Annotated in this window: 49 protein-coding genes, 2 tRNA genes and 3 pseudogenes (2 of these 54 running past the window's edge); 33 read left to right on the top strand and 21 right to left on the bottom strand. The window is 59.7% G+C overall.

Features of this window, described 5'->3' with window-relative positions:
- The 11 genes from FHX09_RS16790 to FHX09_RS16740 all read left to right on the top strand — a co-directional run.
- Window positions 1–2,694: the 3' portion of an SPOR domain-containing protein gene (locus FHX09_RS16790; RefSeq protein WP_132590839.1), read on the top strand. It extends 276 nt beyond the left edge of the window; the window shows 2,694 of its 2,970 coding nt (coding positions 277–2,970); its start codon lies beyond the left edge, outside the window; its stop codon occupies window positions 2,692–2,694.
- Between the two features lie 109 nt (window positions 2,695–2,803).
- Window positions 2,804–3,817: a beta-N-acetylhexosaminidase gene (gene nagZ, locus FHX09_RS16785; protein ID WP_165933116.1), complete on the top strand. Its 1,014-nt coding sequence runs from the start codon at window positions 2,804–2,806 to the stop codon at window positions 3,815–3,817.
- A gap of 21 nt (window positions 3,818–3,838) precedes the next feature.
- Complete coding sequence (locus FHX09_RS16780) at window positions 3,839–4,699, top strand: ScpA family protein (RefSeq protein WP_132590843.1); 861 nt, start codon at window positions 3,839–3,841, stop codon at window positions 4,697–4,699.
- Between the two features lie 32 nt (window positions 4,700–4,731).
- Entirely contained in the window at window positions 4,732–5,412 is a 681-nt protein-coding gene (scpB, locus tag FHX09_RS16775; protein ID WP_132591002.1) for an SMC-Scp complex subunit ScpB, read from the top strand.
- 185 nt (window positions 5,413–5,597) lie between these two features.
- A complete protein-coding gene (locus FHX09_RS16770; RefSeq protein ID WP_007788905.1) occupies window positions 5,598–5,798 on the top strand; it encodes a twin-arginine translocase TatA/TatE family subunit in 201 nt (66 codons plus the stop codon).
- Between the two features lie 49 nt (window positions 5,799–5,847).
- Window positions 5,848–6,471 (top strand): Sec-independent protein translocase protein TatB, encoded by a 624-nt coding sequence (tatB, locus tag FHX09_RS16765; protein ID WP_132590845.1) that lies wholly within the window; start codon window positions 5,848–5,850, stop codon window positions 6,469–6,471.
- Window positions 6,468–7,295, top strand: coding sequence for a twin-arginine translocase subunit TatC (tatC, locus tag FHX09_RS16760; protein WP_132590847.1), 828 nt, complete (start codon window positions 6,468–6,470; stop codon window positions 7,293–7,295). The genes tatB and tatC overlap by 4 nt, the downstream gene beginning before the upstream one ends.
- A gap of 92 nt (window positions 7,296–7,387) precedes the next feature.
- Entirely contained in the window at window positions 7,388–8,671 is a 1,284-nt protein-coding gene (gene serS / locus FHX09_RS16755) for a serine--tRNA ligase (protein WP_184450408.1), read from the top strand.
- Between the two features lie 4 nt (window positions 8,672–8,675).
- The gene (gene surE / locus FHX09_RS16750; protein WP_184450406.1) at window positions 8,676–9,443 is read left to right on the top strand and encodes a 5'/3'-nucleotidase SurE; all 768 of its coding nucleotides are present in this window, start codon (window positions 8,676–8,678) and stop codon (window positions 9,441–9,443) included.
- 6 nt (window positions 9,444–9,449) lie between these two features.
- Entirely contained in the window at window positions 9,450–10,103 is a 654-nt protein-coding gene (locus FHX09_RS16745) for a protein-L-isoaspartate(D-aspartate) O-methyltransferase (protein WP_007788910.1), read from the top strand.
- A gap of 136 nt (window positions 10,104–10,239) precedes the next feature.
- A complete protein-coding gene (locus FHX09_RS16740) occupies window positions 10,240–11,799 on the top strand; it encodes a peptidoglycan DD-metalloendopeptidase family protein (protein WP_132590853.1) in 1,560 nt (519 codons plus the stop codon).
- A 53-nt stretch (window positions 11,800–11,852) separates the two neighbouring features.
- Here the strand turns inward: FHX09_RS16740 and FHX09_RS16735 are convergent, their stop codons facing one another.
- Window positions 11,853–12,725, bottom strand: a complete 873-nt coding sequence (locus FHX09_RS16735; RefSeq protein ID WP_007788913.1) for an ATP-binding protein — start codon at window positions 12,723–12,725, stop codon at window positions 11,853–11,855.
- Window positions 12,726–12,934: 209 nt separating this feature from the next.
- On the opposite strand from FHX09_RS16735, the gene yajC reads away from it, so the two are divergent.
- The 8 genes from yajC to FHX09_RS29945 all read left to right on the top strand — a co-directional run bounded on the left by yajC (window position 12,935) and on the right by FHX09_RS29945 (window position 19,854).
- The gene (gene yajC / locus FHX09_RS16730; protein WP_007788914.1) at window positions 12,935–13,282 is read left to right on the top strand and encodes a preprotein translocase subunit YajC; all 348 of its coding nucleotides are present in this window, start codon (window positions 12,935–12,937) and stop codon (window positions 13,280–13,282) included.
- Window positions 13,283–13,338: 56 nt separating this feature from the next.
- Window positions 13,339–15,900, top strand: a complete 2,562-nt coding sequence (gene secDF, locus FHX09_RS16725; RefSeq protein ID WP_184450404.1) for a protein translocase subunit SecDF — start codon at window positions 13,339–13,341, stop codon at window positions 15,898–15,900.
- A 4-nt stretch (window positions 15,901–15,904) separates the two neighbouring features.
- Complete coding sequence (locus FHX09_RS16720) at window positions 15,905–16,291, top strand: Mth938-like domain-containing protein (protein ID WP_007788916.1); 387 nt, start codon at window positions 15,905–15,907, stop codon at window positions 16,289–16,291.
- Window positions 16,292–16,293: 2 nt separating this feature from the next.
- Window positions 16,294–17,145, top strand: a complete 852-nt coding sequence (locus FHX09_RS16715; RefSeq protein WP_184450402.1) for a phytoene/squalene synthase family protein — start codon at window positions 16,294–16,296, stop codon at window positions 17,143–17,145.
- 69 nt (window positions 17,146–17,214) lie between these two features.
- Window positions 17,215–17,682 (top strand): hypothetical protein, encoded by a 468-nt coding sequence (locus tag FHX09_RS16710; RefSeq protein WP_132590859.1) that lies wholly within the window; start codon window positions 17,215–17,217, stop codon window positions 17,680–17,682.
- 194 nt (window positions 17,683–17,876) lie between these two features.
- Window positions 17,877–18,536 carry a peroxiredoxin gene (locus FHX09_RS16705; RefSeq protein ID WP_007788924.1) on the top strand — a complete coding sequence of 220 codons (660 nt, stop codon included), beginning with the start codon at window positions 17,877–17,879 and terminating at the stop codon, window positions 18,534–18,536.
- 36 nt (window positions 18,537–18,572) lie between these two features.
- Window positions 18,573–19,610 (top strand): MBL fold metallo-hydrolase, encoded by a 1,038-nt coding sequence (locus FHX09_RS16700; RefSeq protein ID WP_007788925.1) that lies wholly within the window; start codon window positions 18,573–18,575, stop codon window positions 19,608–19,610.
- Window positions 19,611–19,635: 25 nt separating this feature from the next.
- Window positions 19,636–19,854 carry a GDCCVxC domain-containing (seleno)protein gene (locus tag FHX09_RS29945; RefSeq protein ID WP_132590861.1) on the top strand — a complete coding sequence of 73 codons (219 nt, stop codon included), beginning with the start codon at window positions 19,636–19,638 and terminating at the stop codon, window positions 19,852–19,854.
- Here the strand turns inward: FHX09_RS29945 and FHX09_RS16695 are convergent.
- The 4 genes from FHX09_RS16695 to FHX09_RS16680 all read right to left on the bottom strand — a co-directional run bounded on the left by FHX09_RS16695 (window position 19,842) and on the right by FHX09_RS16680 (window position 24,782).
- Entirely contained in the window at window positions 19,842–20,435 is a 594-nt protein-coding gene (locus tag FHX09_RS16695; RefSeq protein ID WP_165933117.1) for a class I SAM-dependent methyltransferase, read from the bottom strand. The two genes, FHX09_RS29945 and FHX09_RS16695, sit on opposite strands and share 13 nt — an antisense overlap.
- A 104-nt stretch (window positions 20,436–20,539) precedes the next feature.
- Complete coding sequence (gene trmFO / locus FHX09_RS16690) at window positions 20,540–21,973, bottom strand: methylenetetrahydrofolate--tRNA-(uracil(54)-C(5))-methyltransferase (FADH(2)-oxidizing) TrmFO (RefSeq protein WP_184450400.1); 1,434 nt, start codon at window positions 21,971–21,973, stop codon at window positions 20,540–20,542.
- Between the two features lie 76 nt (window positions 21,974–22,049).
- Window positions 22,050–24,116 (bottom strand): pyridoxamine 5'-phosphate oxidase family protein, encoded by a 2,067-nt coding sequence (locus FHX09_RS16685; protein WP_184450398.1) that lies wholly within the window; start codon window positions 24,114–24,116, stop codon window positions 22,050–22,052.
- A 48-nt stretch (window positions 24,117–24,164) separates the two neighbouring features.
- A complete protein-coding gene (locus tag FHX09_RS16680) occupies window positions 24,165–24,782 on the bottom strand; it encodes a glutathione S-transferase (RefSeq protein WP_184450397.1) in 618 nt (205 codons plus the stop codon).
- A 112-nt stretch (window positions 24,783–24,894) separates the two neighbouring features.
- Here FHX09_RS16680 and FHX09_RS16675 point away from each other — a divergent pair, with 112 nt between their 5' ends.
- Entirely contained in the window at window positions 24,895–25,782 is an 888-nt protein-coding gene (locus tag FHX09_RS16675) for a LysR family transcriptional regulator (protein WP_037081776.1), read from the top strand.
- 513 nt (window positions 25,783–26,295) lie between these two features.
- On the opposite strand, the gene FHX09_RS16670 is transcribed toward FHX09_RS16675, so the two are convergent.
- Entirely contained in the window at window positions 26,296–26,439 is a 144-nt protein-coding gene (locus FHX09_RS16670; RefSeq protein WP_016553778.1) for a DUF1127 domain-containing protein, read from the bottom strand.
- Between the two features lie 298 nt (window positions 26,440–26,737).
- A complete protein-coding gene (locus tag FHX09_RS16665; RefSeq protein WP_007788937.1) occupies window positions 26,738–26,884 on the bottom strand; it encodes a DUF1127 domain-containing protein in 147 nt (48 codons plus the stop codon).
- 881 nt (window positions 26,885–27,765) lie between these two features.
- Here FHX09_RS16665 and FHX09_RS16660 point away from each other — a divergent pair.
- The 5 genes from FHX09_RS16660 (at window position 27,766) to FHX09_RS16640 (ending at window position 31,956) form a co-directional block, all read left to right on the top strand.
- Window positions 27,766–28,869, top strand: a complete 1,104-nt coding sequence (locus FHX09_RS16660) for a DUF2157 domain-containing protein (protein ID WP_184450395.1) — start codon at window positions 27,766–27,768, stop codon at window positions 28,867–28,869.
- A complete protein-coding gene (locus FHX09_RS16655) occupies window positions 28,866–29,453 on the top strand; it encodes a GDYXXLXY domain-containing protein (RefSeq protein ID WP_132590871.1) in 588 nt (195 codons plus the stop codon). Before FHX09_RS16660 ends, FHX09_RS16655 begins: the two co-directional genes overlap by 4 nt.
- A gap of 155 nt (window positions 29,454–29,608) precedes the next feature.
- Window positions 29,609–29,693: transfer RNA gene (locus FHX09_RS16650), tRNA-Leu, on the top strand.
- A gap of 186 nt (window positions 29,694–29,879) precedes the next feature.
- Complete coding sequence (gene tig / locus FHX09_RS16645; protein WP_007788944.1) at window positions 29,880–31,361, top strand: trigger factor; 1,482 nt, start codon at window positions 29,880–29,882, stop codon at window positions 31,359–31,361.
- 169 nt (window positions 31,362–31,530) lie between these two features.
- Window positions 31,531–31,956 (top strand): nuclear transport factor 2 family protein, encoded by a 426-nt coding sequence (locus FHX09_RS16640; RefSeq protein WP_132590873.1) that lies wholly within the window; start codon window positions 31,531–31,533, stop codon window positions 31,954–31,956.
- A gap of 34 nt (window positions 31,957–31,990) precedes the next feature.
- Here FHX09_RS16640 and FHX09_RS16635 read toward each other — a convergent pair whose 3' ends face one another.
- From FHX09_RS16635 to FHX09_RS16620, 4 genes and pseudogenes are all read right to left on the bottom strand, one after another.
- Window positions 31,991–33,781, bottom strand: coding sequence for a radical SAM protein (locus FHX09_RS16635; protein WP_183719116.1), 1,791 nt, complete (start codon window positions 33,779–33,781; stop codon window positions 31,991–31,993).
- A 181-nt stretch (window positions 33,782–33,962) separates the two neighbouring features.
- Window positions 33,963–35,369 (bottom strand): Si-specific NAD(P)(+) transhydrogenase, encoded by a 1,407-nt coding sequence (sthA, locus tag FHX09_RS16630; protein ID WP_007788947.1) that lies wholly within the window; start codon window positions 35,367–35,369, stop codon window positions 33,963–33,965.
- A 102-nt stretch (window positions 35,370–35,471) separates the two neighbouring features.
- Entirely contained in the window at window positions 35,472–36,059 is a 588-nt protein-coding gene (locus FHX09_RS16625) for a dual specificity protein phosphatase family protein (protein WP_132590877.1), read from the bottom strand.
- 79 nt (window positions 36,060–36,138) lie between these two features.
- Window positions 36,139–36,313, bottom strand: a pseudogene (locus FHX09_RS16620) (JAB domain-containing protein); the annotation flags it as partial.
- 397 nt (window positions 36,314–36,710) lie between these two features.
- Here FHX09_RS16620 and FHX09_RS16615 point away from each other — a divergent pair.
- Window positions 36,711–37,329: pseudogene (locus FHX09_RS16615) on the top strand (LysR family substrate-binding domain-containing protein); the annotation flags it as partial.
- 447 nt (window positions 37,330–37,776) lie between these two features.
- Here the strand turns inward: FHX09_RS16615 and map are convergent.
- Together map and FHX09_RS16605 are read right to left on the bottom strand one after the other, a co-directional pair.
- The gene (gene map, locus FHX09_RS16610; RefSeq protein WP_007797565.1) at window positions 37,777–38,613 is read right to left on the bottom strand and encodes a type I methionyl aminopeptidase; all 837 of its coding nucleotides are present in this window, start codon (window positions 38,611–38,613) and stop codon (window positions 37,777–37,779) included.
- Between the two features lie 566 nt (window positions 38,614–39,179).
- A complete protein-coding gene (locus FHX09_RS16605) occupies window positions 39,180–40,511 on the bottom strand; it encodes a DUF2778 domain-containing protein (protein ID WP_184450393.1) in 1,332 nt (443 codons plus the stop codon).
- Window positions 40,512–40,823: 312 nt separating this feature from the next.
- Here FHX09_RS16605 and FHX09_RS16600 point away from each other — a divergent pair, with 312 nt between their 5' ends.
- Window positions 40,824–41,846, top strand: a complete 1,023-nt coding sequence (locus tag FHX09_RS16600) for a methyltransferase (protein ID WP_132590881.1) — start codon at window positions 40,824–40,826, stop codon at window positions 41,844–41,846.
- A 25-nt stretch (window positions 41,847–41,871) separates the two neighbouring features.
- Here the strand turns inward: FHX09_RS16600 and phaC are convergent, their stop codons facing one another.
- Window positions 41,872–43,710: a class I poly(R)-hydroxyalkanoic acid synthase gene (gene phaC, locus FHX09_RS16595; protein WP_132590883.1), complete on the bottom strand. Its 1,839-nt coding sequence runs from the start codon at window positions 43,708–43,710 to the stop codon at window positions 41,872–41,874.
- Between the two features lie 154 nt (window positions 43,711–43,864).
- On the opposite strand from phaC, the gene FHX09_RS16590 reads away from it, so the two are divergent.
- The 4 genes from FHX09_RS16590 (at window position 43,865) to recJ (ending at window position 49,094) form a co-directional block, all read left to right on the top strand.
- Window positions 43,865–44,281 (top strand): hypothetical protein, encoded by a 417-nt coding sequence (locus FHX09_RS16590; protein ID WP_132590885.1) that lies wholly within the window; start codon window positions 43,865–43,867, stop codon window positions 44,279–44,281.
- Window positions 44,282–44,505: 224 nt separating this feature from the next.
- Window positions 44,506–45,723 carry an LL-diaminopimelate aminotransferase gene (locus tag FHX09_RS16585; RefSeq protein ID WP_184450391.1) on the top strand — a complete coding sequence of 406 codons (1,218 nt, stop codon included), beginning with the start codon at window positions 44,506–44,508 and terminating at the stop codon, window positions 45,721–45,723.
- A 64-nt stretch (window positions 45,724–45,787) separates the two neighbouring features.
- Window positions 45,788–47,110, top strand: a complete 1,323-nt coding sequence (locus tag FHX09_RS16580) for a homoserine dehydrogenase (RefSeq protein WP_132590888.1) — start codon at window positions 45,788–45,790, stop codon at window positions 47,108–47,110.
- 181 nt (window positions 47,111–47,291) lie between these two features.
- Complete coding sequence (gene recJ, locus FHX09_RS16575) at window positions 47,292–49,094, top strand: single-stranded-DNA-specific exonuclease RecJ (protein ID WP_132591006.1); 1,803 nt, start codon at window positions 47,292–47,294, stop codon at window positions 49,092–49,094.
- A gap of 94 nt (window positions 49,095–49,188) precedes the next feature.
- Here recJ and FHX09_RS16570 read toward each other — a convergent pair whose 3' ends face one another.
- The 3 genes and pseudogenes from FHX09_RS16570 to FHX09_RS16560 all read right to left on the bottom strand — a co-directional run.
- Complete coding sequence (locus FHX09_RS16570; RefSeq protein WP_132590890.1) at window positions 49,189–50,433, bottom strand: glycosyltransferase family A protein; 1,245 nt, start codon at window positions 50,431–50,433, stop codon at window positions 49,189–49,191.
- Between the two features lie 433 nt (window positions 50,434–50,866).
- Window positions 50,867–50,941 (bottom strand) — tRNA-Glu (locus tag FHX09_RS16565).
- A gap of 239 nt (window positions 50,942–51,180) precedes the next feature.
- Window positions 51,181–51,473, bottom strand: a pseudogene (locus FHX09_RS16560) (SAM-dependent methyltransferase); the annotation flags it as partial.
- A gap of 204 nt (window positions 51,474–51,677) precedes the next feature.
- Between FHX09_RS16560 and FHX09_RS16555 the strand changes: the two are divergent.
- Complete coding sequence (locus FHX09_RS16555) at window positions 51,678–52,112, top strand: hypothetical protein (protein ID WP_007790324.1); 435 nt, start codon at window positions 51,678–51,680, stop codon at window positions 52,110–52,112.
- A gap of 157 nt (window positions 52,113–52,269) precedes the next feature.
- Here FHX09_RS16555 and FHX09_RS16550 read toward each other — a convergent pair whose 3' ends face one another.
- From FHX09_RS16550 to FHX09_RS16535, 4 genes are all read right to left on the bottom strand, one after another.
- The gene (locus FHX09_RS16550) at window positions 52,270–53,043 is read right to left on the bottom strand and encodes an amino acid ABC transporter ATP-binding protein (RefSeq protein WP_007790325.1); all 774 of its coding nucleotides are present in this window, start codon (window positions 53,041–53,043) and stop codon (window positions 52,270–52,272) included.
- Window positions 53,044–53,063: 20 nt separating this feature from the next.
- A complete protein-coding gene (locus FHX09_RS16545) occupies window positions 53,064–54,218 on the bottom strand; it encodes an amino acid ABC transporter permease (protein ID WP_132590892.1) in 1,155 nt (384 codons plus the stop codon).
- Window position 54,219: 1 nt separating this feature from the next.
- Window positions 54,220–55,422 (bottom strand): amino acid ABC transporter permease, encoded by a 1,203-nt coding sequence (locus FHX09_RS16540; protein ID WP_132590894.1) that lies wholly within the window; start codon window positions 55,420–55,422, stop codon window positions 54,220–54,222.
- A 91-nt stretch (window positions 55,423–55,513) separates the two neighbouring features.
- Entirely contained in the window at window positions 55,514–56,539 is a 1,026-nt protein-coding gene (locus FHX09_RS16535; protein WP_007790328.1) for an amino acid ABC transporter substrate-binding protein, read from the bottom strand.
- A 368-nt stretch (window positions 56,540–56,907) separates the two neighbouring features.
- Here FHX09_RS16535 and FHX09_RS16530 point away from each other — a divergent pair, with 368 nt between their 5' ends.
- A protein-coding gene (locus tag FHX09_RS16530; protein WP_132590896.1) for a cystathionine beta-lyase crosses the window boundary here: on the top strand, window positions 56,908–57,377 show its 5' end (the start). The gene runs 721 nt beyond the window's last position; the window shows 470 of its 1,191 coding nt (coding positions 1–470); it begins with the start codon at window positions 56,908–56,910; the stop codon falls past the right edge of the window.

Here is a 57,377-nt window from a genome sequence, read left to right as displayed (position 1 = left end):
GCCGATACTTTGCCGGCTGCCGAGGTCGAGCCCGAATTTGTCCCCGAATTTGTCGTTGAGCCTGAGGTTGCCAGCGAAACGGTGGCTCGTCAGCCACTGGAAGTGGCTTCCAACCTGACCCCTGTCGCTTGGGCGTCGAATGCCGTTCGAGCGGGCGAACCAGTCGCCGGTGGTGCACGGGATCTGATCGAAGAACTCGAAATGTCGATCGGCGCGACGCCTGCTCCGGTTGCGCCTGCCAAGGCGCCACAGTGGTCTGCGGCCAGTATCCGGCTGCCAATCGCCAACTTCCATCCGGCGCGCCGCGATGAGGCCTCATCTGCGCCGATCGTCCCCATCGCTGCTCCCGCACCTGAGCCGGCCGTTGTTGCGTCGGAGAGTGTTGCTGCTTTCGACGTGCCTGTTGCCGCGGGTTTCCCTGCTGAAATCGATCGCCATGAAGAACCCGAGACGGTTCCCGACGCGTCTGAGATGCGCCAAGAAGCGCCGGTCGTTGAAGCTCTCATCGATCACAGCGCCTTCGACCTGGCTGCTGCCGCGAAGGATGATGGCGCTGTTCAGGCGGATGCCGCCCTGACAGAGGCCGCGCCGACGGAGGTCGACGATATTGCCTTCGATATCGATGAACTCCTCGCCGACGTGTCGCATTACCCCGTTCCCGAGCGCCAGATCATGGCCGCGGCTGATGTCGCACAGATGCCGCGCTCGCCGGAGCCGGTCCGCGTTGCCGCGCCTGTTGTGGCTCCGTTGCCGAAGCCGGTCGAGCCGCCTGTGTCCGCTCGCACGGCCAAAGCCGAACCGGAAGGTGACGATCCTTTCGCCGGTCATGACTTTGAGCTTGATCTTGAAGGTATCGAGCTGGAACTCGCCGATTTTGACTTTGCTGAGCCGGTAAAGGCGGAGCCGCAGGCTGTCGAGTCGCAGCGAGTTCAGGCGCAGCATGTCGAGGCAGTTAGACCGCAGCCAGTCGCCCCAGTGCCCGCTTTCCAGCCCCCGCCGGCCCCAGCTCCGGTCGTTGTGGCGGCCCCGATCAGTCGGATTCCGGAAGAGGTACCGCCCGTCGCCAAGGCGCCTGCTACGCCTGCATTCTCGGCTGATGCCGGAGACGAGCTTCCGTTCGATCCGTCGATGATCTCGGATGCGGAATATCATCCGGAAGCTGTTGAAGAAATGCACGTGCCGGTGCTGCCGCCCGTCGAGCAGCCGGGACCGGTCGTAGCGACCTCCGACTTCGATTTCGATGTCGACGCTGAAATCGCCAACCTTCTCGCACCCGCCAAGCCAGCAGAAACGCCTGCTAAGCCGGCCGTCGAGGAATGGCGGACCCGTGCGCCAATCTCTATCGCGCCGACCGCTGCGCCAGTTGCCAAGCAAGTTCCGTTGCAAAGCCTGGACGAATTCGAGCGCGCCTTGGAAGAGGATTTCCGCCGGAGCGTCAACGAGCCGGTCCAGCGCCGCGAGAACGTTTCCCAGGTGCAGATCCAGTCCGCAAGTGAAGCCGAGGATATGAGCCGCGCTCGCTCGATGAAGCGTATGCTGGCTGCGGCTGCCGCGATCGTCGTGTTTGGCGGCGTCGCCTATGCAGGCTATACGTTCCTGGCCCGTGATGGAGGCCTCGGTATCGCTTCCGGCGAGCCGCGCGTGATCACAGCGGACAAGGACCCGGTTAAGGTCGTGCCCGAAAATCCGGGCGGCAAGACCGTGCCGAACCAGGACAAGGCTGTCTACGACAGCGTCGGCGGTGCTGCCGCCGAAGCGCCGAAGCAGAAGGCGCTGGTATCCAGCGACGAGCAGCCGGTGGACGTCGTACAGCGCACGTTGACACCAGAAACGCTGCCTGAGGACAATGACAGCGATATCGCGCCACCAATGGCGACACCGGTCGGCGACACCCAGGATCCGCGTCTGCTACCCAGCCAGGATACGGCCGCTGCCGACGAAGGCGACAATGCCAACCAGGCTCCGTCAGTTTCGGCCCGCAAGGTCCGCACCATGATTGTCCGACCGGACGGCACTCTGGTTGCCCGTGACGAACCAGCCCCTGAAGCAGCTTCGACGCTGCCAAAGGCAACGACCGTTCAGACGCAGAAGATCACCGCTGGCTCGAAGCCGGCTGGCGGCACGGCTGCGAATTTCCCGGCATCGAGGCAGGTCGCCACCGCCGACATCCGTTCGACGCCGGTTGAAGAGACCAAGCCGACTGCAGCGCAGGCTCCTTCGGAAAATGCGTTGGCCAAGGCGGCTGCCGCCACTTCGGCCAACGTCGATCCGCCAGTTCGCGCTGTGAAGAGCTCGACGGTGAGCGACACCGCGCCGGCTCCGGCAACACGCCCGGCAGCTACCGATGCGGCGAAGGCACCTGAGGCGCCAACTGCACCGGCAGCACAAAAGCCGAAGGACGTTGCCGCTGTTTCGCCGGCCGCGACGCAGACCCAGCCGACTGCGGCGGCCGGCGGCTACGGCGTCCAGATCGCATCGCTTCCTTCCGAGGAAGAGGCGAAGAAGTCCTACGCGAGCCTTTCGAAGAAGTTTGCAAGCGTGCTTGGCGGCCGCAGCTACGAGATCCGCAAGGCCGAGATTGCAGGCAAGGGCACGTTCTACCGCGTTCGCATCCCTGCGGGCTCCAAGGACGAAGCCGCGACCATCTGCGAAAAGTACCGTGCAGCAGGCGGCAGCTGCCTTATCTCGAAGTAGGTTTTCGGCAAGCGTTCAATCAAAGCGGCGGGCCTCTGGTCTGCCGCTTTTTTTGTGAATGCCGGTTGACGCAGCTCGTATTTCCGCAGGGCACCTCTATGATTCGGGTATGACCGAATCAAAAGCAATGATCCTAGGCTGTAGCGGCCTTTCTCTCACTCCTGACGAAAAGGCGTTCTTCAGCGCTGAGCGTCCTTGGGGTTTCATCCTGTTCGGGCGCAATATTTCGGAGCGGCAGCAGATCAGTGATCTCGTCGCGGAAATGCGCGAAGCTGTCGGTTGGCACGCGCCGGTTCTCATCGACCAGGAAGGCGGACGCGTCCAGCGAATCCGACCGCCGATCTTCCAGCACTATCCCTCAGGGCAACAGCTTGGCGACATCTATCGGCAGGACAGAGAAAAAGGCCTCCGCGCCGCGTGGCTTATGTCACGGCTACACGCCTTCGACCTTTCTAGTCTTGGCATCAACGTGGACTGCCTTCCGCTGTTGGACGTTCCCGTGGAGGGCAGCAGCAACGTGATCGGCAACCGCGCCTACGGCGGTGATCCGACGACGGTGGTGGCCATGGGCCGGGCCGCTGCCGAGGGTTTGAAAGCGGGCGGTCTTCTCCCTGTGATGAAGCACATGCCGGGCCACGGTCGCGGCTTTGCCGATTCCCATCACGAACTGCCGGTTGTCACGGTTTCGCGCGCGGAACTCGAGGCGCACGATTTCCCGCCCTTCATTGCCATGAAGGACGAATTGATGGCGATGACGTGCCATGTCGTCTTTGCGGCCATCGACTCCGAGCATCCGGCAACTACTTCACGTAAGGTCATCGACGGCATCATCCGCCAACAGATCGGCTTCAATGGGCTGTTGCTTTCCGATGATACGTCGATGAACGCGCTGGCCGGCACGATCGGTGAGCGCGCGGGCAATATCATCGCCGGCGGATGTGATATCGTGCTGCATTGCAATGGCCACATGGGCGAGATGCTGCAGGTTGTCGAAAACGTACCGGTCTTGCAGGACCAGTCGCTGTCGCGAGCAGAAGCGGTGCTGAAGGGCTTCCCAACGGCAGACGAGGGCGACGAGGTTTCGATCCGCGCCGAATTCGATGAAATGTTTGCAGCCGTCTGATTGCGGAAGGAGCAGGGCAGGGTGACCACGACCAAGGGCACGGACTGGCAACAGGCGGCAACGACGCCGATGGACAAGCTGTGGCAGGAAAGCGGTGCGGAACGCGCGAGCTCAGATCCCGCGCTGCTGATCGACGTTGCCGGCTTCGAAGGCCCGCTCGACCTCTTGCTCTACCTTGCCCGCAATCAGAAGGTCGATCTGTCCCGCATCTCGGTTCTTGCGCTGGCAGAGCAATATCTGCAGTTCATCGAAAGCGCACGGCGGATCCGGATAGAGCTGGCGGCCGACTATCTGGTCATGGCCGCTTGGCTTGCCTATCTGAAATCGCGCCTGCTGATCCCGCAGCAGGCCAAGGACGACGGGCCGTCCGGCGAGGAGATGGCGGCAACGCTCGCCTTCCGCCTGAAGCGCCTGGAGGCGATGCGCGAGGCCGCGAGCGGTCTCGTCAACCGCAATCGTCTGGGGCGGGATATCTTCGCTCGCGGCGCGCCGGAGCATATCCCTGACAGACATCAGTCGGCATATGATGCGAGCCTCTACGATCTGCTGACGGCCTATGCGTCGCTCAGGCAGCGTCAGGCTGTGACGCAGGTGACTATCGCTCGACGTAATGTATGGTCTCTGACGGACGCCCGCGAACTTCTGACCCGCATCATTGGTGAGATCGGCGACTGGACTGCGCTCGAATCCTATCTCTTACCTTACATGGCGTCGCCGCAAGACCGGGTCACGGCGATTGCCAGTGCGTTCGCGGCTTCGCTCGAGCTGGTCCGCGAAGGTAAGCTCGAGATTCGTCAGGATGGTGCCTTCCAGTCCCTCTACATGCGGCGAGGCCCTAAACATGCGACGCTGCAGGTCGTCGAACAGGAGCGACCGGCGTGACCGATCTTGAAGACGAGCAGATCGATAGCGTAATGGTGGAAGAGACGGACGACGACATCCGGGCGGAGGCTGAAGCAGAGCGTATTGCCGAAGCACTGGTCTTCGCGTCCGCACAACCCGTCTCCGAAGGCTTCATTGCCGAGCGCTTGCCTCGCGCGTTCAACGTTCGCGCGATCATGCTGCGCCTGAAGGAGCAATATGCCCATCGCGGTGTTAACCTCGTGCAGGTGGATGACGCGTGGGCGTTCCGCACGGCCGCCGACCTCTCATTCGTCATTCGGCGCGACGAGAACGAAACGAAGAAGCTGTCGCGGGCAGCCTTGGAAGTGTTGGCGATCATTGCCTATCACCAGCCGGTGACGCGGGCCGAAATCGAGGATATCAGAGGCGTCCAGACCTCCCGCGGCACACTCGACGTGCTGATGGAGGCAGGCTGGGTTCGGTTTCGCGGTCGCAGGCGTACGCCTGGTCGGCCCGTCACGCTCGGCACCACCCGCGATTTCCTCGATCATTTCGGCCTGGAAGAACTGCGCGATCTGCCTGGCCTTGAAGAATTGAAAGGCGCAGGGCTACTCTCCGGTCGCATCCCGGCCAATTTCAATATGCCGTCGCCTGTCATGAACGACGAGTTGACCGAGGACGAAGATCCGATCACGCAACTCGATCTTGAGGAACTCGGCCTGCTGGCGCCCGGCGGCGGGTCCGAAGACTAATCGGATTTGTCTTGGTTCCGCCACGCATCGCGAAAACAATGTCGATCACAGTTTTTCGAATGTGTATTCTCTTGTCACAGAGGGCGATCCCGTGACATTAAGCGACAATCCACGGGGAACTTTGATGTTGGAATTGGTGTAGGAAGCTCTTACATCTGGAAACATCGCAACAGGGAGTTAGCGTAATGGGTTCTTTTAGCATGTGGCACTGGCTGATCGTTCTGGTCATCGTGCTGTTGTTGTTCGGTCGCGGCAAGATTCCGGAACTGATGGGCGACGTTGCCAAGGGCATCAAGAGCTTCAAGAAGGGCATGAACGACGAAGACAGCACGCCCGAGTCCACGACTGCCAAGACCGTCGATCACAAGGCCGACGAAACCAAGTAATCACCTCCGGGCAAACGTAGCCCCCACGTTTCCCGCTCAGGAGCCTTGAATGTTCGATATTGGCTGGACCGAGCTGCTTGTCATCGCGGTCGTTTTGATCGTGGTGGTTGGTCCGAAGGACTTGCCGCCGATGTTGCGTGCGTTCGGCAAGATGACTCAGCGTGCCCGCAAGGTTGCAGGCGAGTTTCGTGCCCAGTTCGACGAGGCCCTGCGTGAGGCCGATCTGGACGAAGTACGCCAGACACTGACGGACGCGCAGAAGCTGAACCCCGTCAACAGTTTGCGCGAAGCCATGAACCCGCTTCGGCAGATGGGCAACGAAATCAAGGCCGACCTGCAGAAGGCGACGACGGTCGAGAACAAGACCGAGGTTCCGGCCGCTGTTGTATCGGTGCCTGAGCCATCAATGAGCCTGCCAGAAACGCCGCCGGTCGTAGCGCCGGCGCCTATTGCTGCAGCAGACGTGGAAAATACGGTGGTTCAGGAGAAGCCTAAGGCAGCCCGTAAACCGCGCGCCAAGGCGGAGCCTGCACCTGCCGCAGTTGCCGCTCCCGTCGAGAAGCCCAAGCGGGCTTCGACGAGGACGGCCGCCGCCAAGAAGCCCGCGGCGGTTGCCGCCACAGCCGCTCCGAAGAAGACGGCAGCAAAGAAGAAGAAGAAGGACGATGCATGAGCGGTGAGATCGAAGACAAGCCGCAGCCACTGATCGAGCATCTGATGGAGCTGCGCACGCGACTGATCTGGTCGATCGGTGCGTTTTTCGTTGCGTTCATCTCCTGCTTCATATTCGCCAAACATCTCTTCAACGTGCTGGTCTATCCGTACAAGTGGGCAGTTACCTGGGCGAAGCTCGACGTTTCAAAGGCACAGCTCATCTACACGGCGCCGCAGGAGTTCTTCTTCACGCAGGTGAAAGTCGCCATGTTCGGCGGCCTGGTCATCGCCTTTCCGATCATTGCAGCGCAGATCTACAAGTTTGTCGCGCCTGGCCTCTACAAGAACGAGCGCGCGGCCTTCCTGCCGTTTCTGATCGCGTCGCCGATCCTGTTTCTGATGGGCGCTTCGCTCGTCTATTTCTTCTTTACGCCGATGGTCATGTGGTTCTTCCTGACCATGCAGCAAGCGCCAGGCGAGGGCGACGTCGCAATTTCGCTGCTTCCGAAGGTCTCCGAGTATCTCAGCCTCATCATGACGCTGGTGTTTTCGTTCGGCTTGGTCTTTCAGCTTCCGGTGATAACCACGCTGCTGGCCCGTGTCGGATTGCTGTCGTCGGATTGGCTGGCTGAGAAGCGCAAGTTCGCGATCGTGCTCGCCTTTATCGTCGCAGCGGTGCTGACGCCGCCCGATCCGATGTCCCAGATCGGCCTTGCACTGCCGACCATCCTTCTCTACGAGATTTCCATCTACGCGGCGCGACTCGTGGAGCGCCAGCGTGCCCGCGAGGCGGTCGGAGAGGCTGAAGGAACCACGGATGTTGCCAAGTCGGACAACGTCTGACCGATCTTCCTCAATGAACGCTTCCAAGCATCCGGTCGAGGCCTAGCCGGGCGTTGGCCGGGTTATCTTTTTTACAACGACCTGGAACGACGATGCTCGATATCAAATGGATCCGTGAGAATCCCGAAGCGCTCGATGCGGCACTTGCCAAGCGTGGTGTCGAGCCTTTGTCCGAAAGCTTGATTGCGATCGATGAAAAGCGCCGCTCGGCCATTCAGAAGGTCCAGGACATGTTGTCCCGTCGCAATGCCGCCTCCAAGGAAATCGGCGCGGCGATGGCGCAGAAGAACAGCGAGCTTGCCGACAAGCTGAAGGCCGAGGTGGCTGACCTGAAGGTGCTGCTTCCGGCCGCCGAAGAGGATGAACGTCAGGCGACGGACGAGCTGAACGACGCGCTGTCGCGCATTCCGAACATCCCGCACGACGATGTGCCGGTCGGCAAAGACGAGCACGACAATGTCGTTGCCCGCGTCGTCGGCGAAAAGCCGCGCTGGAATCACACGCCGAAGGAACATTTCGAGATCGGTGAAGCGCTTGGCTACATGGATTTCGAGCGGGCTGCCAAGCTCTCGGGGTCGCGCTTTACGGTGCTGACCGGTCCGCTCGCGCGGCTGGAGCGCGCGCTCGGTCAGTTCATGATCGACCTGCATACGAGCGAGCATGGCTACACCGAAGTCAGCTCGCCGCTGATGGTGCGCGCAGAAGCGCTCTATGGCACCGGCAATCTGCCGAAGTTCGAGGAAGATCTCTTCAAGACGACCGACAGTCGGTATCTCATTCCGACCGCGGAAGTGACGCTGACCAACCTAGTACGCGAAGAAATCCTCGACCAGGAGAAGCTGCCGCTTCGTTTCACCGCGCTGACGCCATCCTTCCGCTCGGAAGCGGGCTCGGCCGGCCGCGACACGCGTGGCATGCTTCGCCAGCATCAGTTCTGGAAGTGCGAACTCGTCTCGATCATCGATGCGGAGAGTTCGCTTGCCGAGCACGAGCGCATGACGGCCTGCGCGGAAGAGGTGTTGAAGCGCCTCGGCCTGCATTTCCGCACGCTGACGCTCTGCACCGGCGATATGGGCTTCGGTTCGCGCAAGACCTACGACCTCGAGGTCTGGTTGCCGGGCCAGAACACCTACCGTGAAATCTCGTCCTGTTCCGTCTGCGGCGATTTCCAGGCGCGGCGCATGAACGCGCGCTATCGCGGCAAGGAGGACAAGGCAACGAAGTTCGTTCACACGTTGAACGGCTCGGGCACCGCCGTCGGTCGCTGCCTGATCGCTGTTCTCGAGAACTACCTGAACGAGGACGGGTCGGTGACTGTTCCCGACGTTCTGCTGCCATATATGGGCGGTTTGAAGAAGATAGAACGGGCGGCCTGAGCCGATGCGCATTCTGCTCACCAACGACGACGGCATTCACGCTGAAGGCCTCGCAGCGCTGGAGCGGATTGCGCGCACGCTGTCCGACGATGTCTGGATTGTCGCGCCGGAGACGGACCAGAGCGGCCTTGCGCATTCGTTGAGCCTTTCTGAGCCGCTGCGACTGCGCAAGATCTCCGACAAGCATTTCGCGCTACGCGGAACCCCGACCGATTGCGTCATCATGGGCATCAAGCAGGTCATGGACATCAAGCCGGACCTCGTGCTCTCGGGCGTCAATTCGGGCTCGAATGTCGCCGACGATGTCACCTATTCAGGCACCATCGCTGGTGCCATCGAAGGCACCATGCAAGGCGTCCGCTCTTTTGCATTGAGCCAGGCCTATCTCCACCAAGATGGGTCAAGGATCGTTCCATGGGAGGTCTGCGAGGCACACGCGCCGGCTCTTCTCGAGAAACTGATGGCGCTCGAATTGCCCGAGGGCACGTTCCTGAACCTCAACTTTCCGAATTGCCGCCCCGAAGAAGTCGAGGGCGTGGAAGTCACGGCGCAAGGCAAGCTTGCCTTCAACCTGCAGGTCGATGCCCGGTCTGACGGACGTGGCTTTCCCTATTATTGGCTGAGGTTCGGAGAGCGTGCCGGCGCCTTCCTCGAGGGCACCGATATCCACGCTCTGAAGCATCGCAAGATTTCGGTAACGCCTTTGAAACTGGATCTGACTGATTATTCCGTACGGGACCGCGTGGCGCGGGCGCTTTCGGGTACGGAGTAGATTGTTTTGACGGCACGGCTGGTCGAGAAGGAAGGGTTTGCGGCGCTCGTTTTGAGGCTGCGGGCCGAAGGCGTTTCCGATCTGGATCTGCTGACTGCGGTCGAGCAGACGCCGCGCTCTTTGTTCGTGCCGCCGCAGTTCGCGGAGCAGGCCTATTCGAGCCGCACGATCCCGATCGAATGCGGCTCATTTCTGGAGGGCGTCGATCTCGCGGTCAGGATCCTTCACCACCTGAAGATCAAGCCGGGGCAACGTGTGCTTGAGGTCGGCACGGGCAGCGGCTTCATGTCTGCCGTCATGGCCCGCATGGCCGAACGCGTGCTGACGATCGACCGCTACAAGACATTGACGACGAATGCGCAGCGTCGCATCGACTCACTCGGACTCAGAAACGTCATCATCCGCCAGGCCGACGGCAGCGCCGGCTTGCAGGGAGAGGGAACTTTCGATCGCATCGTGGTCACCGCGGCGTTCAATTCGATGCCGCGGTTCTACACCGACCAGCTTGTTTCCGGCGGCTCAATGATTGCACCTCTCATGATCTCCGAGAATGAATGTCGCCTTGTGCGGCTCACGAAAACGGGGAGCCGCTTCGAGCGCGAAGAGCTGTTCGATACACCCTATCTTCCGATCGTCCCGCGCCTTGCGTCTCAACTCTGACGCGAGCCTGTCGCGCGAGTGCTATGGTTAGCAATCTCTCAAAAAAATCGCGCGGATTCCTGTGCCTTAACCGCATGGTAATACTAACGCGCTTTAATAAACCCACAAATGGTTGCGTTCATCAGTGGGTCGAGTCATGCGTTTCAGTCTTTCGCCAAGAGTGGGCAAGTCTGCCGGTAATGTCCTGATAGCGGCTTTGCTGGCGAGTGCCGCAACGGGTTGCAGTTCCGATGTAACACGTTTCGGTGGTCTTTTCTCGTCATCGGGTCAGGACCAGATGACGACCAACTCCATCCCACGCAGAAATATGCAGGCCGATCCCGTGCCGCAGGCGGATTTGGCGCAGGGCGGCTATTCGGCAAGCAGCCAGGCGATGAGCCAACCCTATCCGGCGCAGCCCGCTTATGGCGCCTCCAGCGCTCGCATGGCCTCGGCACCGGTCTCCGTTCAGCGCTCCGATCTCGCTGCTCCCTCCGCGGTGGCGCCGGCAGCTCCGTCCCGCGAAAAGCAGGTAGCGCTCGCGCAGCCATTCCCCGCGGCCGCGGCTCCGAAGAAATCGGCCCCGGTTCTCGTTCCGCCAAAGACGGCAACCGACTCGATCGTCACCGGCACAACCCCGAAGGTGTCCGGCTGGTCGGCAACCAATGCGCCTTCCGTTACGCTTCGTCCGGGCGAAACCATCGCGACGCTCGCCAATCGCTACGGTGTCCCGGAGAAGGAAATTCTTCGGGTCAACGGCTTCAAGACTGCCGCTGCCGCGAAGCCTGGTCAGATCATCCTGATCCCGACCTTCAACGGAGGCAATGCCGCCAAGGCATCCGCCCAGACGGCCGACCTCTCCAAGGGCGGGCATCTGCCTCAGCCTGGCAAGCAGCAAGAGCAGAACGTTGCCGTCGTTCCGGGTGCGAATTCCGCCCGCGACAAGTCGGTCGCAAATGCCGATCCGGCGGGCAAGCTTCCGGCTGGCGCGGGTAAGGGACCGAAGGGCGCCGGCGGTACCTATGTCGTCAAGCCGGGTGACTCGCTTGCCAAGATTGCCAAGGCAACGGGCACCAGCATCGACGATCTGAAGGCTGCCAACAACCTGTCGGCTGGTTCGATCCGCATCGGTCAGGAACTCAATCTCCCCGGCGCTTCGCGCGATGGTATGAAAACGGCCTCCATTCCGGCAAAGGCAGAACCGAAGCCGATCGCTGAGCCTGCTGCCGCAGCAACGACCGCCGCCGCGCAACCCGCAACCTATAAGGCACCCGTCGCGACCGAGACGGTGGATGAGGCTGCCAAGAAGGAAGTGGCCTCCGCGGCGCCCGAGGCAACCGGCATCGGCAAGTATCGCTGGCCGGTTCGTGGAGCTGTCATTGCGGCCTACGGCGCCAACGTCAACGGCAGCCGTAACGATGGCATCGACATTTCCGTGCCGCAGGGTACGCCGATCAAGGCGGCCGAAAACGGCGTGGTCATCTATGCCGGCAATGGCCTGAAGGAACTCGGCAATACGGTTCTCGTCCGCCACGACGACGGTACCGTTACCGTGTACGGCAACGCCGACACCCTGAGCGTCACCCGCGGCCAGAAGATCCAGCGCGGACAGACGGTTGCTGTCTCCGGCATGAGCGGCAACGTCAAGCAGCCGCAGGTCCACTTCGAAGTCCGCAAGGATGCGACTCCGGTCAACCCAATTACTTTCCTCGAATAGGTATTGCGTCCGAGGATGCTCAAAAGCCCGGCTTCAAAGCCGGGCTTTTGTCATTATGCGCGGTCAAGTGCGATGCGCATCCGGCCAGCGAGATCCTGAATGTACTGCCAGGCGACGCGGCCGGAACGCGCGCCACGCGTTGTGGCCCATTCCAGTGCCTCCGCATGCATCTTTTCGCGATCGATGGGTAGCTTGAAATGATCTGCATAGCCGTCGATCATCGTCAGATAGTCGTCCTGGCTGCATTTGTGGAATCCGAGCCAAAGGCCAAACCGGTCGGACAGCGAAACCTTTTCCTCGACCGCTTCGGAGGGATTGATCGCCGTCGACTGCTCGTTCTCCATCATGTTGCGCGGAAGCAGGTGGCGCCGGTTCGAGGTTGCATAGAAAAGAACGTTGTCTGGCCTCCCCTCTACGCCGCCATCAAGGGCTGCCTTGAGCGATTTGTATGCCGTGTCATCGTGATCGAACGAGAGGTCGTCGCAGAAAACGATGACGCGGAGGGGCGCATCCTTCAGCAGATCAAGCAGCGTCGGGAGGCTCGCGATATCTTCGCGATGCACTTCGACCAGTTTCAGCGACACGCCGCTCTCACGCCGCACATCTTCATGGACGGCCTTGACCAGCGAGGACTTGCCCATACCGCGCGCGCCCCATAGGAGAACGTTGTTCGCCGGATAGCCTTCGGCAAAGCGGACCGTGTTTTCGTGGAGGATATCCCGCACGTGGTCTACACCACGGATCAGCTTCAAGGCGACCCGGTTCGGTCGTGCAACTGGCTGGAGGTGCTGGCGGGCAGGGGACCAGACGAAGCAATCGGCAGCGTTCCAGTCGTTGGCAGCGGGCGCCGGGCCGGCCAACCGGTCGATCGCATCCGTCAGTCGGCGCAGTTCCGTCAGAATGGCGTTGTTGACGTCTTCGGCCATGGGCCTTCCTCCTGAATTCTGGTTGCAACCAGCCTGCTGTGTCTTTTGCCTGCGACGTAGCATGGCCTTTTGCGAGCGGAAAGGTTATGAGGCAGCGGAATCGGTACGGTTTCCGGCTGTTTCTGTTGCATTCGCAAAGACCATAATTATAGTCCGGCCACCCGAGAAAAGGCGGAGTTCCGCCACCGGAAAGCTTTGAGGAGTTTAGCATGTTCATCACCCCGGCATTTGCCCAGGCTGCCACCGACACTGCGGCGTCGCCGTTCGGCTCTGGCCTAGAAATGATCATCCTTTTTGTGCCGCTGATGGTTGTCTGGTATTTCCTGTTGATCCGTCCGCAGCGCGCGCAGGCCAAGAAGCGTGAAGAGACGCTGAAGGCGATCCGTCGCGGCGATCAGGTCGTCACCGGCGGCGGTCTCGTCGGCAAGGTCACCAAGGTTGTTGACGACAAGGAACTCGAAGTGGAAATTGCAGACGGGGTTCGCGTTCGCGTCGTTCGCACCGGCATTTCGGAAGTTCGCGTCAAGGGTGAGCCGGTGAAGGCAGACGCTGCATAGTATTGCAAACCTAGCCGCGAACCGGATTGGGCCGGATCGGAAATAGTCGAGAGAAAATGCATCGTTTTTCCCGCTTGAAGGCCGTTCTGATCTGGGTTTTGGTACTGGTGGCCGTGATAATCGCGGCCCCAAATTTATTGTCGGACGGGCAGCGTTCTAAGCTGCCCGCATGGTTGGCTCATAGCCGTGTTGTCCTTGGCCCTGATGTGCAGGGCGGTTCCCATCTGCTTTTTCAGATCGAGCGCTCCGATATCGTCAGGGAACGGCTCGAGCGTACGGTTGCTGACGTCCGTGGCAAGTTGCGCGAATCTAACATTCGCTATACCGGCCTGACCGGCAACGACCAGGACGTCACCGTCAGGATTACCGATGCCAGCCAAGTGGACGCTGCGGTCAATGCCTTAAGCACGTTGACTGCGAGCAGGAAGAACGGCTGGTTCGGCGGCTCGGTCCCGAATGTATCCCTGGAGAGAGGTAACGGCGGGCAGCTTACACTACGAATTTCAAACGATAGCATCGACGAAGGCATCACAGTTGCCCTGGCGCAGTCCCTGGAGGTTGTCGAGCGTCGCATTGCCGGCCTTGAGATCAAGGATTTTTCTGTTCGCGCAGATGGCCGCGACCGCATCGACGTCAAAACGCTCGGCTCGATTGACGTCGAGCGGCTGAAGAATATTCTGAACGAACCCGCTCAGCTCGCGGTTCGGATGATCGATGAAAGCATGTCCGGGCAGGAGGCCCTTGCCGGTCGCTGGCCTGCGACCTCCGAAGTACTCTATTCGCTTGACGATCCGCCCGTTCCTTACCTCGTCGATCGCACGGATTTTATAACGGGCAAGAATCTCGTCGATGCTCAGGCGGTCGTCGATCCGCAAACGGACGCGGTCGCCGTCAGCTATAAGCTGGATGCCGAAGGGACCGAGCGCCTGGCCCAGAAGACGCGCCAGAATATCGGCCGACACCTTGCCATACTCTTCGACGATCAGGTCATGGCGGCGCCGCTTATCAACGCGCCGATCTTGGACGGCACCGGAAGCGTGCCGGTCAGCTTCAGCGAGGACGGAACCCGCGATCTTGCGCTGATGTTGCGAAGCGGCGCTCTGCCGGCGACGTTGACGACGGTGGAGGAGCGCACCGTCAGCCCCACTCTCGGCGCTGAATCGAAGCGCGCCGGTTTGGTCGCCGGCTTCGTCGCTGCGATCCTTGTCACCGGGTTGATGTTTGCCTTCTATCGAAAGCTGGGCATCATCGCCGGCATTTCGCTTGTCCTGAACCTCCTCCTGATTCTCGCTGTGCTGAGTGTGATCGGCGCAACGCTGACATTGCCCGGCCTCGCAGGCATTGTCTTGATCATGGGCATGGCCGTCGATGCCAATGTGCTCGTCTACGAGCGAATCCGGGAAGAGGCGAAAGCCGGCCATTCCTTCGCGGATGCGATCGATAACGGGTTTTCTCGTGCGTTCCTGACGATCCTTGATGCCAATGTCACCATCGTCATTGCAGCGGTTATTCTCTACTATCTCGGCAGTGATACCGTTCGCGGTTTTGCCGTGACGCTGGCGGCGGGAATTCTGGCGACTGTCTTCACCACCTTCACGCTGACGCGTTGGATTGTCGTCACCTGGCTCCATCGCAAGCATCCGCGGCATCTGCCCAGGGATGTTCAGACAGGCATCTTCGATCACGCGAACATCCGCTTCATGGGCATACGGCGGTACACTTTCACGGCGTCGGCGGCGCTTTCGATACTGGCGATGGTCGGCTTCGCGACGGTTGGCGCAAACCTTGGCGTTGACTTTGCCGGCGGCTCGCTTGTGGAGGTCAAGGCGAAGCAGGGTGTTGCCGATCCGGATGATATCCGCGCGCGTCTCGGCGATCTGAACATCGGGAATATCGAGGCCCGTCGCCTTGCCGATGCCTCAACGGCGTTGGTTCGCATTCAGGCGCAAGGTGGCGGCGAGAATGCCGAACAGTCGGCTATGACCTTACTGCGCGATGAATTGGGTGATGACTACGAAATCCGGAGCGTGGAGGTTGTCGGCCCAGCCGTGTCGGGTGAACTGACGAGGGCCGCGACATTGGGTATACTCGGTTCGCTCGCTGTCATCCTCCTTTACATCTGGCTGCGCTTCGAATGGCAGTTTGCGATCGGTGCGATCATCGCGACCCTTCACGATATCATCTTGACGCTGGGCCTCTTCGTGCTGACAGGCATGGAATTCAATCTAACGAGCGTTGCGGCCATCCTGACGATTGTCGGCTATTCGCTCAACGATACGGTCGTCGTCTACGACCGGATGCGTGAAAATCTGAAGCGCTACCACAAGATGCCTCTGCCGATCCTGATCGATGCCTCGATCAATCAGACGCTGTCGCGCACTGTTTTGACGGCTGCGACGACATTGCTGGCCCTGCTGGCGCTCTGCCTGTTCGGTGGTGAAGTGATCCGCCCGTTCGCCTTTGTGATGCTGTTCGGCGTTGCAGTTGGCACCTTTTCCTCCATCTACATAGCTGCGCCCGTGCTGATTGCTTTCAAGCTCCGGCCGGACGCCGTCAATAGTGATCAAAATAAGAAAGTGGCCGAGCCGGGTACGAACTCCGGCAATCCGGTAGTGTGAGAATATGGCAAGAGGCATAGAAATCCGCGAGGCGCATTTTCCTGGACGCGCGCCCATCGATACCTACGGCAACGGCGGTTTCCGTTTCGCCGACATGTCCCATCGCGGATCGATCCTTTGCCTTCCGTCCGGTATCTATGGCTGGGATATGGACATGTCGAAGCCGCTGTCGATCGAGAATTTTCAGAAGGTGCTCGACGAGGCAGCCGAGATCGAGGTCCTGCTGATCGGCACAGGGAACGATATGCGTCCGATCCCGGCTGATCTGAAGGCTGCCTTGAGGGCCGCCGGCATTTCATCCGATCCGATGAATACGGGTGCTGCGGTTCGCACCTTCAACATCATGCTCTTGGAATCCCGCGCCGTCGCCGCGGCGCTAATAGCGGTCTGACAATGGCCGATCAGCCTTTGACGAACCAGGACATCTGCCTGGCGACGCTGCGCGACAACGACCGCGACCGGTACCTGGCCTGCCTGCTGTCGCCGGAAAGCAAGCGGGACGCATTGGCCGCACTCTACGCTTTCAATGCCGAGCTTGCACGTATTCGCGATCTGGTGCACGAGCCCCTTCCGGGGGAGGTTCGCATGCAATACTGGCGCGACCTGCTGGAGGGGAGCGCGCATGGCTCCACCCAGGCAAATCCAATTGCCGCTGCCTTGCTATCGACAATCGAAGCCCACCGCCTGCCGCCGAAGACCCTCGTAAACATGATCGATGCTCGCATCTTCGATCTCTACGACGATCCGATGGAGACGCGCGTCTCGCTCGAAGGATATGCCGGCGAGACGGCGTCTACCCTCATTCAATTGGCTAGCCTGGTACTTGCGCCGGAGGAGGCTGCCAGATCCGCTGAGGCTGCTGGGCACGCAGGTGTTGCGCAGGCCATCGCCGGCCTCCTGCTTTTGATGCCGCTGCATCGTCACCGCGGACAGCTCTATATTCCGCTTGAAATCCTATCTGCGACGGGACTTGATCGCGATGCGTTTCTTGCCGGGGAGGACAAGTCGCGCATCTCTGCAGCGATCGAAGCTTTCGCCGGGCTCGGCCGCGACCATCTCGCCAGGGCGAGAAGTGTCGCGATATCATCGACCGTATTTCCGGCATTCCTGCCTGTCGCGCTGGCGGAGCCCGTGCTTGTCAACGCTCAGAAGACAGGCGCAGGATTGTTCGAGCGTCAGTTGCAGCGCTCGCCGCTGCGGCGCCAGGCGGGCATGCTGCTCGCGTTGATGCGCAAGAAAATCTGAATTTTGTTCAAACTCGCGCAAGGCTCGTGCCTTATAGAAGCGTCGTTGCAGCTTTGATCGGAGAGCGATGTGAGCATTATCGTCTGGTGCGTTATATTCGCGATCGTCATTTTCATCGCCTTCATTTCGACGCGCATGGCGGCGCAGAACAAGGAAGATGGCCTTCACGATACCGGACTCGCGATCATCGAGTTCAACCGGGCTTTTCCCACTGAAGCAATCCGCCAGTTGCAGGCCACCGCCAACGGACAGGCAGTGTTCGTACGCCTGCATGACAATAAGGCGGGCTTCATGCGCAACATGCAGAGACATTATTCATGCCACATCATCGAGCCGGGCAGGGTGCGTGTCCTGAGCTCGGAAACGGGCAGCGGCCTCAGCATCGAGTTCCTTGACGCTCCACATCAGAGCGGTACGTTCGAATTTGCCTCCTCCAAGGAGGCATCCGAGGTCTCTCTCTGGCTGCTCGGCAACTACGTGGCCGAGCCGGACAAAGCATTGGCGTCGCACAATTCCACAGCCGAAAACGGCAAGTAGCGAAGCCCCTGGCGAACCGGCATATCGTTTCGCCGCAGTCGTTCCGCATTCACGATCATCCTTATCGGCATAGCCTCTCGCGTGACGCATGGCTGCGGCCGTTTTGCCGTTGCTTGCCGCCCGAAATAGGCGCAAGATTTGCGCTCATCCGGCAATGTTTGAGTTTGTGTTCACAAACGCGATGGAGGTGCGTGATGCTTGCGATCAATGATACCGCTCCGGATTTCGAAGCCCAAACGACCGAAGGCAAGATCAGTTTTCACCAGTGGATCGGTAATTCCTGGGCGGTGCTGTTTTCGCATCCGAAGGACTTTACCCCCGTATGCACAACTGAACTCGGCTACATGGCGCGGATCAAACCTGAGTTCGACAGGCGCGGTGTGAAGATCATCGGCCTCTCGGTCGATCCGCTTGAACGCCATGCCAGCTGGATGAATGACATCGAGGAAACACAGGGCTACCGCCCCAACTACCCGATGATCGCCGACGTCGATTACACCGTGTCGAAGCGCTATAACATGCTGCCCGCTTTGGTATCCGGCGATCCGACGGAGCGCACGCCGGCCGACAACCAGACCGTCCGGAACGTTTTCGTCATCGGCCCCGACAAGAAGATCAAACTGGTTATGGTTTATCCCATGACCACCGGTCGCAACTTCGATGAGGTGCTGCGGGTTATCGATTCGCTCCAGCTGACCGCCAAGCACAAGGTTGCTACGCCGGTGAACTGGAAGAACGGTGAGGACGTGATCATCGCCGGTTCTGTCTCCGACGACGACGCAAAGAAGCAATATCCGCAAGGTTGGCGAGCGCCGAAGCCCTATATCAGGATCGTGCCGCAGCCGCACGGATAGTCCATTGCAAACTGTGCCGCCACGATGGAGGTAGGGATGATCTTCCGGCAACTGTTTGATCCGGTGTCGAGTACTTATTCCTATTTGCTGGCAAGCCGGAAGGGCGGCGAGGCGCTGATCATCGATCCGGTGCTGGAAAGGGTCGATCGCTACCTCCAACTCATCCATGAACTCGACCTGAAGCTGGTCAAGGCCGTGGACACGCATCTCCACGCCGATCACATCACGGGCCTTGGCGCTCTGCGCGACAAAACCCATTGCATCACAGTGATGGGGGAGCAGACAAAAGCCGATGTCGTTTCGATGCGGCTCTCCGATAACGACAAGCTGACCATCGAGGGGCTTTCCCTGGACGTGATCTATACGCCGGGCCATACGGACGATTCCTACAGTTTCGTGCTGCCCGACCGCGTATTCACTGGCGACACCCTGCTCATCCGCGGTACCGGCCGCACCGATTTTCAGAACGGTGACCCGAGAGCGCAGTTCGAGTCGATTTTCGGTCGGCTTCTGAAGCTTCCGGACTCAACACTGGTTTTCCCGGCGCACGACTACAAGGGGGATACGGTCTCCACCATCGGAGAGGAGAGGGCCTTTAACCCGCGCCTGCAGGTGACGTCTGCCGATGAATACGCCGACCTGATGAACAATCTGAAGCTCTCGAATCCGAAGATGATGGATGTCGCCGTACCCGCCAATATGAAGGTCGGGATGAACCAGGATAACGTCATGCGCCACGGCTGGGCGCTGACGGCGCAACAGGCGCTGAGTGTCGTCGGCCTCGGTGATGTCGCTTTGATCGATCTACGCGAGAACGCCGAGCGGCAGCGAAACGGTACGATTCCGGGCTCACTGCATGTCCCGTACCCGTCGCTCGAGGAAAGCATAGGTGCAGGCGGGATGCTGCATGAGCTGGCAAGTTCAACCCGCAAGAGGCTGCTTTTCTACTGCGCCTTCGGTGAGCGATCGGCAATGGCCGTGCAGGCGGCGCACGACGCCGGCCTTCCCCTGGCCTTTCACATTCAAGGCGGCATCGACGCCTGGAAGAAAGCGGCAGGACCGATCGCGCATTAGCGAGCAGCCAACATGAGGCGATGCAATGGTCGAGCGGCGATCAATTCTGACCTGTCCCATCTGTAGCCACCGATCGGTAGCGACGATGCCGGTTGACGCCTGCGTTTGGTTCTACGAATGCCGAGGCTGTGGTGCGACGCTCAAGCCGAAGGACGGTGATTGCTGCGTTTTCTGCTCATATGGGTCGGTTCCTTGCCCACCGGTTCAAGACCGGAACGCCCCGCCCTGTTGTCACGCGACTTGAAACACAGCCGCGTAGTGGTAGGGCGGGAGATCGACGATCCGCAGCATGTGAAAGCCAGCGGCTTCAACGACGGCGCGCACGGACTCGGGTGGCATACGCATCTCGGTGCGCGGTCCGCGCGGCTTGCCGAGGATCACCGTGTCTTCTCGCGGCACTGGATGCCAGTTGATGATGCAGAACACCCCGTTCGGTCTCAGAACTTCCCTTACGGAACGTGCAAGCCCGATCTGGTCAGGAACACCGTGGAAAGTATTGGCGATCAAGACAAAATCGACCGGTTCGAAAAGGCGCTCGGCCAAGGACGCGGCGTCCGCGCAAATCCACTGGCGAACAGACGCGCCTCTTCGTTCAACTTCGGCCTTCGCCAGATCGATCATGGCGGGATCGAGATCGAGCGCCGCCAGACGTCCGTCGACCAATGCTGCGAGCGGGCCGGTGAAATAGCCGTCGCCGCAGCAAAGGTCGAGAACGCTCATGCTCCGCCGGATGCCGACCTGTTGAAGGAGCCCTTCGGGATCAGGCCACAGCGCAGACCACCAATCCCGGTCCGGCATGGACGTACCTTGAAACAATGCTGCCATAGGCGTGCACCCTTCGACGACATTTCACTATAACATTTGCGATCATGCCGGTGGCCTCGGATCCACCGAGAGGGGGACCGAGAGCGCTGTGGCCTACGGCCTGATTACGCACTCTCCGCGAGATGAGCGTCGAGCCCCAGCCAGTTCGCGCAATCAGCAAGCGCGCGCCTGGCGATCAACTGTCGCTTCATGATCGTCTTGTCCTTGCCGCGGAAGCGCTTGACACCTTCGGGCTTGACGATCGAACCGGGCTCAAGTTCGGGAAAGAGGCCGAAGTTGATGTTCATCGGCTGGAAGGACCGCTTGCCAGGTTCCTCGTCGTTGACGATGTGGCCGCCAGTGATGTGGCCGAGCAGCGAGCCGAGCGCCGTCGTTACGGGCGGCAGCGATACGGCTTCTCCTTTGCGCTCGGCTGCAGCAAACCGGCCGGCCATCAGCCCAACGCTCGCACTTTCGACATAGCCTTCGCATCCGGTGATCTGCCCGGCAAAGCGCAGACCGGGGCGGGACTTGAGCGTGAGGGAAGGGTCGAGCAGTGTCGGCGAATTGATATAGGTATTGCGGTGAAGGCCGCCGAGGCGGGCGAATTCGGCGTTCTGAAGTCCCGGGATCATACGGAAGATCTCCGCCTGAGCGCCGTATTTCAGCTTCGTCTGGAAGCCGACCATGTTGTAGAGCGTGCCGAGCGCATTGTCCTGCCGCAACTGAACGACAGCGTAGGCCTTGACGGTCGGGTTATGCGCGTTGGTCAGGCCCATCGGTTTCATCGGGCCGTGACGCAGGGTCTCGCGGCCGCGTTCCGCCATTACCTCGATTGGAAGACAGCCATCGAAGTAGGGCGTTCCTTCCCATTCCTTGAAGCCGACCGTATCGCCGGCAATCAGAGCGTCCACGAAAGCGTTGTACTGCTCTTCGGTCATCGGGCAGTTGATGTAATCCTTGCCGGTGCCGCCGGGACCGACCTTATCGTAGCGCGATTGGTACCAGCAGGTATCCATGTCGATGCTGTCACGATGAACGATCGGGGCGATCGCATCGAAAAAGGCCAGCGCGTCCGCACCCGTCTCGGCCTGGATCGCGCTCGCAAGGGAAGGGGCAGTCAACGGGCCGGTGGCAACGATGGCGAGGTCCCATTCTTTCGGCGGCAGGCCGATCACTTCTTCACGAACGACCGTGATCAGCGGATGCTCGTGAATCGCCTTGGTCACGGCGTCGGAAAATCCGTCGCGGTCGACAGCCAGTGCGCCACCTGCCGGGACCTGGTGCTTGTCGGCGCACGCCATGATCAGAGATCCCGCCATGCGCATCTCGGCATGGATAACACCGACCGCGTTGCTGGTCGCGTCGTCGGACCGGAAGGAGTTGGAGCAGACGAGCTCGGCCAGGCCGTCAGTCTTGTGGGCGTCGGTGCCGCGCACGCCACGCATCTCGTGCAGGATGACAGGCACGCCGGCATTTGCGATCTGCCAGGCCGCCTCTGAGCCGGCGAGCCCGCCGCCAACCACGTAGATGGGAGAATGGGAAGAGGTCTTGTTCATGCGCGGCTGATTACCACGCTAGGGCGGCGCAGGAAACCGAAGAATTGGCGACTGGTCGATGCCGGCGCCGATGTTTTCAGATATCCAACTCCAGCCGAGCGCCAGTGTTGCTCGCTGCCGGCACGGTGCAGCAGATCAACGCTTCGTCATCGGCGGTGTCGGCGCTCGGCTCCTTCGTATAGGCGACAGCGCCGGAAAGAATTTTCGTCCTGCAACTTCCGCAATTGCCGAGACGACAGCTGAACTCGGGCGCCAAGCCACGCGCTTCGGCAAGCTCCAACAGCGTGCCCGATCCCGGCTCCCAGCGCGCTTTCCTACCTGAGCGCATGAAATAGACGGGCTGCGGGTCCTCAGCGGCGCGCGCTGGCGATCGCTTGGCCTCGTCTCGCGATCGCTGGAGAGACGCGGGTCCAAACGCTTCGGCATGGATACGGCCGTCGGCAATATTCAATCCGCGCAAGCCGTCATAGACAGACTGCATGAAGCCGGTTGGACCGCACAGATAGAAGTCATAGTCGTTGAACGGCAACACCCTGTTCAGCAGGATCATGTCGACACGTCCTTGCTGTTCGTAGCCTTCGCCAGCAACTGTATCGGACGTGTCGCTGAGCAACCGGACCAGCTTGACGACACCGCCGGACGCTTCGGCCAGTGCCTGCAATTCGGTATCGAATGCGCGTTCGGACTTATTACGTGCGGAATAGATCAGCCAGGTTGGTCGGATCCGTCTGGTGCGCAGTCCCTCGTAGACGACATGCCGCAGCATGGCGAGCAGCGGGGTGATACCGATGCCGGCCGCCAGTAAAACGGCAGGACGTGTCTCCGCGGCATCGATCGTGAACGCACCGGCCGGCGCGCGGACCTCGATGATGTCTCCTTGTCGGATGGCATCATGAAGATGCGTGGAGACAAGCCCCTCGCGCTTGACGCTGATGCGATACGTGCCGTCGGAGGGCGCCGAGGAGATCGTATAGGTGCGAACCGCTGGCACATCCGTTCCCTCGATCTTGATGCGGATCGGCAGGTGTTGGCCGGAGACATGCGGAATGATCCCGCCTTGGTCTGTTGGTTCGAGATAGAAAGAGCGCACGCTGGCATTCTCCTGGACGATGCGGGTGACGCGAAAGGGCCGCCAGCTTTTGGCGAGTGCTACCGCACGAAGCCGCGCGGCGGCTTCGTCCCAGCTGCCGGTCATCAGGGAGTTGGGAGATGAGCCATCCGCAGGCGACCGCCAGCGAAGCGGCAACGCTTCTTGCCTGTAGACGATTTGCCTCGGGCGAAAGCGCCACAGCCGCTCCGCGCCCTGGAAAGCTGCTATCTCAGGTGATTCCAGAATAACCTGCGCGTCGCCCGATAATTGCAGCAGATCGCCGCTTTCGAAATCCGCGAAGACCAGCCCCGCCCGTGGGTTGGAGAGGATGTTGCCGAGCGTGTTGAAAAAGAGATTGCCGGCAAAGTCCGGGATCGTCACAACGCCGTCCTCGCCGATCCGCACGAAACCCGGCCTGCCGCCGCGATGCGAAACATCGATTTGGCGCCCTTCACTGTCGCGGTCGACATACGAGGCAACGAAAAATGTATCCGCCTTGGCAATCATTTCGGCGGGACGACCGTCAAGGCTGCCGAAACTGACGGGGTCGTATCCGGAAGGTTGCATCGGATCGCGCGCGAACTCGAAATCGCGCAGCTGGATATATTGCGGGCAGTTGCCATAGGATTGCCCCACGCGCACATCGAAGCCGTCCTGCCCAGTTCTATGGACAGTGCCGTTCAGCCGGTTGCGACGGCGCGTATGGAGTTCGATGCCGAGCATGGCGATGGCCTCGCCGTCGTCCATTCCAGCGTCGGCCGGATCAAGGTGCTCCCGCGGAAGGCGGACACTCAGCGTGTGAATATCAGGGCTCTGAAGGAAGCCCGGCTGATTGGCACGCACCGTTGCCCATGCATTGCCGTGCGCATCTACCGTTCCCAGGACGATAAAAGGCAGCTGCGGATAGAACTGGCGGTGCTGATCGATCAAGTGATCTCGCAGAACGCGCCGGCCCACCTCGTTCATTCGCTTGGCGACGCCGGCCTTTTCCTGCAGTGCGATCTCTCCGGCATGCCAGGGAGAGGACGTGGTGCTCTGTGCATCGGTAGACATAACTGCCTCCTTGACGGCTCATGGTCGGCCGCAGCGCGATGAAACGCCTCAAGCCGCCTCGACAGTACCGACTGGCGATTTCTGGAATGGTTGAAAGCCGGGGAGGGCTTCGATCCGCTCAAGCCATGCCGTTACGTTGCGGTAGGCAGACCGATCGACGTTTCCTTCCGGCGCGCGGGCGATGTAGCTGTAAAGGGCGACATCGGCGATGGTCGGCCTGCTCGCGGCGATCCAATCGCGATCGACCAGGTGGTCATCGATCAGTTGAAGGATTCGATGCGCTCTTGCGATGACCTCTTCGGTGTCGAACTTCGCTCCGAACAACGTCACAAGCCTCGCCGCACACGGGCCATAGGCGATCTCGCCGGCAGCGACTGACAGCCAGCGCTGGACCGCCGCTGCAGCTGCCGGCTCCTCGGGGAGCCATCCTTCGGGTGCGTACTTCTTGGCGAGGTAGACGAGGATGGCGTTGGAGTCGCTGATGATAACATCGCCATCTTCGAGCACCGGCAACTGTCCGAAGGGATTGAGCGCAAGGAAGCTGGCGCTTTTGTGCTCTCTGGCAGCAAGGTCGACCTCCAAGACATCGGCGTCGATGCCGATCAGCGACAGAAAAAGGTGCGCGCGATGGGAATGGCCCGAGAGAGGATGTGAGTAAAGCTTCATCGGTCTGGTCTCCGTGTTGAGGTAACCAGACAATAATTGTTTCCAATTGCGTGCTGAATTGCGATAAGTTGAAAGAGACTGTTTCATTTCGCGGAATATTGCGGGCGAGCATATGGATCGGCTTCAATGCATGAGGATTTTGGTCAAGGTTGCCGAGACGGCGAGCTTTGCACAGGCTGCGCGTCAGCTTCACATGAGTCCACCGGCAGTCACACGCGCGATCGCCTTTCTGGAGGAAGCCACAGGGGCGCGGCTCTTCCTCCGCTCCACGCGCTCCGTAAAGCTGACGCCGTCGGGCAGCCGGTATGCCGAAGACTGCAGAAGGATACTCAGCGATATCGACGAGGCGGAAGCATCGGCTGGTGGATCTCATTCAACGGCGTCGGGAATCCTGACCATCACAGCACCGGTTCTGTTCGGTCAGATCTATATCGTCCCTGTTATGACGGAGTTTCTCAGCATGCAGCCAGCCGTCACCGGGCGCGTCCTCCTCTTCGATCGGATGGTCAATCTTGTGGAGGAGGGCATCGACGTGGCCATCCGCATCGGCCACCTGCCGGATTCGGATCAGCAGGCGATAAAGGTCGGGAGCGTGCGCCGCGTCGTCTGCGGAGCGCCGGCCTACTTCGAGCGTCACGGCGAACCGGCAACGCCAGCCGACCTCACCCGGCACGTAACTATTGTGAATACGGGGTCATCGGCGCCGTTGGACTGGCACTTCGCGCCCAACCATACGCCCGTCAAGCTTCATCCGCGCATGTACTGCAACACTGTCGATGCATCGATCGCAGCGGCGGTGACTGGATGGGGCCTGTCACGGACCCTGTCCTATCAGGTAACGGAGCATCTTGCCGCCGGTCGGCTGAGAACAGTGCTCGAGGATTATGAGGAAGAGCCACTGCCAATCCACGTCGTTCATGTAGAGGGAAGGCATGTCTCGGCCAAGACGCGCGCGTTCGTTGATTTCGCAGTTCAGAAGATAAAGTCCATCGGACTCTGAATGCCGGGATCAGCAAGATGCCGCATTGGGCGCATCCGCGAAGCTCAAGCCATTGTTCTGGCCGACGCTTCGTAGCGTTTTGACAGGAAACTTATTCGATCGAGGTTGTTCAGGATGTCGACCATGTCGCATGCTTCGCGCCACGTCATCCGGGCCATCCGAACGCCGTTCAATTCGGCCGGCTGTTGTGTCGTGGCATCGACAACGGTCCACAAACCATCCTCCATGCGAAGATTATATCGGCACATCGCGCATGTCTCCGTTAGGCAGCGGCCGGATAGTTTCACAATGATTAATATTAGTCCACCCTAAAGAATGGCCGAGATCGCGGTGTCAACAGGGCAGTGCAGTTTGGATTGTGTCGCCATTCGCGCGCTCGCACCGCCGCAGCTATTTCGTTCCTGGGGATTTGGTTCGCGATCGTATCACGTTAGCGGCGCCCATCGCAGCGAAGGGCTCGGAATCAAAAACGGCGCCAAAGGCGCCGTCTTGGAAGCTTCATGCTCGCCGCTATTAGCGGAACGAGCGGGAAGCGATGGTGCGAATGTCGTAGCGGCTAACGCCAATGTCGGCGAGCGTCTGATTGGAAAGGCTGCCAAGTTCGCTGAGCGTACGGCGGTAGCTAATCCAGCTTTTTGCAATGCGGATCGGGTTCATGTTCGTCTTCCTCAGAATGATCGTCGAGAGCAGCGCCATCGCCGTCTCATCGTTGATATCCATATAGGCGTTCCCAGTCATATTGTGCAGTGCAAAGAAAAGGCATCTGCTATGCAATTGTGCATGCGATGCTCATTACAAATGCAGTGATTACTTTCTGGGCGCTGCCATGAGCGAGGTGGAGTCGGCCGCAACTATTGCGGAAGCTGGTAGCCAGACAAAAGAAAACGCCCGTTGCCAGGGGCAGCGGGCGTTTTTGTCAAGGCGATCTGCTTGGGAGGACAGCGGATCGCTTGTATTAGCGGGCAGAAGCCTCGCGAGCAACGCGATTGATGTCAGAACGGTCGATGCCGAGATCGTGCAATTCGCGGTTGGTCATGCGGCCGAGTTCGGTAACGGTCTGACGGTACTTGCGCCAGTTGTTGAAAGAGCGTGCAAAGTTCATTTTAATCCCCTTTCCTAGGGCTTGCGATCTGCCAGCTGCCGCCGATCGGCGCTGACCTCTATCTGATGACCAGAATATATGTTGCACTGCGAAGTCGTGCCAGAGACAAGATTTCAGACCACCTATGCACCGGATGCAGATCTCACACCGTTATTCACGCGATCCGGCCGATACTTGGTCAATCGTTAGGCAGAATGGCTTGCAGCCGATCAGCTGTCGCCTGCCTTTTCGCCTGCCGGGACCAATAAACGCCGGTCGGCATATGCGGTTAGGGAGCTCAAATCGGACTCCCGCAGGTTTGCGGCCGTCCGTCACTGGCTGCGAGTCGTTGCTGCATCAATGAGCTTGCCGCCAGGCCGGTTGTCGGGGTGCGCGGGAGAGACATGTGCGGGAGAGACATCGGCGCTGCCCTGGAGGCACTGGAAAACCGGGCTTGTGATATTGTCTGCTATAGAAAACCAAACGCCCACCGGGGGAGGATCCGGTGGGCGTCATTAGGGCGACTGACAACTGGGAGGAGGAGTGTTGTCAGTCCATCGGAGGGCGCTGGGAGGAGGAGTGCGCTGCTCCGAATTTCGTCACGAAGATCATCTTCGAAGGCTTCCGGAGGACCGGGGCCGGGACGCCATTCCCTGCCTTGTGAAAAGTAATATAAATCGTCCCGCGTTAATTTTGCAGTGCAATATACTCACGCTTCCCATGCGCCAGACGCATGGCTTGCGAGAATGGGATGTATATTAGCGATTTGACGTTATCGATCGGCTAACACGCACCCCGAATTCACCCAATGAGGAATTCGTATGGGAATATTTCCCTCATGCTCAATCAACGGCTATAAAGCAAAAAAGGAGCGCGTTATCGCGCGTTTGGCGGAGTAGGGCATGTATCGCGGTCGATTGGAGCGAGATCTTTCGGTCTGGGTGGAAAAGGGGCTGCTGCCGGAAGCGACTGCGGGAGCGCTGCTGAAGGAATATGATGCCCGCCCGGCGAGCTTCAGCCTTGGCAAGGTGCTTATGATACTTGCGGCAATCCTGCTCGGGGCCGCGATCCTGCTGGTTGTCGCTTCGAATTGGGAGGCCATTCCGCGCTTTGTGCGGCTCGCCGTCATTCTTGCAATCATCTGGGCCGTGCATCTCGGCGCGGCGGTTATGCTGAGGCGCGGCGCAACGGGGGCGGCGGGCGGACTGCTGGTGATTGGAACCTTGTCCTTCGGCGGCGCGATTTCGCTAGTCGGGCAGATGTACCATCTGTCGGGGGACGAACTGACGGTGATGTATCTCTGGTTTGCCATGGCGGTGGTTTCGGCGGTCCTGTTCCGCTCCGGCGTTGTCGCTGCGGTGGCGGGCTTTCTGTCCTGGGGCAGCTTTGCCGCCTATCTTGATACCTACGATACGCGTTGGGTGGGTCTCGATCCTTGGGTTGTGCCGCTCATGGCGGCGGTGGTCGTTGGTCTCGTGCGCTTCACCGGCGCAGACCGCGTGCGTCATCTGGCGTATCTGCTACTCGTCGGCTGGCTTACTTGGCTCTATGCGGTGAACGAGAATTTCTGGCTCGCGCTCGTCTATGCCATCGCTGGCATGCTGGCCTTCGTGCTTGTTAGTCTGCCGCTGCCGCGCCTTTCCACGCTCATCAGAACAGCCGGTTCGGCACCTGCCTTCTACACCTTCCTCGTCGCCGTGATTGGGCTGTTCTTCCTGCATGTTGAACTCGAGCATGGCTGGCAGTTCGTAACATTGGCGCTCGTGACGCTGGGGGCCGCGGTCCTTGCGATTGCGCTCCAAGGCCGGAACAATGGCGCGGTGCGCTATCTGGGCTACACGGTGTTTGCGGTTGAGCTGCTCTACCTTGCATCGGTGACCGTCGGATCGATTCTTGGCACATCCAGCCTCTTCTTGTTCTCGGGGCTTTTCGTTGCTGCCGTTGCATGGATCGTCATTCGTCTCGAGCGGCGATTTGCCATCAGAACCCCGGAGGCAAGCCTATGAGCATTTTTTCGATGCAAGGCTCAGGGCGCCGCTCATTTGTCGCTGCGATCATCGTTGCTGCCCTCCAGACCGCCGTTCTTGGCTATGTGATAGAGAGCCGCGCATCGATCCTGCGAAGCGGCGCCGACGCTCTTCTAAAAACTGCCCCCGTTGATCCGCGCGATTTTCTCCGGGGTGACTATGTGGTGCTGAACTACGAGATATCTTCGGTCCCGGTCGCGTCGATCATTGGTGGTGTGCCGCAGGATCAGGGCAAGAGGAGCCTTTGGGTGCGGTTGAAGCCCGGTGATGGCGGATTCTGGGGCATTGTCGAATCATCGTTCGAACATCTGCCGCAGCAGCCGGGCACCGTGGTTCTGCACAGTAGACCCTTCTATAGTTATGGTCCCAATTCCGCCGACCATATCCGCGTCGAATACGGCATCGAACGCTACTACGTTCCTGAAGGGCAGGGGACGGCGCTGGAGAAGGCTCGCCAAGGCGGCGACGTCTCCATCGCCATTCGCGTCGCTTCGGATGGGACGCCGCAGATACGCAGCCTCCTCGTCGACGGTAAGCCCGCTTACGACGAGCCTCTTTATTGAGTTGAGGCCAAATGGGTGTGGAAGCCTGCGAGTGCGGGCAAAATCACTGTCATTTGCCCTTCATTTTTCCTTTGCCTCTACCAAATCGGGTGATATAGAGACGCCGCGCTCCGGAAGGCCTCATGTGCAGGCATATGCATGCGGTTTTTGAGAACGCGGGTATGGTGAAATTGGTAGACACGCCAGATTTAGGTTCTGGTGCCGCAAGGCGTGGGAGTTCAAGTCTCTCTACCCGCACCAAAGCTGGCTTGCAGGCGGGGGACCGGCAACAGGTGTCCCTCGATTACCCGGCAGCAAAGCGCCGTTCCGCCTCGGGTGGAATGAATAAGAATTGAGAACAAGCCACGCCCGGCAATTTTCCGGCGTCGTGCTCATCGAAACGAACGGCGTCTGGGCACGGCCGCCACGAAATGAAGGTAGGAAGACATGCAGGTTATCGAAACGCTCGCTGAAGGGCTGAAGCGCGAAATCAAGGTCGTAATCCCGGCCAAGGACATGGAAGTCAAGATGAATGAGCGTCTTGCCGACGTGAAGGACAAGGTCCGCATCAACGGCTTCCGTCCGGGCAAGGTTCCGGCCGCTCACCTCAAGAAGGTTTACGGCAAGTCCATCATGGCCGACCTCGTCAATGAGATCGTCCGCGAGCAGCCGACCGCCATCCTTGCAGAGCGCGGCGAAAAGTCCGCGACGCAGCCGGAAATCGCAATGACGGAAGACAAGGACGAGGCAGACCAGATCCTTGCCGCTCAGAAGGACTTCGAGTTCACGCTTTCCTACGAAGTTCTGCCGCCGATCGAGCTGAAGTCCAACAAGGGCATCAAGATCACGCGCGAAGTCGTCGACATTTCCGAAGAGGAAGTCAACGAACAGGTTCTGAAGGTCGCTGAAAGCGCCCGTTCCTACGAAACCAAGAAGGGCAAGGCTGCCAACGGCGACCGCATCACGATGGACTACGTCGGCAAGGTCGACGGCGTTGCCTTCGATGGCGGTACCGACCAGGGCGCAGAACTCGTTCTCGGCTCCGGCCGCTTCATTCCTGGCTTTGAAGACCAGTTGGTCGGCGCCAAGGCTGGTGATGAAAAGACCATCACCGTCACGTTCCCCGCCGACTACCCGGCCAAGAACCTGGCCGGCCAGGAAGCCACCTTCGACGTCACCGTCAAGGACGTTGCTGCTCCGGCCGATGTTGAGATCAACGACGAGCTGGCAAAGAAGCTCGGCCTCGAATCGGCTGATCGCCTGAAGGAAATCGTCCGCGGCCAGATCGAGTCGCAGTACGGCTCGATGACCCGTCAGAAGGTCAAGCGCCAGATCCTCGATCAGCTCGACGAAATGTACAAGTTCGAGACCCCGGCTTCGCTCGTCGACGCCGAGTACAATGGCATCTGGAACCAGGTCGCCAACGACCTCGCCCAGTCCGGCAAGACCTTCGAAGACGAAGACACGACGGAAGAGCAGGCTCGCGAAGAGTACAAGAAGCTTGCTGAGCGTCGCGTTCGCCTTGGCCTCGTTCTCTCGGAAATCGGCGAAAAGGCCGGTGTTGAGGTGAGCGAAGACGAAATGCAGCGCGCTATCTACGAGCAGCTGCGTCAGTATCCGGGCCAGGAAAAGCAGATCCTTGACTTCTTCCGCAGCCAGCCGGGTGCAGCCGCCTCGATCCGGGCTCCGATCTTCGAAGAAAAGGTCATCGACCATCTGCTGACCGAGATCGACGTTACGGATAAGAAGGTGACCAAGGAAGAGCTGCTCGCCGACGAAGAAGGCGAAGGTTCCGAGAAGGAAACCAAGAAGTCCGCTCCGAAGAAGAAGGCTGCCGCGAAGGCAGAAGCCGCTGAAGGCGAAGAAGCCGCTGCTCCGAAGAAGAAGGCTGCTCCGAAGAAGAAGGCTTCCGAGGACAGCGCCGAGTAATCTTCGGCCAGTTCGATTTACAGAAAGCCCCGCGCCTTGTGCGGGGCTTTTTTGTTTCTAGGGCCGTGGTCACCGTTGCGAACGGGCAGCAACGCCGATTGCGCACCACCAGTTGAATCTTAGATTGACCTGATGCAATCTGGGCGGTGCCTGTCGGGGAGGGTTTGCGATGACATCAGCCTCTGAGTTGAAAGGAATCGTAAGGCAGATTTTCAAGGCGAGGGCTGAGGGCGACCTTGAGCGGCTCATGTCATTTCTCGGTGACAGCTGCGTCTTCCGCATCGCCGGGAGCCGCCACTTGGCGCCGCTTACCGACCCGGTTGTTGGCAGCGCGGCGCTTCGCGCGACGATGCGGCACTTCATCGATACCTGGGAGATGAAAGCCCTTGAGATTGTCGACATTCATGTTGAGGGCGACGTGGCACTTGTGCATCGCAGCGGCCAGATGCGTCACGGCACAACGCACTTCGACACAGAGGTCATGGACAAGATGACCTTCGACAACGGCAAGGTGATTGAATGCGTGGAGTTCATCGACACGCTTCAAGCCGCATCACTATTAAACATCGCGACGATCTCGGCGGCCCAGAGATAGCTGCCGATTATCCTATCAAACGCCGTGCTTCTGGTCAGACGGCGGGCCGAACCTTGTGTGCGTGGGTCAGTTCCGCAACCTTGTGGATGTGAGAGACCGCGGCTAGTCCCCCCGCTGTCTTGGTGAAGAGTTCGAGCGTTTCATCCTCGTGGTCACCGACCGGTGTCAGCGCCTGATCCATGTAGTTCTTCGTTTTCTTGTCGCGTGCGATGAAGAAGGCGCTGGTTGCGAGGCTGGCAATGGTGGCGCCCAATGAAAGGTGTTTGCTGATGGTTTCCCAGATGAAACGCGGCCAGAACGTCACGGCGCTTTCCTTGGGAAGATCCGGGCGGCGTTCGGAGGGGTGCTTAAGCCTCAACAGGCCGCTCTGGAGTGGATGAACGTTCTCCAGCGGCACCGTCGTCGCGAACGACACGAGCATCTTGACGAGGCTGGCGAGCGGCACGCCCGTCGCAACCGCCCGGCGCAGCAGCGTCTTCATATGGGCTGGCGAATAGTAGAGCGACCATGCCTCCTGATAGATGCTTTCCCATTCCTGCTTGCTCATCTTCGGATGCGCGGTGCAGACATGCTCGACGTCGTAGATGTTGAGATCGGCGTCCATCTCGACGCCTTTCTTCCACAATGTCTGGTGATCTTCCGAGCCTGGAAGTGGCGTCAGCACGAAGAACTCGATGACGTCCAAAGGCAATTCGTGCTGGATGATGGCGATGTCGCGCCGGATCGTCTCTGGCGTGTCCGCAGGAAAGCCGAGAATGTAGCCGGCAAGCGTCATGATGCCTTGGGCTTTCCAGGCAAGCAGCATCTTCCGGTATTCGGTGATCTTGTTCTGGTTCTTTTTGGCCGCCGTCAGATTGTCGGGGTTTACATTCTCAAGCCCGATGAAGACGCGTGTGACGCCGGCGCGCTTTGATTTTTCGATGAAGTTCGGGATCTTGTGGCAGAGCGTATCGACCTGGATCATTAATCCAAGTGGAATTCCGTCCTTTTCCCTGAGTTCGATCAATCGATCGAAAATCGCCTCCCAATCCCTGTTGCGAGCGAAGTTGTCGTCGGTGATGAAGAACTTATGGATGCCTTGCGCCCAGTTCATCCGCACCAGTTTTTCGACATCATCGGCCGATCGGAATCGCGACTTGCGCCCCTGGACGTTGATGATGGTGCAGAAGGAGCATTGATAAGGGCAGCCGCGGCCAGCGTCGAAGCTCGTGCTGAGGCCAAGCGTCTGGGCCACATTGGCTTTCGGCAGGAACGGGACCGCCGCACCTTCGATGCTCGGCAGGTCGTTCATGAAATTGTAGAGTGGCTCAAGCTTGCCGCTGGCGGCATCCTGCAGGACGCGGTCCAACCGGCCTTCGGCCTCGCCGGCAAACATCGAGATACCCATCTCACGACATGCTTCGAGGCCAACCGCCTTGCCGTCGAGCATGGCGAGGCACCCTGACACGTGAAAGCCGCCCATCGAAACCGGAACACCAGCCTTGCGGAAGGGGCGCGCGATATCCAGTGCCCGCGGATACTGGTTCGACTGAACGCCAACCAAGGCGACCATCCCGAAATTGTCATGCTGCGCAAGTTGTTTGAGCAGGGCCGGGATGTTGACCCGCGTGTTCGTCTCGTCGATGACGGTGATCTCGATCCCGACCTCTGGGCCCAATACCTTGCGTTCTGCGCAGTCGGAGGCGATTCCATAGATTGCGGCCAAGGAATTGGACGGGATCATTGCCCGCCACCAGCGGATCACATAGCCGTCATCGTCGTAGTGCGACGGCTTGATGAGGATGAGCTGGAAATTCCGTTCGGCGGTCTTCGACAGATCTTGCACGGTCACTCGCTGGTAAGAGGAATCCCCGAAAATGGACGCTACCAGACACGGCGGATTATACAAGCGAAGGTTTTACCGGTGCTATTCGACACAAATAAGTCAGATCGAACGGATTTTGGTCGGATATCAGCTTTTTGTTTTCGTTTAGTAAATTGTCAAAGCGTGCGGCCTGGCTAGGGGATCAAAGCTCCGACTTGATGTCGCCCATCCGGTTCCACGCATCAAGGCCGGCGATCTTGTAGGCCTCGGCGAGTGTCGGATAGTTGAACGTGTTTTCGACGAAGTACTCGACCGTTCCCTTGAGGTTCAGCACGGCCTGGCCGATGTGGACCAGTTCTGTCGCCCCTTCACCGACGATATGAACGCCAAGCAGCCGGCGCGTCTTCAGCGAAAAGATGAGCTTAAGAAGCCCGGTGTCGAGGCCCATGATGTGTCCGCGCGAGGTCTCGCGGAAACGCGCGATGCCGCACTCATAGGGAATGCCGCGCTCCTTCATTTCCTCCTCGGTCAGGCCGCAGGTGGAAATCTCCGGCACGGCATAGATACCGTAGGGAAAGTACTTCGGTGGCTCTTTGGCGACCGCACCGATGGCAACACGCGCTGCAATGCGGCCCTGTTCCATCGAGGTGGACGCGAGGCTCGGAAAGCCGACTACGTCGCCTGCGGCATAGATATTGGGCACGGAGGTCTGGAAGGTTTCCGGATTGACCTTGAGGCGGCCGCGGCTATCGGCTTCGAGCCCCGCTGCTTCCAGATTGAGGGTGTCGGTCGCGCCCATACGTCCGGCGGCGAACAGAACCATGTCGGTCACCAGGTGGCGGCCATTGTCGAGCTTCAGCTCAACCTTACCGTTGTCCAGGCGCGTCACGTTGTCGGCTTTGGTACCGAGCAAGATCTTCATGTTGCGATCGCGCAGCTGATAGGTGAAGTCTTCGACGATTTCCCTGTCGATGAAATCGAGCATCGTCGGTTTCGGATCGACGACGGTCACTGCGGTATCAAGCGCACTGAAGATCGTCGCATACTCGATACCAATGACGCCCGCGCCGATCACAGCCATTGAGCGCGGGAGCTCCGCGATGTCGAGCAGTTCGTCACTGTCGAGCACCGTCTTGTTGTCGAATGGGATGTAGTCAGGGCGGAAGGGCTTCGTGCCGACGGCAAGCAGAATGCTGGCCCCTGTGACCTTGAGGACTTCGCCGTCGTCCTTGACGACTTCGAGCGTCGACGGGTCGACAAAGCTTGCCTTGCCTCTGATGTGCTGTACCCGGTTTCGGGCGAACTGGTGCTCCAGCACCTCGACTTCGTGGTCAAGGGTGATCAGCAGGCGGCGCCGAAGGTCATCGGCGCTGATCTCTTCCTTCACGCGATAGGATCGGCCGTAGAAGCCGCGCTCGCGCCAGCCGGAGAGATTGAGCGCCGTTTCGCGCAGTGTCTTCGAGGGGATGGTGCCGGTATGCACCGAAACACCGCCAACGCGCTTGCCTTGTTCGATGACCAGAACCTTCTTGCCAAGCTTGGCGGCCTGGATTGCGCCGCGGCGGCCTGCCGGGCCGCTACCCACAACAACGAGATCGTACTGGAACATTGAGCTGGCCCCGATTGGAAAGCTGGAATCATTTTTGCGACGCAATATGTCGCGCGTCCACCGGTAGCAGGTCAATGTTGCCGAATATTTTATGAGCGAATATCAGGACTCATGGAAGCCAAGTAGGGGTTCCAGCTTCTCGAAGGTGCGGTCCATGGCAAAGGCGCGGCTGATCGACAGCGCGATGTGGCCGTAAAAAATGGACATCTGCCCTTCTGCCACCTTCTCGTTCGTCTTGCTGACAGCGGCCAGATAGAGGGCCGATGCGAGCCCGGTGCGGTCGGCACCAGAGAGGCAATGGATCAGCAGCGGCTTCGGAGCGTCCTTCATGACTTGGATCAATTCCTTCGCTCGCTCCGGAGAAAGTTCCTTGTAAGCCGACATCGGGAAATCGATGTGCTCGATACCAAGTATCTTCGCTTGTTCGACTTCGGCGTTCCATGCTCGGCTGTTGGTCCCGCCGCGCAGATTGATGATCGTCCTTATCCCGTAACGCTTCGAGAAGTCGGTAATAGCTTGCGGGGATGGTTGCGACGAACGGTAGACTTCGCCGGCGACGACGGTGTGGAAGTTGTTCGTGGCTTTCAAATAGAGAGCATAGCTGCCAACGATGAGAAAGAGCAGGGCAATAAAGGACAGCGCTGCTTTCCTGGAGCGAGGAAATTGGCGAGAAGCGATCGTCGTCGTCATGAAGGTCTCGAAGCAGGATGGTTGTAGCTTTGTCGCTTTGCCACCCAAACCTGACGGACACCTGAAGCGGATTCGGCTCCTATGTCAGACGCAGCCCCTTGAGGCTCGCGTGACCGTCCTTGCCGATGCTGATGTGATCATGAACGGTGATGCCGAGCGGCTTTGCCGTATCGACGATCATCTTCGTCATGTCGATATCGGGGCGATGGCGTCGGATCGCCTGAGGGATGGTTGTGGATCAATATCGAGGAAGAAAAAGGCCTTGTTTTTCAGTGTAGTATCCATGTCAGCGGACGAGCTTGGGGGTGTCTGAAATACATGACGTTCTTTGACCATCCCGCCATATTCCGTCTGATCCTTCCCGCTTCCGGAAATGCGTGTTTTACGGCACGACCGCCTACTCGACGGGGCGATGAAGGGCGTGGCATTCCGGGCCTATGCCGAGCAGTCCTCGTTCCGACCCTCAGGTCAGGCGATATAGTCGTCATGGACATTGAAGGCGGATAAACAAACATGGATAGGACCCATGTTTGTCCGCCGGAAACCCGCTCAGCAAGCAGACGGCGTTCGGCAAGCCATTGAAGCCGCAGGCTGCAAGGGAGGTCTCTGCCTTGGACGCCATAGTGGCCGGTGGCCGCTGGCGGCAGTCGCATCCGCCAGATTAAGATCGGCACCGTCTATCCCGCCACCATGGGCATGCTGCCGACGTTCCTGTCGAAGATCGCCCGCAAGTTCCCCGACGTGAAGATCCACATCGCCGCGGGCAACACCGGCGACATCATCCCTGGAGAGCGGCCAGATCAATCTCGGCTTTATCCGGCCGGTGGAAAACATCGGCGCCTTGCGCTTCTTCTTGATTGCCCATGAACGCTACTATCTGGCGGTTGGCCATTGCAATCCGCTGGCAGAGCGCGACGAGATCAGCATCGACGATCTCAGCGATCAGAAGATCATCGCCTTTTCCCGGCAGAACCTGTCGTTTACCGAACGCTGCTTCAATGAGAAGTTCGAGGCATACGATCTGACGAAGAACATCGCCTATACCTGTGACGACACCTATTCGTTGGTGTCGCTCGTTTCGGCCGGGCTTGGCATCGGCTTTGTCCCGGAATGGACGCTGGAGCTTGCGAACCGCGCCTTTGAGCTGAAGAAGGTGAAGGGGGTCAACTTTAGGATCGGGCTGGGGGTTGCCTGGAACCGGGAGGACCCAACCGCCTCGCGCGACGACATTGTCGATATCGCCCGGTCGTTGGCGAGGGCAGGGCGGTGAGGGCCGCCGTGTTCGGCTAACCCTCACTGTTCCACCGCCCGTCGCCCGTGCCTCGCGTCCTGCCCGGGTTTGAGGTCCTGCCGGGCCCGCGCTGCCCCGCAATGGGTTTGCCGTCCTCCACTTTTGTTGCGGCCCTATCGGGTGCGGTCCAGCGCTTGCAGCCCGGCTTGCGGACCGCCGTAGCAGGTCGCGATGGTCGCGACCTCTTAAAAGCCCTGCTGGATGACGTCGGCGAAGTCGTGCTTGAAGATCTCCCGCGGTAACGCGCTTCGGCATTGGCTTGAGGACGAGGACGAGCCCGCCGGTTCCGCGCCTTCGCCATCGGCAAGGTTCTCCTGCTTCGCAACTGGGATCGAAAGGGGGAGAGGCCGGAGTGGTGTCCGGGGACTGGAAGCCGTGCGCTACCCCTTAAACAGCCCCCAGCATCCCAGAAGCGTCATCAAGCGCTCATCGGTTCAAGGGCGGAAGGCCGGGTCGGTCGAGACCACCGGGGGAAAGTGTGAATATCTCGCAGCCATCGGAAGTGACGCCGACCGTATGTTCGTATTGCGCTGAAAGCGAGCGGTCGCGCGTAACGGCAGTCCAGCCGTCCGCCAGCACTTTTACATGCGGCCGACCAAGGTTGATCATCGGCTCAATGGTGAAGATCATGCCTTCGCGTAGTTCCGGCCCTTCGCTCGCGCGACCATAGTGCAGGATATTCGGGGAGTCGTGGAACAGCGCACCGACGCCATGACCGCAGAAGTCGCGCACAACCGAACAGCGCTCGGCTTCGGCATAGGTCTGAATGGCTTCTCCGATCGCGCCTGTGCGGGCACCTGGCCGAACAGCTGATATGCCACGCAGAAGGGATTCGTAGGTCACCTCAAGCAGCCGCTCCGCTGCGCGCTTGATCGTGCCGACCGGATACATGCGGCTTGAATCGCCGTGCCAGCCATCGACCACGTAGGTCACGTCGATGTTGACGATATCTCCCTCGCGCAACGGCTTTGCATCCGGAATACCATGGCAGACGACATGGTTGATCGAGGTACAGGTCGATTTCGTGTATCCGCGATAGTTGAGGGTCGCCGGAATCGCGCCGTTGTCCATGCCGAACTCGAAAACGAAGCGATCGATTGCATCGGTCGGCAGGCCCGGCCTCACGACAGCGGCGAGCTCGTCGAGGCAACGTGCGGTCAGCTGGCAAGCCTTCCGCATTCCCTCGAAAGCTTCAGGACCGTAGAGCCTGATTGCGCCCGTGTTCTTCGATGGCGCGGACGAGGCTTCGATATAGTTCACCATTGCAGGCCCTTAGGATTGTCATTCTGGTACATAATGCAGCTATGCCGGGTTCGTCCATCGCGATCAATGGGTGGAATGTCATTTCTGGCTTAGTGGTCGCGTTGAACCGGCGCTGGCAGCTTTTCTGTGGCCCCACACGCCTTCGCCTTCACGCGATCCCTGCGGCCCGTGGCTTGATCCTGCGTGCTACTCGGACGAGGCACTGGAAATTGCTTCGCTGGAGAAAAAATATGGCACTTCCCAGCGCCCCGTTCGGCGGTTTGTGCCTCCAACTCCGGTCCCCCTGCATCCGCCGGCCGACGCTTGCGCGCCGCTGATGGCCTTGTGTGCCCTACAGGCACGTCCGGAGCGAAACTCAACACAGCATTGGCGCCGCGCCGCCATCCCGGAGGGAGACCATTTTCTGCGACCCGACTGCGAAAGCTTACGTCCTTCTTCCGCACCCGGCGCCGGTCCCGCCGCGCCGCAACGCCTTGCGATGTATCCGAAGATGGGACGGGGGAAGGATGGCATAGCCGCTCGCTATGGGGGAAATCGAGCGCGTCGTTTTTTAAGAACGCAACTGGTTAAGAACGCGACGAGAACAACGAAGCGAAGGTGGACGTCGGCTTGTTCGGCATGCTCGTGACCACAACCAGCTGACGGATCTGGCCACGTTTGAAGGCGGCGAGGAAGCGCTTGTAATCCTTGAGCGATACGCAGCCGTTGGAGTCGCCGCGGGCTCCCAGCATGTAGGTGTGCGCGAGTAGGCCATCGCGGTTGTAGATTGCGCCTGCGCCACCGACAGGGTGCAGGCGGATGGCCTCGACGCCGTGGAACAGGCTTTCTCGCATTGTCAGATTGTAGGTATGCGGCGGTGTCGGTCCGCGGTTCTTGGCATGCACATAACGCGGGTTGTCACGCATCTTGCCGAGGCCGGAATGGGCCTCCAGTCGTTCACCGTTTGGAAGGTAGACCATGTTGGCGGAAATGTCGTAGACCGCGACACCGTTGCGGGCGATGGGGGCAGACAGCCCCTTCTTCACGGTCGGCATTGCGTCTTCGTCATCATCGGAAGCGCCGGCATCCGGTCGGGCATAGGCCAGCACGGGTTCTGCCGGAGCGCTGCGATCGTTGGGCGTCGCCCGCTTCAAGCCATCGGGCCGGGCCATCGGCAAAGGGATAGAGGTGTCGCTGCCGCTCAGCACGAGATCGAACGGCTGGGTCATGGCCAGAGCCGACGGCTCGGTCGGTGCGGCAGGTGCAAGACTTGCAACCTCGACCGGACCTGGCTTAGCCGCGGCCGGCGGCACCTGTCCCTTAATGACGGCTGCGGGTCTTGCGGCGAGTGCCAGCAGGGCGGGTCCTTCGGCAGCCGCAACCTCATCTTTCGACGGGATGATAATGCGATCAGCCGAGGCAACAGCGACCGGTGTCGCCGTCACGGTGTCGTCTTTGATCGCGCGGGCTGGCTGGGCAGGCGTTGTCGCTGCAACAACCATTGCCGGCTGCTTGTTCGGAGAGCCTTCAGAAAGAGTAAGAGGTTCGGACTGCCCGACGAATGCTGCTGCCAGTGCAGCGGAGGGGGCGGCCACGTGAGCACCCCTTACCAGCGCCAGCTCGCTCTCCGTGCTCATGCGCAACCGCGAGAATTTCTTGACGTGAACGAGGCGCTGCGTGGGCTCGGTTTTGGCTATAACTGCAGGGGCAAGCGCGGCGTCGGCAAGCGGACCTGCGCTCGGATGCGGAGCCGGCGTGACCATATGCATGGTCGCGACTGTAGCGACGACCCACGCCGAAGCGGCAAACCCCGCGCCTATAAGAGCTGCACCTGAGAGAAAACGGAAAGGGCGACCGAAGCGAGAAATAGACGTACCTATGGGCCTGGTATTGGCAAACACATCGACCGCAAACGGCATAACACTCGTCTTTCACAACTCGTTACTAGGCCGGCGGTACTGACAGATTGATAATTTTCTTCGCCGGGGCCGGTATAGGAGCATCAGGGCCAAATTGCGGCTTAGCTAATATATCCAGTCAGCTGAGAGCATGACGAATTATGGTAACCAAAGTCTTTACGTGAGCGGTCAAGCTGTTCGAATTTGAACGGGTGCAGTTTCGGGCATTTCACGACCGTGGGCACGCCTCCTCCTTTGTCATGAGGTGTCGAAGAAAGCGGATTCTGCTATGAATGCCTCCCGTCGTGGAGTTCCAGGTTGGGAGGAAAGCCAATGTCTTCGACACATCCAGTGGCTCATGAGGAAATCTCGCCGGCCTTATTGGTCGATACGATGTTCGCATTCCGGAAAACGGCTGCGATGAAGGCGGCGATCGAATTCGACCTTTTCACGAAATTTGGTGGAAAAAGCCGTACGGCACAGGCGCTTGCGTCCGATTTGGGTTGCGCCGAGCGCGGCGTTCGCATTCTCTGCGATTTTCTGGTGATCTCAGAATTCCTGACGAAGAGTGGCGAAAACTACGCGCTGACGCCGTCCAGTCAGGTCTTTCTCGATCGACATTCACCCGCCTATATGGGGGCTGCGATCGATTTCCTTGCTTCGCCGCAAATGGTGTCGTTGTTCCTGGATGACCCGGCTGCCTACGTTCGCAACGGCGGCTCCGTCGGCTTGGCAAACGTTGCGCCAGACAATCCTGTATGGGTCAAGTTTGCGCGAGCCATGGGCGCGTTCACTGGCGCAAGCGCGAAGGCCGTGGCGTCTGAGGTTGCGACATGGTCAAAGCCTCTAAACAAGGTGCTGGACATTGCCGCCGGTCCCGGCGCTTTCGGGATCGAGATCGCCAAGGTGGCGCCATCGGCCAGCGTGGTTGCTCTCGATTGGAAGCCGGTTCTTGCGGTGACTGAGGAAAATGCGACGAATGCGGGGGTAGCCGCGCGCTTCACCTTCCAGCCCGGCAGCGCTTTCGAGGTCGATTGGGGCAGCGGCTATGATCTCATCCTGCTGCCGAACTTCCTCCATCACTTCGACGTCGATGGCTGCGTCACGCTATTGAAGAAGGCACGAGCAAGCCTGGTGCCCGGAGGCCGCGTGGCGATTGTCGAGTTCGTTCCGAACGAGGACCGCGTGTCGCCGGCGTTTCCGGCTGCCTTCGCTATGGTCATGCTGGCGACGACGCCGAACGGAGACGCCTACACAGAGCGGGAGCTTGCCGAGATGGCCAAATCGGCCGGTTTTCGTGTCGTCGCGACGAAGCCGCTGCCGCCATCACCGGCCAGCCTGATCTTCCTGGAGTAGAGAGCCGCCGCGTTTTTAGCGAACCTCAGGCTCGTTCCATGACATAGCTTCCTGGCGCCTCTTCGATGGCGTTGAGCGCAGCGCCGCCCGGCTTGCGGGCGGGCACGCGCTTGCCGTCCTTCGCCTCGATCCAGGCCTGCCAGTGTGGCCACCACGAGCCGGCATTCTCGGCTGCCTCTGTCAACCACGTCTCGTATTCGCCTTTTGCGGTGCCGCCGGTCCAGTATTGATACTTCTTCTTGTCCGGTGGGTTGACGACGCCAGCGATGTGGCCGGAGCCCGCCAGCACGAAATCGACCTTGCCGCCGAAGAACTGGCTGCCGAGAAACACCGACTTGGCCGGCGCGATATGATCTTCGCGGGTTGCGAGATTGTAGATTGGAATCTTGACGTCCTTCAGGGACAGCTTTTGACCGTCGAGGATCATCTCGTTCGCAGTCAATGCGTTCCTGAGGTAGCAATTGCGGAGGTAGAAGGCGTGGTTCGCCGCCGCCATGCGGGTGGAGTCGGCGTTCCAGAAGAGCAGGTCGAAGGGCATCGGATCCTGGCCCTTCAGGTAGTTGTTGACGAAATAAGGCCAGATCAGTTCAGAGGCCCGCAGCATGTTGAAGGCGGTCGCCATCTTCGACCCGTCGAGATAGCCGATCTCATCCATATGGGCCTCAAGCCGCCCAAGCTGCTCCTCGTCGACAAAGACCTTGAGATCGCCGGCATAAGTGAAGTCCACCTGCGTCGTGAAGAGGGTGGCCGTCTTGATCCGCTTGTTCTTCTCCTTGGCGTGCAGCGCCAGCGTTGCGGCAAGCAGTGTGCCGCCCACGCAGTAACCAACGGCGTTTGCTTCCTTCTCGCCCGTCGCTTTCTCGATTGTATCGAGGGCAAAGTCGATGCCTTCGCGAGCATAGGCGGCCCAATCCTTTTGTGCATGGCGCGCGTCCGGATTAACCCAGGAAATCACGAAAACGGTCTGTCCCTGGTCGACGCACCATTTGATGAATGATTTCTGCGGGTTGAGGTCGAGGATATAGAATTTGTTGATCCACGGCGGGCAGATGAGGAGAGGGCGCTTCAAGACCGTCTCTGTGGACGGCTCGTACTGGATGATCTGGCAGATCTCATTCTGCGCGATCACCTTGCCCGCGGTCAGCGCCATGTCGCGACCGACAGCGAATTTGGTCATGTCAGTCTGGCGAAGCTTCAAGTCGCCATGGCCTGAGACGATGTCCTCGGCAAGCATCTTCATGCCGCGCACCAGGTTTTCGCCGCTGGTCGCGATCGTTTCGCGGTAGAGCTGCGGGTTGGTGGCGACGAAATTAGTCGGCGAGAGTGCGGCCGTAATCTGTTTCACATAAAAGCCGGCCTTGTGCTTTGTGTGCTCGTCGAGGCCCTCGGTGTCGGCCACGATCTTCTCGGCCCAATCGGCGGTGATCAGGTAAACCTGCTTCAGAAATTCGAAGAATGGATTCTTCTGCCAGTCCTCATCGGCAAAGCGCTTGTCCTTGCGATCCGGTTCCGGCGTCGGCGTTTCGCCCTGCATGCGCTGCATCGAGCGCATCCAGATGCCGAAGTAACTGCTCATCAGCTGCGTCTGCGCCTCGAAGGTACGGCGCGGATCGGAGATCCAGTACTCGGTGACCTTGGAGAGCGTCTTGACCATGTCGGTCACCGGCTCTGCCGCATTTTCTGCGATCTTGCCACGTTCGCGTGGTGCGAGCCAGGCTGTCGCCGCTTTGCCGAGATTCTCGAGCGCACGGGCGAAATTGATCGCCATGGCCTCTGGATCTTTCAACAGGTATGGATCCAGGTCCTTTGCATCGAAGCCCGGGCCCTTTGCCTTGTCGCCGTTGTCCTTCTTGTTGTCGGTCACGCGTCTCCTCCGGCGGCAGCATGTTCCTGTAAATCGAGTTGTACATCTGGAAAGATCGATAAAACAAGTTCCGCTGATGCTCGCTCGTGCTATTGCTTTGTGGCGGCGACGAATTTAACAGTCGAAGCACCTCAGGATTTGGGACCTCTGGCACATGACGAAAAACGGCATTCGCACCATCGCAAACGTGACCTGCATCGCGCTCATTGGCGCCGCCGCGGCCATGACGCTTGCCGGATGCATGCAAACGCCCGAGGAGAAGGCCGCCTTCGCGGCCAGGCAAGCGGCGCCGACGCCCGTTGTCATGAACGCAACAAAGGGCGAGGTGCCGACCGAAAGCGGCCTGTCGCACTACAAGGACGGCTACCCGGGATTCGGTGCGCCGTTGACAGCCGCAAACGTTCAGATGGGTGACGATGAGGCCGGCGGGCTTCAGAAGAAGCTGACGGCGCTCGGCGCCCAACGCAAGGCGGGGACGATCTCGGAAGCCGAGTATCAGCGTCGCGTCGCTGAATACCGCAAGCTTGCCGCCGAACACGGTGCGCAAACGCTCTCCGAAATCGCCAATTAGGCCTTGCCTTCGCTGCGATTTGGAAGCAAAGCCTTCCAGCAGTGGCGGAAGATGAATTTTTCCCGATAATGCGCGGCCTGCGCGGCTTTCCGTCAAAGAAATGCCTTGCGACGCAAGTCTGATGAATACGGCGTTGGCGATTCTGAAGTTCGTATCGCGAACAGCCGGGAATTAGGACGAACTTCGAGCGCGGTCGTGGTGGCCGCATTTCCGTGGGGAAAGAAATGGAAGAGTTTCACAAAGTCCGGCGTTTGCCGCCTTACGTTTTCGAACAGGTCAACCGTTTGAAAGCGAGCGCGCGAGCGGGCGGGGCCGATATCATCGATCTCGGCATGGGAAACCCTGACCTTCCGACCCCGAAGGCGATTGTCGACAAGCTCTGCGAAGTCGTCCAGGATCCGCGCACGCATCGCTATTCGTCGTCCAAGGGCATTCCGGGTCTGCGCCGGGCCCAGGCTGCCTATTACGCCCGCCGCTTCGGCGTGAAGCTCAACCCGGACACCCAGGTCGTAGCCACGCTGGGCTCCAAGGAAGGCTTCGCCAATATGGCGCAAGCCATCACAGCGCCCGGCGACGTGATCCTCTGCCCGAACCCGACCTATCCGATCCACGCCTTCGGCTTCCTGATGGCCGGCGGTGTCATTCGGTCGATGTCGGTCGAACCGGACGAGAGCTTCTTCCCGCCGCTGGAACGGGCCGTTCGTCATTCGATTCCGCAGCCGCTGGCGCTGATCCTCAACTATCCGTCCAATCCGACGGCCTATGTGGCGACCCTGGACTTCTATAAAGACGTCATCGCCTTCGCCAAGAAGCATGACATCATCGTGCTTTCCGACCTTGCCTACTCTGAAATCTATTTCGATGGCGAGCCGCCTCCGTCGGTCCTGGAAGTGCCGGGCGCGATGGATGTGACGGTTGAATTCACCTCGATGTCGAAGACCTTCTCGATGCCCGGCTGGCGCATGGGCTTTGCCGTCGGCAACGAGCGCCTGATCGCGGCCTTGACACGCGTTAAGTCCTACCTCGATTACGGTGCGTTCACACCGATCCAGGTAGCGGCAACACACGCGCTGAACGGCGACGGCTCGGACATCGCGGAAGTCCGCAACGTCTACAAGCGCCGCCGCGACGTCATGGTGGATACCTTTGGCAAGGCTGGCTTCGAGGTGCCGCCACCGGCGGCGACGATGTTTGCCTGGGCCAAAATCCCGGAAAAGTTCCGTCATCTTGGTTCGCTGGAGTTCTCCAAGCTGCTCGTCGAGAAGGCCGATGTGGCGGTAGCGCCCGGCATCGGTTTCGGCGAAATGGGCGACGACTACGTGCGTCTGGCGCTTGTCGAGAACGAGCATCGGATCCGCCAGGCGGCCCGCAACATCAAGAAGTTCATGTCGACGGCAGACGAGACGATGCACAACGTCATCTCACTCAACGCACATCGCTGATATAATCCCCTCAATGGCAGCCGCTCCGGCGGCTGCCTTTCATGACAAATTTCAGGATCGATCCATGGCAGATGCCCTCAAAATCGGCATTGCGGGCTTGGGCACCGTTGGTGCTTCGCTTGTCCGTATCATTCAGCAGCGCAGCAACGAGCTGGCCGCAACATGCGGTCGCCCGATCCTGATTACGGGTGTTTCTGCCCGCGACAAGACCAAGGACCGCGGCATCGATGTCGGCGGCATCGAATGGTTCGATCGGCCGGAGGATCTGGCGGAGAAGGGCGACATCGATGTCTTCGTCGAACTCATGGGTGGGGTGAACGGCTCCGCTAACAGCTCGGTGCGCGCGGCGCTCGAACGCGGTCTCCATGTGGTGACTGCCAACAAGGCGCTGCTTGCCTATCACGGAGTCGAACTGGCGACGATCGCGGAAGAGAAGGGCGCGCTGCTGAACTTCGAAGCAGCGGTTGCCGGCGGCATTCCCGTCATCAAGGCGCTGCGCGAGTCGCTGACGGGCAACACGATTTCCCGCATCTACGGGATCATGAACGGCACCTGCAATTACATACTGACGAAGATGGAAAAGGAGGGCCTGTCCTTTGCCGACTGCCTGAAGGAGGCCCAGCGTCTCGGTTATGCCGAAGCCGATCCGGCCTTCGACATCGAGGGCAACGATACGGCCCACAAGCTTTCCATTCTCACGACGCTTGCCTTCGGAAACCAGATCGCAGCCGACGACATCTATCTCGAAGGCATCACCAATATCTCGATCGAGGATATCCACGCGGCAGCCGACCTCGGCTATCGCATCAAGCTGCTCGGCGTTGCCCAGCGGACGGATACCGGTATCGAACAGCGCGTGCATCCGACGATGGTGCCCGTCGATTCCGTTATTGCGCAGGTCGACGGCGTGACGAATGCCGTTGCGATCGAGTCCGATGTTCTCGGGGAGTTGCTGATGGTCGGCCCCGGCGCCGGCGGCAATGCAACGGCTTCGTCGGTACTAGGCGACATCGCCGATATCGCTAAAAGCCGCCCAGGCGCGCAGCGCGTGCCCGTTCTCGGTCATCCCGCCAAATCGCTCGAGCCCTACCGCAAGGCGCAAATGCAGAGCCACGAGGGCGGATATTTCATTCGCCTGACCGTGCTCGACCGTACCGGCGTGTTCGCAAGCGTTGCCACGCACATGGCGGAAAACCATATCTCGCTGGAGTCGATCGTTCAGCGCTCGAAGCAGCATCTGGCGCCGTCGCATCATCAGACGATCATCATGGTCACCCATGCGACGACCGAGGATTCCGTTCGCAAGGCGGTCGCTGCGATCAGGGGCGAGGGGTATCATGTCGGCGAGCCCCAGGTGATCCGCATCGAGCGCCCCAAGGAAGACTGAAAACTGTTCCCTCCGACCACATTGACCTTAACTAAGGCGCCGCAGCAGACTTGTTGCGTGCGTCCACAGCAAACGTCGCCCGCCTCGTCCAAAACCGTTGTGCGACCGCGCGAAGGCGCATAAAGCTGCCGATATCACTCCGGTCCCGGGGTGGTGACAAGCGATGAAGGCAGCAGGCGATATGGAGATTCCGGCCGATCCGGTGCAACGCGCGTTTCTGGGCGTCGAGAAGTCCGTCTTGGACAACCGTTGGATATCGCGCCTCGATCAAGCCGGTCAGAACCGGGCGCTCGCCATGTCTCAGATGCACGGGCTGCCGGAGCTTATTGCGCGCGTTCTCGCCGGACGTGGTGTCACTGTCGATGAGGCATTGGAATTCCTCGACCCGACGCTTCGTGGCCTGATGCCTGATCCCTATACCTTGACGGATTGCGAGAAGGCGGCCCAGCGGCTTGCCGAAGCGATCCGCAGCCAGCAGCAGGTCGCGATTTTCGGTGACTACGATGTTGACGGCGCTTCCTCATCGGCGCTCATGTTTCGCTTTCTCAAGCACTTTGGCGTCAAGGTCGATATCTATATTCCCGACCGCATTTTCGAGGGATACGGCCCGAACCCCGCGGCGCTCGGGAACCTGATCGACAACGGTGCACGACTGATCGTCACCGTCGATTGCGGATCGACCAGCCATGATGCGCTGGCCGAAGCTGCCAGGCGCAACATCGACGTTGTGGTGATTGATCACCACCAGGTGACACACGACTTGCCGACCTGCCATGCGCTGGTCAATCCGAATCGCGAGGACGATCTCTCCGGGCAGGGACATCTCTGCGCAGCTGGCGTCGTATTTCTTGTGCTCGTTGCGACGCTGCGCTTGTTGCGGGAGGCTGGCGATCCACGCGTGCGGTCGATCGACCTGCTGCAGTGGCTTGATATTGTCGCGCTTGCGACTGTGTGCGATGTCGTCCCGCTGAAGGGCCTGAACCGTGCCTATGTCGTCAAGGGGCTGATTGCCGCCCGTCATCAGGGCAATGCCGGCCTGTCCGCGCTGTTCCGCAAGGCGGGCCTTGCCGGGCCGGCAACGCCCTATCACTTCGGCTTCCTGATCGGCCCGCGCATCAATGCGGGCGGGCGCATCGGCGACGCCGCACTCGGCAGCCGCCTGCTCACACTGGACGACACGGGCGAGGCCGAGGCTATCGCCCAGCAATTGGATGAGCTCAACCGCGACAGACAGGCGATGGAAGCGGCAATGCTTCAGGAGGCGGAGGCCGAGGCGCTGGCGGAATACGGGGACGGCGAGGGTGCCTCGGTCATCGTCACCGCGCACGAAAAGTGGCACCCCGGCATCGTCGGCCTGATTGCCGCCCGTCTGAAGGAACGGTTCAAACGCCCGGCCTTTGCGATTGCCTTCGACCCATCCGGCAAGGGCACCGGCTCGGGCCGCTCGATCAACGGCTTTGACATGGGCAAGATGGTACGCGCGGCGGTGGACGAAGGCTTGCTGGTCAAGGGCGGCGGCCACGCCATGGCTGCTGGTCTCACGGTCGAGCGCGACAAGCTAGGCCTGCTGCGCAGTTTTTTTGACGAACGCGCCGAAAAGACGATTGCCGCACTCGTTGCCAACGAGACGCTGAAGATCGACGGTGCGATTGCTGCCAGCGGTGCAACGATCGATCTGATCGATCGCCTCGAGACGGCCGGCCCTTACGGATCGGGTCATTCTCAGCCGCTCTTTGCCGTTCCCGCTCATCGCCTTCGCGATTCCCGCCTGGTTGGCGAGAAGCATGTGAAGGTGACGCTCGAAGCCATGGACGGCGCCCGTCTCGACGGAATCGCCTTTCGGGCGGCCGATACACAACTGGGCAACCTGCTGCTGAACTCAAGGGGCTCCAGCCTGCACATTGCGGGTTCGCTTGGCGCAGATCACTATCAGGGCTCCCGACGCATCCAGCTGCGTGTTCAAGACGCCGCTCCTGCGCGATGAGGCCGACTGGCGTTGGCGGCCATGGTGCAGGCGCTGCCCTGAGCAGCGGCGATGCTTGGCGTGAACGCCACTCTATGGCGCAGCGACGGCAGCCTTAGACGAGAATGTGCTGCGTCAAGTCGCTTTCGATGAAGATCATGTTGGGCTTGTAGCCCAGCTCAAGGAATTTCTCGCGCCGAGCCATATCCGCCGCGAAGATCATCGTGCTTTCGACCTTCGTCGACGCGCTATCGTCCAGATCTGCGGTGACTTCGATTTCTGGTCCTAGACCGACGTCGCGAAGGAGTTCGGTGATCAATGCCGGATCAGCCATTCCGCTGAGAACGAGCCGGTCAACGCCTGCGGTCGCACTCACCTGGTAGGCCAGCGTCTGCATGGCGACCAGCATCGGGAAGGATTCTCGGAGTGCTGCGACCTCGGGGTGATCCGCCATGCCGCCAAGCGCCATGCGCGTGTAGAGTTCGTAGGCCTTGATGAAATCCTTGCGAACGGCCCAGAGGCGCACCGCCACCGCCATTCGGTTGAGGGTGAAGACCTTACACATTTGCTCAAAGATCGCGCGCGATTCCGGTCCCGTGTTGAGCTTTCCGCGCTTGGCGGCCATGTAGAGGAAATACTCAAGCCCGCCGCGATACTTGTCCCAGGCGACCATGACCTCTTCGTTGCCGGCCTGCGAGCGGTTGGTCGCCAGCTTCGAGTTGACAACAGAGCGATAGAAAGGCTGCTTGAGGAAGGCCACTCCGCCTTGATCCAGCACATGAGCGAGATAGGCAAAGAAACAGAAGCAAAAATCGCGCGGGACCCAGACGGATCGGAGTGCCGACGATCTGTAGATTGCGATTTCCGGGAAGATGTGCCGCTCGAAGATGAACTGAAACACCTCCACAAAATCATGCCGGCCAAACTTGATATCCTCGTCGACCTTATAGAAGGTCGTCAGGTCGCGGTCTGCGATCTCGTCGTAGAGATACCAGGAGGCGTGGCATGCGGACACGTCCGAATTTGCATCAAGATACGCGACGGCCGCGTTGACGCCATCTGGTATCAGGAAGTCGTCGTCGGCGAGATAGATCGAATACTCGCCCACTGCGTGGCGGAAGGTGCTTGCGATATTCTTGTATGGCCCACCGTTGACGGCACGGCGGTGATAGCGGATCGCAAGTCCCTTCGCGATAAACTCTTCGACGACCTGCGCCGTATTGTCGGTCGAGGCATTGTCGGAGATTACGATCTCGTACGGGAAGTCGAAGCTATAGGTTTCGCAATGCTCGAGTGCGTTGCGAAGATAGGCCTCTCGATTGTAGGTCGGGATGCAGATGCTGAGTTTGATGCCGCTCACTTGAATTGTCTCCGGGGGCAGGGACCTGTCGCCTTCATGGCAGCGGTCGAGGGGCAGGGTGCCCAAAAAATCGTGCGAATCGTGATTTCAGAGCCAGGCGCTGCGCCCGCAGACAACACAGAAAGCGTCGCCCCGCTTCTTCGATAGGGGAATGGCTCCCCAGCGAGCATCATGACTTTCACCAAGATCGCCTCCGCGATGGCGATATCTGCGCGGCTCGCTTGCCGGCAAAGATCTTGATGTGACTATCTATGGGGCCGAGATGGAGCGAGGCTTATGTCCGCTGCGGGAGGAGAAGCCGGCAATGCTCCGTGCGAAAGGAAATCGCAAGGAGGTAGTGGCTTCCCATAGAGAAGGAGACCACTAAGCGTGCTATATCGACAGCCTTAGCCGCTAAAGTGAACTGTCTATGATGCTGATTTTATTGAGAAAGTGGCACGCCCTAGGGGAGTCGAACCCCTCTTCCCAGAATGAAAATCTGGTGTCCTAACCGATAGACGAAGGGCGCTTCCTTCGTGGTGGCGCCCTTATAGTCAGGCACTTTGAATCCCGCAAGCGGCAAAACAAGAAAAAATCACCATGACGCGAATTTTTCCTTGCTTCGAGCTTTAAGCGCTCCGTGCGTCGCGATTATCACTTTGATATCGCTATATTATTAATTGTTCCACAAACTGTCGACGGCCCTGTGGAAAGTTTCGGTGGACGCGACCGGCCAGCGTCAGACGCGTCGTCAATGACGCAACTTCCTCAGGCGCGCACCTCGAAGACCATGTTGAATGGTGTTTCCGTGGCGCGGCGGAAATGCTTGAAGCCGGCAGCGAGGGCGACTTTCCGTAGCTTTGTTTCGCCTGTGCGTCGATTTCAACCTCTTGCGAGAGCGATGCCTGGGTGCAGATCATCGTCGACGCACCGTAGTAGACGCGACCGACCGGATTGAGGTTATCCTTCAGGCAGTCATGCGAGAAGGGTTCGACGACCAGCCAGGTTCCGTCCGCAGAGAGTGACTCCTTGACGTGCCTGCCGGCGCCGACCGGATCCCCCCATGTCGTGCAGCCGGCACCATACCACTGCCAGCATTTGCCGCGAAAACAACACTGTGGCATTGCGGGCAAACTGTTCCGTCTGCAGAAGGCGAGCGTGATCGTTGAACAAAATTAACGCGCTGGTTGCGCCAATTGTCGCGTTGACAAGAAAAATGGCGAGATCGATAGTTCGCTAGCCCCTAGAGGCGTGGAGGAAAGATCATGATGAAGCATGTGACTATTCTTGCATCCGTTTCCCTGCTCGGGGCGCTGGCGTTCGCAACGCCGTCCTCGGCGCTGAGCATGAAGGAATGCAGCGCAAAGTATAAGGCTGCCCAGGCTGACGGTTCTGCAAAGGACATGAAGTGGAATGATTTCCGCAAGGCGCAGTGCGGTCCGGATGCGACCGCGGAGCCGGATGTCACGCTCAATAGCGGCGAAGAACCGGCAAAGCCGACAATGACGGCGCCCAAGGGCGTTTCGTTCCCGACAGCCATTGCACCGAAGTATGCGAAGGAAACGCCCGGCAAGGGCCGGATGCACACCTGCGTCGACGCCTATCACCAGAACAAGGACGCCAATACGCTCAATGGTCTGAAGTGGATCCAGAAGGGCGGCGGCTTCTACAGCCTCTGCAACGCTAAGCTGAAGGGCTAATGGATCCATTCCTGATCTCGAAAGGCTCCGTTTTCGGGGCCTTCTACTTGTCGGGATACGGTGCTTGGTGCTCAAACTGAACCGCCACAAACGCCCCTGAAACGAAAAGGCCGCCGGAAACTCCGACGGCCTTGAATTGGGCGCTCGCCAAATCGGCCTAGTGCAAGATCTGGCTGAGGAAGAGCTTGGTGCGCTCGTGCTGCGGATTGTCGAAGAACTCTGCCGGCGAATTCTGCTCGACGATCTGCCCCTGGTCCATGAAGATAACACGGTTGGCGACCTGACGCGCAAAGCCCATTTCGTGAGTCACGCAGAGCATGGTCATTCCTTCCTCAGCAAGTCCGACCATGGTCTCCAGAACTTCCTTGATCATCTCAGGGTCGAGCGCCGACGTCGGCTCGTCGAAAAGCATGATCTTCGGGTTCATGCAGAGCGAACGAGCGATCGCCACACGCTGCTGCTGACCGCCAGAGAGCTGGCCCGGATACTTGTTGGCCTGCTCCGGGATCTTGACGCGCTTCAGGAAGTGCATGGCGATCTCTTCCGCCTGCTTCTTCGGCATCTTGCGCACCCAGATCGGTGCAAGCGTGCAGTTTTCCAGAATGGTCAAATGTGGGAAGAGGTTGAAGTGCTGGAAGACCATGCCGACTTCGCGGCGCACTTCATCGATCTTCTTCAGGTCGTTGGTGAGTTCGACGCCATCAACGATGATCTGGCCCTTCTGGTGTTCCTCCAGACGGTTGATGCAACGGATCATCGTCGACTTGCCGGAGCCGGAGGGGCCAGCAATGACGATGCGCTCGCCGCGCATCACCTTCAGATTGATGTCGCGTAGCACGTGAAAATCGCCGTACCACTTGTTCATGCCGATGATGTCGACGGCAACGTCGGTTGCCGAAACGGTCATCTTCTTAGGTTGAGCCTCAGCCATGTGTTCGTTCCCTTGATCTTTTATCGTTTGTGGCCGGTATCGAGATAGCGTTCCATAAAGCCTGAATAGCGCGACATGCCGAAGCAGAACAGCCAAAAAACGAAGCCAGCAAAAATCAGCCCGGTCAACGGCGTCACTGCGCTTGCCCAATTGGCGTCGGTAAAGTTGAACCGGACAATGCCAAGCAGATCGAACATGCCGATGATCGATACCAGCGAGGTGTCCTTGAACATGCCGATGAAGGTGTTGACGATACCGGGGATGACCAGCTTGATCGCCTGCGGCAGGATGACCAGCCGCATTTTCTGCCAGTAGCCGAGCCCGAGCGAATCGGCACCCTCGGACTGGCCCTTCGGGATCGCCTGCAGGCCGCCGCGGATGACCTCGGCCATATAAGCGGAGGCAAAGATCGCCACACCGATTAGCGCGCGCAAGAGCTTGTCGATGGTATAGCCGGCCGGCAAGAAGAGCGGCAGCATTACGCTTGCCATGAAGAGCACCGTAATCAGTGGGATGCCGCGAATGATTTCGATGAAGGCGACGCAGACCATCTTGATGACAGGCATATTCGAGCGTCGACCGAGCGCCAGAATGATACCGAACGGCAGCGACACCGCAATGCCGACGAACGACAGCACCAGCGTCACCATCAGGCCGCCCCAGAGCGGCGTGTCGACGATCTCGAGGCCGAAGCCGCCGTAAAGCAGCCAGAAGGCAAGAAGCGGCAGGACAGCAAACAGCAGAATGGCGTTGAGGCGCTTGAACGGCGCCTTGGGGATCAGCATGGGTGCGAGCAGCAGCACGAACAAGATCCCGACGATTGTCGGGCGCCAGCGCTCATCGAGGGGATATCGACCGAACACGAACTGGTCGAGCTTTGCATTGACGAATGCCCAGCAGGCGCCGCTCCAGCCGTCGGGCTGAGTGCCGCCCTGAACGGCGGTTGCGCAGAACGTGCGGTCCGTTCCGCTCCACACGGCCTGAATGAACAGCCAGTTGATCATATGCGGCAGCGCCCACGCCAGGAAGGTGACAGCAATGACGGTCAGGACAATGTCCTTGGGCGTTGCCAGCAGGTTCTTGCGAACCCACGCCCACGCGCCGCTTTCGCTGCGCGGTGCTGGCGCCGGGTCGATAAAGGCGGTCCTGACGAAGGATTGGCTGGATACCGACATCTTATCTCTCCACCAGAGCCATCTTGGCGTTGAACCAGTTCATGAACAGCGAGGTCACGAAGCTGATCGCGAGGTAGACGATTGCCCAGATGAATACGACTTCGATCGCCTGGCCTGTCTGGTTGAGGATCGTGCCGCCGACGGCGACGAGGTCCGCGAAACCGATGGCGATCGCCAGCGATGAGTTCTTCGTCAGGTTCAGGTACTGGCTGGTGAGCGGCGGAATGATGATGCGCAGCGCTTGCGGGATGACAACGAGGCGCGTGATGCTTGATGGATGGAGCCCAAGCGCGCCTGCTGCTTCCGACTGGCCCTTGGGGACGCCGCGAATACCAGCGCGGACGATTTCAGCAATGAACGCCGCCGTGTAAAAGGACAGAGCCAGGAACAACGACATGAATTCCGGCCCGACGACGGAGCCACCGGTCAGATTGAACTTGCCGGCCACGGGTACGTCGAACGACAGCGGCATGCCGGCCAAGAGGAATGCCAATATCGGCAGGCCGACGATCAGCCCGATGGAAACCCAGACCGTATGGAATTGCTTGCCGGTCGCTGCCTGACGCTTGTGCGCCCAGCGTGCGACGATCGTGGTTGCGACGATCCCGATCAGGAGTGCCACGCCAACCGCCCATATGCCTTCACCGAAGATCGGCTTGGGGAAGGCGAGCCCCCGATTGTTGAGGAACATGTTCAGCGGTAGATGCAGCGATTCGCGCGCCCCTGGCAGGACGGCAAGAACGCCCTGATACCAGAAGAAGATGACGAGCAGCGGCGGGATGTTGCGGAAGACCTCGACATAGACCGTGCAAAGCTTGGCGATCAGCCAGTTATGCGACAGGCGCCCGATACCGACGATGAAGCCGATAATCGTGGCCGTTATGATGCCGGTGACCGCAACCAGAATGGTATTCAGGAAGCCGACCACGAGGGCTCGGCGATAGGTGGCATCGCTGGAGTAATCGATCAGCGACTGGCCGATGTCGAAGCCGGCTCGCCCGCTCAAAAAGCCGAAGCCGGAGGCAGTGCCGGAGCGCGCGAGATTCTGAGCCGTGTTATGGGCAATCCACCACACGAATCCGACGATGATCGCGACGGTCAGAACTTGGAAGAAAATGCCCCGAAATCTCGGGTCGTAGATCACCGACTGGAACCTCCAGCCAGTGCTTAGCACATGCGACGTGTGCACAGCCTCTTGCGTCATGCCGAGCCTAATCCCCTATGAGCCCGTTTTCGGGCTTTTTTCTTTATTTTGGGAAGGCGGCCAACCGCCTTCCCAAGTCGTAGCTAGCCGATCAACGGACCGGCGGCGCGTATTGGATGCCGCCCTTGTTCCACAATGCGTTCAGGCCGCGCTCGATCTTGAGCGGGCTGCCTTTGCCGACATTGCGGTCGAAGACTTCACCGTAGTTTCCGACGCCCTTGACGATGTTATAGGCCCACTCGTTGGTGAGCCCCATGTCGGTGCCGATCTTCGTATCGGCTTCTGTGCCGAGGAAGCGCTTGATGTCGGGGTTTGCGGAGTTCTTCATCTCATCGACGTTTGCCTGGGTAATCCCGAACTCTTCGGCATTGACGAGGGCATAAGCCGTCCACGATACGATGTCGAACCACTGATCGTCACCCTGACGAACCGCTGGTCCAAGGGGCTCCTTCGAGATGATTTCCGGAAGAACCATATGCTCGTCGGGATTCTTCAGCGTCAGACGCAGCGAGTAGAGGCCGGACTGGTCGGTCGTGTAGACGTCGCAACGACCGGCGTCATAGGCAGCATTGACTTCTTCGAGCTTCTCGAAAACGACCGGATTGTACTGAAGGTTGTTCGACTTGAAGTAGTCGGCGAGGTTCAGTTCCGTCGTTGTGCCGGCCTGGACGCAAACGGCGGCACCGGAGAGTTCGAGTGCCGACTTCACGTTGAGGCCCTTGCGAACCATGAAGCCCTGACCGTCATAATAAGTGACCGGGCGGAAGTTGAAGCCTTGCGCCGTATCGCGGTTAATCGTCCAGGTCGTGTTGCGTGACAGAACATCAACTTCGCCCGACTTCAGCGCCGGGAAACGGTCCTTGGCCGACAGTGGCGTGTACTTCACCTTGGTCGGGTCGCCAAAAACGGCGGAAGCAACGGCCTTGCAGAAGTCGACGTCGAAACCGGCCCAATTGCCGGAAGCGTCAGGCTGCGCGAAACCAAGAAGGCCGGTGTTGACGCCGCACTGAACAAAACCCTTTGCCTTTACGTCTTCGAGCGTGGTGGCAGAAGCTGCCGAGGCGCCAAGTCCGAAAACTGCTGCACCGATGGCGGCGGACAAAAGCTTAATCTTCATTTTCCCAACCTTTTCCTTTGTCTTATCTTTTTGTGGGAGCGTTCGGCCGAAGCAAGCGAAACCTCCCAGATGACCCGACACCCTCCCGGCGCGAGTGGTTCTATCACAGTCGCAAATGTCACTACGGTCAAGTGTCGCAGTGAAAGATTGCGTGATATTTCGGCAATTCCCTAATTGAGGAGCACAAAATGAGCAGATGACTATCGAATTGGCGGCCTTTGCCGAAAAAAATCGCGCAAAACCGCTGATATATCTGAGGAATCTGCATGGCAGGGGTGCCGTGCGTGGTCCGGCTTCGGGGTTGACCGATCGTTTCGTGCGGTTCAAGAGTTTGCCGACCGCATCCCATCGCCAAAGGCATTTCCAACATGAATGATAAAGAAGGCCCGCTTCAGAACGCTGGCATCAACACGCGCCTTGCACACCTCGGCAACGACCCGGCCGAATTCCATGGCTTCGTCAATCCGCCGGTCGTCCACGCCTCGACAGTGCTCTTTCCAAATGCACGAGCAATGGAAACCCGTGCGCAGAAGTACACGTACGGAACGCGCGGGACCCCGACAACGGATGCCCTTTGCGAGGCGATCGATGCCCTGGAAGGGTCGGCTGGAACGATTCTCGTGCCATCGGGCCTTGCGGCTGTTACCGTCCCGTTCCTAGCGTTCCTCTCGGCAGGCGACCACGCTTTGATCGTCGATTCGGTTTATGGGCCGACCCGGCATTTCTGCGATACGATGCTGAAGCGCCTCGGCGTTGAGGTCGACTACTACGATCCGCTAGTGGGCGCGGGCATCGAAGCGCTGATCAAGCCGAACACCAAGCTCGTCCACACGGAAGC

Origin of the sequence: Rhizobium sp. BK538 (assembly GCF_014197575.1) — a bacterium.
Taxonomy (GTDB): Bacteria; Pseudomonadota; Alphaproteobacteria; order Rhizobiales; family Rhizobiaceae; genus Rhizobium.
This window is presented reverse-complemented; position numbering and strand designations above follow the sequence as displayed.

What these genes read in the sequence shown, in the direction of transcription:
- FHX09_RS16670 (WP_016553778.1), bottom strand. Translation starts at nt 26,439, where the DNA reads ATGAACCCGATCCGCATTGCAAAAAGCTGGATTAGCTACCGCCGTACG.
- FHX09_RS16550 (WP_007790325.1), bottom strand. Translation starts at nt 53,043, where the DNA reads ATGGCTGAGGCTCAACCTAAGAAGATGACCGTTTCGGCAACCGACGTT.
- FHX09_RS16545 (WP_132590892.1), bottom strand. Translation starts at nt 54,218, where the DNA reads ATGTCGGTATCCAGCCAATCCTTCGTCAGGACCGCCTTTATCGACCCG.
- FHX09_RS16555 (WP_007790324.1), top strand. Translation starts at nt 51,678, where the DNA reads ATGATGAAGCATGTGACTATTCTTGCATCCGTTTCCCTGCTCGGGGCG.
- FHX09_RS16660 (WP_184450395.1), top strand. Translation starts at nt 27,766, where the DNA reads ATGTATCGCGGTCGATTGGAGCGAGATCTTTCGGTCTGGGTGGAAAAG.
- FHX09_RS16580 (WP_132590888.1), top strand. Translation starts at nt 45,788, where the DNA reads ATGGCAGATGCCCTCAAAATCGGCATTGCGGGCTTGGGCACCGTTGGT.
- FHX09_RS16700 (WP_007788925.1), top strand. Translation starts at nt 18,573, where the DNA reads ATGATCTTCCGGCAACTGTTTGATCCGGTGTCGAGTACTTATTCCTAT.
- FHX09_RS16640 (WP_132590873.1), top strand. Translation starts at nt 31,531, where the DNA reads ATGACATCAGCCTCTGAGTTGAAAGGAATCGTAAGGCAGATTTTCAAG.
- FHX09_RS16625 (WP_132590877.1), bottom strand. Translation starts at nt 36,059, where the DNA reads ATGACGACGACGATCGCTTCTCGCCAATTTCCTCGCTCCAGGAAAGCA.
- FHX09_RS16540 (WP_132590894.1), bottom strand. Translation starts at nt 55,422, where the DNA reads ATGACGCAAGAGGCTGTGCACACGTCGCATGTGCTAAGCACTGGCTGG.
- tatB (WP_132590845.1), top strand. Translation starts at nt 5,848, where the DNA reads ATGTTCGATATTGGCTGGACCGAGCTGCTTGTCATCGCGGTCGTTTTG.
- FHX09_RS16655 (WP_132590871.1), top strand. Translation starts at nt 28,866, where the DNA reads ATGAGCATTTTTTCGATGCAAGGCTCAGGGCGCCGCTCATTTGTCGCT.
- yajC (WP_007788914.1), top strand. Translation starts at nt 12,935, where the DNA reads ATGTTCATCACCCCGGCATTTGCCCAGGCTGCCACCGACACTGCGGCG.
- FHX09_RS16590 (WP_132590885.1), top strand. Translation starts at nt 43,865, where the DNA reads ATGACGAAAAACGGCATTCGCACCATCGCAAACGTGACCTGCATCGCG.
- tatC (WP_132590847.1), top strand. Translation starts at nt 6,468, where the DNA reads ATGAGCGGTGAGATCGAAGACAAGCCGCAGCCACTGATCGAGCATCTG.
- FHX09_RS16605 (WP_184450393.1), bottom strand. Translation starts at nt 40,511, where the DNA reads ATGCCGTTTGCGGTCGATGTGTTTGCCAATACCAGGCCCATAGGTACG.
- serS (WP_184450408.1), top strand. Translation starts at nt 7,388, where the DNA reads ATGCTCGATATCAAATGGATCCGTGAGAATCCCGAAGCGCTCGATGCG.
- FHX09_RS16770 (WP_007788905.1), top strand. Translation starts at nt 5,598, where the DNA reads ATGGGTTCTTTTAGCATGTGGCACTGGCTGATCGTTCTGGTCATCGTG.
- FHX09_RS16680 (WP_184450397.1), bottom strand. Translation starts at nt 24,782, where the DNA reads ATGAAGCTTTACTCACATCCTCTCTCGGGCCATTCCCATCGCGCGCAC.
- FHX09_RS16585 (WP_184450391.1), top strand. Translation starts at nt 44,506, where the DNA reads ATGGAAGAGTTTCACAAAGTCCGGCGTTTGCCGCCTTACGTTTTCGAA.
- FHX09_RS16685 (WP_184450398.1), bottom strand. Translation starts at nt 24,116, where the DNA reads ATGTCTACCGATGCACAGAGCACCACGTCCTCTCCCTGGCATGCCGGA.
- FHX09_RS16720 (WP_007788916.1), top strand. Translation starts at nt 15,905, where the DNA reads ATGGCAAGAGGCATAGAAATCCGCGAGGCGCATTTTCCTGGACGCGCG.
- recJ (WP_132591006.1), top strand. Translation starts at nt 47,292, where the DNA reads ATGGAGATTCCGGCCGATCCGGTGCAACGCGCGTTTCTGGGCGTCGAG.
- sthA (WP_007788947.1), bottom strand. Translation starts at nt 35,369, where the DNA reads ATGTTCCAGTACGATCTCGTTGTTGTGGGTAGCGGCCCGGCAGGCCGC.
- FHX09_RS16715 (WP_184450402.1), top strand. Translation starts at nt 16,294, where the DNA reads ATGGCCGATCAGCCTTTGACGAACCAGGACATCTGCCTGGCGACGCTG.
- FHX09_RS16740 (WP_132590853.1), top strand. Translation starts at nt 10,240, where the DNA reads ATGCGTTTCAGTCTTTCGCCAAGAGTGGGCAAGTCTGCCGGTAATGTC.
- FHX09_RS16675 (WP_037081776.1), top strand. Translation starts at nt 24,895, where the DNA reads ATGGATCGGCTTCAATGCATGAGGATTTTGGTCAAGGTTGCCGAGACG.
- FHX09_RS16535 (WP_007790328.1), bottom strand. Translation starts at nt 56,539, where the DNA reads ATGAAGATTAAGCTTTTGTCCGCCGCCATCGGTGCAGCAGTTTTCGGA.
- scpB (WP_132591002.1), top strand. Translation starts at nt 4,732, where the DNA reads ATGGTGGAAGAGACGGACGACGACATCCGGGCGGAGGCTGAAGCAGAG.
- FHX09_RS16600 (WP_132590881.1), top strand. Translation starts at nt 40,824, where the DNA reads ATGTCTTCGACACATCCAGTGGCTCATGAGGAAATCTCGCCGGCCTTA.
- FHX09_RS16705 (WP_007788924.1), top strand. Translation starts at nt 17,877, where the DNA reads ATGCTTGCGATCAATGATACCGCTCCGGATTTCGAAGCCCAAACGACC.
- FHX09_RS16695 (WP_165933117.1), bottom strand. Translation starts at nt 20,435, where the DNA reads ATGGCAGCATTGTTTCAAGGTACGTCCATGCCGGACCGGGATTGGTGG.
- FHX09_RS16735 (WP_007788913.1), bottom strand. Translation starts at nt 12,725, where the DNA reads ATGGCCGAAGACGTCAACAACGCCATTCTGACGGAACTGCGCCGACTG.
- tig (WP_007788944.1), top strand. Translation starts at nt 29,880, where the DNA reads ATGCAGGTTATCGAAACGCTCGCTGAAGGGCTGAAGCGCGAAATCAAG.
- FHX09_RS16665 (WP_007788937.1), bottom strand. Translation starts at nt 26,884, where the DNA reads ATGAACTTTGCACGCTCTTTCAACAACTGGCGCAAGTACCGTCAGACC.
- secDF (WP_184450404.1), top strand. Translation starts at nt 13,339, where the DNA reads ATGCATCGTTTTTCCCGCTTGAAGGCCGTTCTGATCTGGGTTTTGGTA.
- trmFO (WP_184450400.1), bottom strand. Translation starts at nt 21,973, where the DNA reads ATGAACAAGACCTCTTCCCATTCTCCCATCTACGTGGTTGGCGGCGGG.
- surE (WP_184450406.1), top strand. Translation starts at nt 8,676, where the DNA reads ATGCGCATTCTGCTCACCAACGACGACGGCATTCACGCTGAAGGCCTC.
- nagZ (WP_165933116.1), top strand. Translation starts at nt 2,804, where the DNA reads ATGACCGAATCAAAAGCAATGATCCTAGGCTGTAGCGGCCTTTCTCTC.
- FHX09_RS29945 (WP_132590861.1), top strand. Translation starts at nt 19,636, where the DNA reads ATGGTCGAGCGGCGATCAATTCTGACCTGTCCCATCTGTAGCCACCGA.
- map (WP_007797565.1), bottom strand. Translation starts at nt 38,613, where the DNA reads ATGGTGAACTATATCGAAGCCTCGTCCGCGCCATCGAAGAACACGGGC.